The 57,671-nt window shown below is 60.9% G+C and carries 37 protein-coding genes and 1 pseudogene (2 of these 38 cut by a window edge); 17 read left to right on the top strand and 21 right to left on the bottom strand.

The window, feature by feature from the left end; genetic code table 11:
• The 4 genes from TSA1_RS30980 to TSA1_RS30965 all read left to right on the top strand — a co-directional run.
• Positions 1 to 154: the 3' portion of an SDR family NAD(P)-dependent oxidoreductase gene (locus tag TSA1_RS30980; protein WP_100179636.1), read on the top strand. Its footprint begins 521 nt before the window's first position; only the last 154 of its 675 coding nucleotides appear in the window; the start codon falls outside the window, past its left edge; its stop codon occupies positions 152 to 154.
• Between the two features lie 52 nt (positions 155 to 206).
• Positions 207 to 1,052, top strand: coding sequence for a DMT family transporter (locus TSA1_RS30975; protein ID WP_161497286.1), 846 nt, complete (start codon positions 207 to 209; stop codon positions 1,050 to 1,052).
• 129 nt (positions 1,053 to 1,181) lie between these two features.
• Positions 1,182 to 1,976: an adenylate/guanylate cyclase domain-containing protein gene (locus tag TSA1_RS30970; RefSeq protein ID WP_100181435.1), complete on the top strand. Its 795-nt coding sequence runs from the start codon at positions 1,182 to 1,184 to the stop codon at positions 1,974 to 1,976.
• 225 nt (positions 1,977 to 2,201) lie between these two features.
• Positions 2,202 to 4,880 carry an EAL domain-containing protein gene (locus TSA1_RS30965; RefSeq protein WP_100179634.1) on the top strand — a complete coding sequence of 893 codons (2,679 nt, stop codon included), beginning with the start codon at positions 2,202 to 2,204 and terminating at the stop codon, positions 4,878 to 4,880.
• Between the two features lie 123 nt (positions 4,881 to 5,003).
• Here TSA1_RS30965 and TSA1_RS30960 read toward each other — a convergent pair whose 3' ends face one another.
• Positions 5,004 to 5,276, bottom strand: a complete 273-nt coding sequence (locus tag TSA1_RS30960; protein ID WP_245448449.1) for a hypothetical protein — start codon at positions 5,274 to 5,276, stop codon at positions 5,004 to 5,006.
• Between the two features lie 263 nt (positions 5,277 to 5,539).
• Between TSA1_RS30960 and TSA1_RS30955 the strand changes: the two genes are divergently transcribed.
• The gene (locus tag TSA1_RS30955) at positions 5,540 to 5,749 is read left to right on the top strand and encodes a hypothetical protein (protein ID WP_100179632.1); all 210 of its coding nucleotides are present in this window, start codon (positions 5,540 to 5,542) and stop codon (positions 5,747 to 5,749) included.
• 44 nt (positions 5,750 to 5,793) lie between these two features.
• Here the strand turns inward: TSA1_RS30955 and TSA1_RS30950 are convergent, their stop codons facing one another.
• From TSA1_RS30950 to TSA1_RS30930, 5 genes are all read right to left on the bottom strand, one after another.
• A complete protein-coding gene (locus TSA1_RS30950; protein WP_100179631.1) occupies positions 5,794 to 7,290 on the bottom strand; it encodes a sugar ABC transporter ATP-binding protein in 1,497 nt (498 codons plus the stop codon).
• Positions 7,287 to 8,381, bottom strand: a complete 1,095-nt coding sequence (locus TSA1_RS30945) for a hypothetical protein (protein WP_100179630.1) — start codon at positions 8,379 to 8,381, stop codon at positions 7,287 to 7,289. The genes TSA1_RS30950 and TSA1_RS30945 overlap by 4 nt, the downstream gene beginning before the upstream one ends.
• Positions 8,378 to 10,495, bottom strand: a complete 2,118-nt coding sequence (locus TSA1_RS30940) for an ABC transporter permease (protein WP_100179629.1) — start codon at positions 10,493 to 10,495, stop codon at positions 8,378 to 8,380. Before TSA1_RS30940 ends, TSA1_RS30945 begins: the two co-directional genes overlap by 4 nt.
• Positions 10,496 to 10,571: 76 nt before the next feature.
• Positions 10,572 to 11,588, bottom strand: coding sequence for a sugar ABC transporter substrate-binding protein (locus TSA1_RS30935; RefSeq protein ID WP_100179628.1), 1,017 nt, complete (start codon positions 11,586 to 11,588; stop codon positions 10,572 to 10,574).
• A 24-nt stretch (positions 11,589 to 11,612) separates the two neighbouring features.
• A complete protein-coding gene (locus TSA1_RS30930) occupies positions 11,613 to 12,584 on the bottom strand; it encodes an ABC transporter permease (protein WP_100179627.1) in 972 nt (323 codons plus the stop codon).
• A 241-nt stretch (positions 12,585 to 12,825) separates the two neighbouring features.
• Between TSA1_RS30930 and TSA1_RS30925 the strand changes: the two genes are divergently transcribed.
• Entirely contained in the window at positions 12,826 to 13,788 is a 963-nt protein-coding gene (locus TSA1_RS30925) for a helix-turn-helix domain-containing protein (protein ID WP_100179626.1), read from the top strand.
• Positions 13,789 to 13,864: 76 nt separating this feature from the next.
• Here the strand turns inward: TSA1_RS30925 and TSA1_RS30920 are convergent, their stop codons facing one another.
• Both TSA1_RS30920 and TSA1_RS30915 read right to left on the bottom strand, forming a co-directional pair.
• The gene (locus TSA1_RS30920) at positions 13,865 to 14,233 is read right to left on the bottom strand and encodes a rhodanese-like domain-containing protein (protein ID WP_100179625.1); all 369 of its coding nucleotides are present in this window, start codon (positions 14,231 to 14,233) and stop codon (positions 13,865 to 13,867) included.
• A 108-nt stretch (positions 14,234 to 14,341) separates the two neighbouring features.
• On the bottom strand, positions 14,342 to 15,460 hold the full coding sequence (locus tag TSA1_RS30915) for a hypothetical protein (RefSeq protein ID WP_100179624.1): 1,119 nt from the start codon (positions 15,458 to 15,460) through the stop codon (positions 14,342 to 14,344).
• 307 nt (positions 15,461 to 15,767) lie between these two features.
• Between TSA1_RS30915 and TSA1_RS30910 the strand changes: the two genes are divergently transcribed.
• Positions 15,768 to 16,130, top strand: coding sequence for a hypothetical protein (locus TSA1_RS30910; protein ID WP_210421910.1), 363 nt, complete (start codon positions 15,768 to 15,770; stop codon positions 16,128 to 16,130).
• Between the two features lie 185 nt (positions 16,131 to 16,315).
• On the opposite strand, the gene TSA1_RS30905 is transcribed toward TSA1_RS30910, so the two are convergent.
• Positions 16,316 to 17,434, bottom strand: coding sequence for a hypothetical protein (locus TSA1_RS30905; RefSeq protein WP_100179623.1), 1,119 nt, complete (start codon positions 17,432 to 17,434; stop codon positions 16,316 to 16,318).
• A gap of 428 nt (positions 17,435 to 17,862) precedes the next feature.
• Here TSA1_RS30905 and TSA1_RS30900 point away from each other — a divergent pair, with 428 nt between their 5' ends.
• The gene (locus tag TSA1_RS30900; protein WP_161497285.1) at positions 17,863 to 19,275 is read left to right on the top strand and encodes an FAD-dependent oxidoreductase; all 1,413 of its coding nucleotides are present in this window, start codon (positions 17,863 to 17,865) and stop codon (positions 19,273 to 19,275) included.
• Positions 19,276 to 19,302: 27 nt separating this feature from the next.
• Here TSA1_RS30900 and TSA1_RS40980 read toward each other — a convergent pair whose 3' ends face one another.
• The 9 genes from TSA1_RS40980 to TSA1_RS30865 all read right to left on the bottom strand — a co-directional run bounded on the left by TSA1_RS40980 (position 19,303) and on the right by TSA1_RS30865 (position 37,824).
• Positions 19,303 to 19,431 (bottom strand): hypothetical protein, encoded by a 129-nt coding sequence (locus TSA1_RS40980; RefSeq protein ID WP_007600646.1) that lies wholly within the window; start codon positions 19,429 to 19,431, stop codon positions 19,303 to 19,305.
• A 132-nt stretch (positions 19,432 to 19,563) separates the two neighbouring features.
• Positions 19,564 to 21,102 carry a hypothetical protein gene (locus TSA1_RS30895; protein ID WP_100179621.1) on the bottom strand — a complete coding sequence of 513 codons (1,539 nt, stop codon included), beginning with the start codon at positions 21,100 to 21,102 and terminating at the stop codon, positions 19,564 to 19,566.
• 501 nt (positions 21,103 to 21,603) lie between these two features.
• Positions 21,604 to 24,168, bottom strand: coding sequence for a hypothetical protein (locus TSA1_RS39100; protein WP_145984404.1), 2,565 nt, complete (start codon positions 24,166 to 24,168; stop codon positions 21,604 to 21,606).
• 721 nt (positions 24,169 to 24,889) lie between these two features.
• A complete protein-coding gene (locus TSA1_RS30890) occupies positions 24,890 to 30,289 on the bottom strand; it encodes an SAV_2336 N-terminal domain-related protein (protein WP_145984403.1) in 5,400 nt (1,799 codons plus the stop codon).
• A gap of 5 nt (positions 30,290 to 30,294) precedes the next feature.
• On the bottom strand, positions 30,295 to 31,296 hold the full coding sequence (locus TSA1_RS30885) for an AAA family ATPase (RefSeq protein WP_100179619.1): 1,002 nt from the start codon (positions 31,294 to 31,296) through the stop codon (positions 30,295 to 30,297).
• A complete protein-coding gene (locus TSA1_RS30880; protein ID WP_100179618.1) occupies positions 31,289 to 33,121 on the bottom strand; it encodes a VMAP-C domain-containing protein in 1,833 nt (610 codons plus the stop codon). The genes TSA1_RS30885 and TSA1_RS30880 overlap by 8 nt, the downstream gene beginning before the upstream one ends.
• Positions 33,122 to 33,180: 59 nt before the next feature.
• Positions 33,181 to 34,506, bottom strand: coding sequence for an alpha/beta hydrolase (locus TSA1_RS30875; RefSeq protein ID WP_100179617.1), 1,326 nt, complete (start codon positions 34,504 to 34,506; stop codon positions 33,181 to 33,183).
• Positions 34,507 to 34,545: 39 nt separating this feature from the next.
• Complete coding sequence (locus tag TSA1_RS30870; protein WP_100179616.1) at positions 34,546 to 35,505, bottom strand: hypothetical protein; 960 nt, start codon at positions 35,503 to 35,505, stop codon at positions 34,546 to 34,548.
• Positions 35,506 to 36,594: 1,089 nt separating this feature from the next.
• Positions 36,595 to 37,824, bottom strand: a complete 1,230-nt coding sequence (locus TSA1_RS30865) for a site-specific integrase (RefSeq protein WP_174719145.1) — start codon at positions 37,822 to 37,824, stop codon at positions 36,595 to 36,597.
• A 1,589-nt stretch (positions 37,825 to 39,413) separates the two neighbouring features.
• Between TSA1_RS30865 and TSA1_RS30855 the strand changes: the two genes are divergently transcribed.
• The 5 genes from TSA1_RS30855 to TSA1_RS30835 all read left to right on the top strand — a co-directional run bounded on the left by TSA1_RS30855 (position 39,414) and on the right by TSA1_RS30835 (position 51,417).
• Positions 39,414 to 41,732 (top strand): tellurite resistance TerB family protein, encoded by a 2,319-nt coding sequence (locus tag TSA1_RS30855; RefSeq protein ID WP_245448448.1) that lies wholly within the window; start codon positions 39,414 to 39,416, stop codon positions 41,730 to 41,732.
• Positions 41,729 to 43,048: an ATP-binding protein gene (locus TSA1_RS30850; protein WP_100179613.1), complete on the top strand. Its 1,320-nt coding sequence runs from the start codon at positions 41,729 to 41,731 to the stop codon at positions 43,046 to 43,048. The genes TSA1_RS30855 and TSA1_RS30850 overlap by 4 nt, the downstream gene beginning before the upstream one ends.
• Positions 43,017 to 45,290, top strand: coding sequence for a DEAD/DEAH box helicase (locus TSA1_RS30845; protein WP_100181432.1), 2,274 nt, complete (start codon positions 43,017 to 43,019; stop codon positions 45,288 to 45,290). Before TSA1_RS30850 ends, TSA1_RS30845 begins: the two co-directional genes overlap by 32 nt.
• A 23-nt stretch (positions 45,291 to 45,313) precedes the next feature.
• Complete coding sequence (locus TSA1_RS30840) at positions 45,314 to 48,709, top strand: TM0106 family RecB-like putative nuclease (RefSeq protein WP_100179612.1); 3,396 nt, start codon at positions 45,314 to 45,316, stop codon at positions 48,707 to 48,709.
• 695 nt (positions 48,710 to 49,404) lie between these two features.
• Positions 49,405 to 51,417: a ParB/RepB/Spo0J family partition protein gene (locus tag TSA1_RS30835; RefSeq protein WP_174719144.1), complete on the top strand. Its 2,013-nt coding sequence runs from the start codon at positions 49,405 to 49,407 to the stop codon at positions 51,415 to 51,417.
• 241 nt (positions 51,418 to 51,658) lie between these two features.
• On the opposite strand, the gene TSA1_RS39090 is transcribed toward TSA1_RS30835, so the two are convergent.
• Positions 51,659 to 51,856 carry a hypothetical protein gene (locus TSA1_RS39090; RefSeq protein WP_145984402.1) on the bottom strand — a complete coding sequence of 66 codons (198 nt, stop codon included), beginning with the start codon at positions 51,854 to 51,856 and terminating at the stop codon, positions 51,659 to 51,661.
• Positions 51,857 to 52,120: 264 nt separating this feature from the next.
• On the opposite strand from TSA1_RS39090, the gene TSA1_RS30830 reads away from it, so the two are divergent.
• Both TSA1_RS30830 and TSA1_RS30825 read left to right on the top strand, forming a co-directional pair.
• Positions 52,121 to 52,432 (top strand): DUF736 domain-containing protein, encoded by a 312-nt coding sequence (locus TSA1_RS30830; protein WP_100179610.1) that lies wholly within the window; start codon positions 52,121 to 52,123, stop codon positions 52,430 to 52,432.
• Positions 52,433 to 53,082: 650 nt separating this feature from the next.
• The gene (locus TSA1_RS30825; RefSeq protein WP_100181431.1) at positions 53,083 to 53,406 is read left to right on the top strand and encodes a DUF736 domain-containing protein; all 324 of its coding nucleotides are present in this window, start codon (positions 53,083 to 53,085) and stop codon (positions 53,404 to 53,406) included.
• A gap of 955 nt (positions 53,407 to 54,361) precedes the next feature.
• Here the strand turns inward: TSA1_RS30825 and TSA1_RS30820 are convergent.
• Both TSA1_RS30820 and TSA1_RS40125 read right to left on the bottom strand, forming a co-directional pair.
• Positions 54,362 to 55,616 (bottom strand): annotated as a pseudogene (locus TSA1_RS30820) (3-phosphoshikimate 1-carboxyvinyltransferase).
• Positions 55,617 to 56,371: 755 nt separating this feature from the next.
• On the bottom strand, positions 56,372 to 56,986 hold the full coding sequence (locus TSA1_RS40125) for a hypothetical protein (protein ID WP_174718671.1): 615 nt from the start codon (positions 56,984 to 56,986) through the stop codon (positions 56,372 to 56,374).
• On the opposite strand from TSA1_RS40125, the gene TSA1_RS30810 reads away from it, so the two are divergent.
• Positions 56,937 to 57,188, top strand: a complete 252-nt coding sequence (locus tag TSA1_RS30810) for a helix-turn-helix domain-containing protein (RefSeq protein ID WP_100179608.1) — start codon at positions 56,937 to 56,939, stop codon at positions 57,186 to 57,188. The two genes, TSA1_RS40125 and TSA1_RS30810, sit on opposite strands and share 50 nt — an antisense overlap.
• A gap of 428 nt (positions 57,189 to 57,616) precedes the next feature.
• Positions 57,617 to 57,671, top strand: the start of a protein-coding gene (locus TSA1_RS30805; protein WP_100179607.1) for a helix-turn-helix domain-containing protein. 842 nt of this gene lie beyond the right edge of the window; the window shows 55 of its 897 coding nt (coding positions 1–55); the start codon lies at positions 57,617 to 57,619; its stop codon lies beyond the right edge, outside the window.

Raw genomic sequence — 57,671 nt, 5'->3', positions numbered from 1 at the left:
CATCCTCGACGGCATGATCGTGCAGGAGGACGATCCTGCGGAAAGCCTGCTTCAGCCGGCGGCGATTGCGGAGAGCTATTATCAGTTGCACCGGCAGGCCCGCAGCGCTTGGACCCATGAGCTCGACCTGCGGCCATCAAGTGAAAAATTCTAGCTCGCCCGCCGCATCCGCCCGAGTTGCCAACCCGCGGCCGCGCGACTGGCTATTGCTGCTGTCGCTGGTGCTGATCTGGGCCGTGAGCTGGCCGGTCATCAAGATTGGTGTCGGCCAGATTCCGCCAATCTGGTACGGTTGCTTCCGCTATGCGATCGCAGCGCTCATCCTGTTCGGAGTCCTGCTTGCGCGGGGTGAGCTTGCGCTGCCGCCGCCCGCCGATGTCCCGGTCGTCGTCATTTCGGGGGCGCTTCAGATGGCGGCGTATTCGGCGCTCACCGGTCTTGCGCTGACGATCTTGCCGCCGGGGCGTGCATCCGTACTGGCGTTTTCGACGCCCATCGTGGTCGCGCCGCTCGCGGCCTGGCGGCTGGGTGAAGATCTGGGACCGAAGACGGTGGCGGGCGTGTTGATCGGATGTGCCGGAACGGCGGTGATCGCCTCGCCGTCCTTTGCCGTCATCGGCAGGCAGACCCTGGCTTACGGCATGCTGATGGGCGCCGCCACGGCGTGGGCCGTCACCATCGTGACCGTACGGGGGCATCGCTTCACCTCTTCGGCATTGAGCCTCGCCCCCTGGCAGATGCTGATCGCGGCAATCCTGCTGCTTCCGATCGCGATCTCCGCCGAGGGAGCGCCAGCAATGTCGCCGCTGGGCGCGGCCACGCTCGTCTACGTGGCGCCGGTCGCCACCGCGTTCGCCTACTGGGCCGTGGTCGAGGCCGGGCGCCGCTTCGCTGCAAGCACCATGTCGATGGCACTGCTGGCGACACCCAGCGTCGGATTGCTGATTTCCGCGTGGATGCTGAATGAGCAGATCAATGCGTCTCTTCTCGCGGGAGTGGCTCTGACCGCGACCGGGATCCGTTTGACGATTGCGACGACGCGACAGGGATGATCCGAGAGGCCCTGTCGACTGCGCGTCGTCGCTCTGCGAGGGCACGGCAGTTCGTCTGTTGCCAACGCGGGCATGTGCAACTACGCTTTGCGCCGCCTCGTCCATGTTTCTTCGATCAGTCGCACCGACATGCCCAAATTCCTACGCATCGGAGTCCATCAGTCGAACGTATCGGGGTACACGTCGAAGGCCTGGTGCATCCGGCGGGTTGGTTCGGCGGTTTTCCTGAAGTGGGGCGCCGTGGAGGTCCAGGGCGCCGGCGATGGGCGAAAGGTCTATTGGACGCGTCTGCCGCAGGAGAAGACGGTTCGGTGCGGCACGGCGCAGCGTGCCCAGGACTATGCCAAAGCCGCGATCGCCCGGCGTCGCAGCCATCGCTATGAACCGCTCTCCGGACCGATCGCGCCGCGGCGCCGGGCGGCCGAGATCGGCGCCGAGTCCAAGCAAGTGCTGGCCACGATCCTGATCGTCGACATCGTCGGCTCCACCGCAAAGGCGGCGAAGCTCGGCGATGCGCGCTGGACCAAGATCATGGGTCATTATTATGCTGCCGTGCGCAAGGAGCTGAAGCACTCGCGCGGCAAGGAAGTCGTGACGACAGGCGACGGCGTCCTGGCGACCTTCAAGGCGCCGGCGGCCGGAATCACATGCGCGACCGCGATCCAGAAGGCGGTGCGCACATTGGGGCTCGACATCAGGGTCGGGCTGCATGCCGGCGAATACAAGGTGAGCGGAGGCGAGATGGTCGGCCTTGCCTTTCACATCGGCACGCGCGTCGCCGCCAAAGCACGGGCCGGCGAAGTCCTGGTCTCGAGCGCGGTCAGGGACCTGATGGCGAAGTCCGAGATTCGCTTCAGGGATCACGGCATGCACCAGCTCAAGGGCGTGCCGGCGCGATGGAGGCTGTACCGGGTGGAGAGCTGAGCGGGATCGCGAACAGGCGTTCTCCCGCGCAAGGATCTCGCTCCTCGGGACCACGGGCTTCCTCAACCGCCGGGAACCGCGAGTTACGCCAGTTGCGCCCGGAACTCATTGACGGGATTAGCTTCTTTGCAGTCGCAACGATCCCGTTAAGGTCGAAGACACCAAGTGCTTTTACGTGTCCTTCGCGTCTCTGTCCTAGCCTTCCATGCGGTTGGGACAATCTCGATGGGCTTCTTCGCGCGGATTCGTGACGCATTCGTGGTCGGCGATACGACCGATCCGCTCGGACGTTCGCTGCTCGTCGAGCAATTCCGGGTGCTGCGCGAGCAGGTGCCGGTGCTCTACGCCGTTCTTCTGGTCGACAGCATCAGCGTCGGCCTTTTCCTCCCGGTCACGGTGTCGGCCTGGCTGAGATTTGCCTTGCCGGCCGCGCTGCTTGCGATCTGTCTGTTTCGGCTGGCGCAGTGGCTCCGGCTCAAGAAGGCCGACTTCACCGCGGAGGAAGCCTATCGCGAGCTCGCAAGGGCCCGTCTCGCCACGGTGGTGATCTGCTCCAGCTTCGTGATCTGGATCCTTGCGCTGTTCATGGCCGTCGACCCCGGCCTGCGCGCGCCGGTTGCCCTTCTCATCTTCATGGGATGCGTCGGGACCGCCTACTGTCTCGGCAGCTTCCCGCCGGCGTCCCGGCTGACGATGCTGATTGCCGGTGCGCCCGTCGCCACGCTCCTGCTGCTCTCCGGCGACGGGATGATGATTTCGGTCGGCATCAATCTGCTGGCGTTGCTTGCTCTGCTCGCCCGGATGATCAACACCAATTTCCGCTCCTTCGTGAAGATGGTCGAGACCCACGAACGGCTGGCCCTGGAAGGTGAGCGCGCGCGGGCCGCGGAGCAGACGGCGACGGCGTTCGCGGAGCGCTTCGATCGGGCGCTCAACAACATGTCCCAGGGGCTGTGCTTCTTCGACGCCGATCAGCGCCTGATCGTCTGCAACCGGCAGTATCTCGAGGTCTACGATCTGGACCCGAAACTGGTCCGGCCAGGCATGAAGCTGAACGACATCGTCGATCTCCGCTATTCGGTCGGCAGTGCACCGAAGATGGAGAAGACGGATTATCTGCTCTGGCGCAACAGCGCGCCGGTGATCAGCGAAGATTCGGATACGACCGTGGAGCTGACCAACGGCCGGATCGTGCGGATCCGGCATCGTCCGATGGAGGACAATGGTTGGGTCGCCACCCACGAGGACATCACGGAGCGACATCGCACCGAGATGGCGCTTGCGGAAGCCGAAGCCTCTTTCCGCCTCCTGTTCGAAGAGAACCCGCTTCCGATGTGGGTGGTCGATGCAAAGACGCGTCAGCTCATCGCCGTGAACGGTGCGATGTGCCGGCACTATGGATATTCCCGCCAGGATCTTCTCGCCATGTCCGAGCATCAGCTCGCCTATGGCGAACCGCAAGCGGCGGCCGGACGCGACTGCGAATTGCACAGGACGGCCGACGGCGAGGTGATCGAGGTCGTGATCGAATCCCGGCCGCTCGCCTATGAGGGGCAGTCCGCCCATGTCTGCGTCGCCTTCGATGTGACGGAACGGAACCGGGCGCAGCAGAGGGTCAGCTACCTCGCGTGTCACGACGCGCTCACGGAGCTGCCGAACAGGGCCGCCCTGGACGAGCACCTCGGCGCCGCGATCGAGCGGGCGGAGATCACCGATGGCGCCTTTGCCGTGCTCTGCATCGATCTCGACCACTTCAAGGAGATCAACGATCGTTTCGGCCATGCCGTCGGCGATGCCGTGCTACGCGAGGCCTCGCGGCGCCTGCAGCGGGCGGCGCAAGGATCCTATGTCGCTCGCGTCGGCGGCGATGAATTCATCGGCATCACCGACCAGTCGCCGCTGCCGGCAACCGCGGAGCTGCTCGCCACGAGGATACGGGCTCAATTCGAGCAACCGATCGAGGTCGATGGCCATGTGCTGAAGATCGATCTCTGCGTCGGCGTCGCGCTTTATCCGCGAGACGCCGACAATTCCGTGTCGCTGCTGGCGAATGCGGACGCCGCGCTGTATCGCGCCAAGCACGAGGGCAGGGGAGCCGTCCGCCTGTTCACCGGCGCGATGGACCAGCAGCTGCGGGACCGCCGCGCGCTGGAGCACGATTTGCGGATGGCCGTCGAGCGGGGCGAGCTTTATCTGGAGTATCAGCCGCAGCAGCATCGCGACGGCACGCTGACGGCCTACGAGGCGCTGGTGCGCTGGCGGCATCCGGAGCGCGGGATCATCGCCCCGGGCGAGTTCATTCCGATCGCGGAGCAGAGCGGCTCCATCGCGCAGATCGACGATTGGGTGCTGATGGAGGCGTGCAGGGAAGCGGCATCATGGGGGCAGCCGCTGCGGGTGGCCGTCAACGTCTCGGCGGCGCAGTTCCGTCGGGAAAATCTCGACCGGCAGGTCCGCCGGGCGCTGCGCGACAGCGGGCTTGCGGCCGCACGTCTCGAGCTCGAGATCACCGAGGGCGTCCTGATCGAGGATATGCCGCGCGCCAAGCGGACGATGCAGTCGCTCAAGGCGCTTGGCATCCTGATCGCACTCGACGATTTCGGAACGGGATACTCGTCGCTGTCATATCTCGAAGCGTTTCCGCTGGACCGGATCAAGATCGATCGCTCCTTCGTCGTCTCGCTCGGCCAGAGCGAGCGATCGCTCGCCATCGTGCGGGCCGTGATCGGCCTCGCTCATGGTCTCGGAGTGCCTGTTCTGGCGGAAGGCATCGAGACCGACGCCCAGATGTCGCTCCTGGTGCAGGAGGGCTGCGACGAGATGCAGGGATATCTGATCGGGCGGCCGCGGAGCCTCGTGCCTCCGAGGCCGGGCAAGAATGCTTCCAGACGCGCGGCGTCCTGATCGGCGGGCGCGGCGAAAGGCGCCCAAAGCGCGATGAATTTGGATGAATCATCGACGCGCGTTAGGTTGTTGTTTGCGCATGATCTTTCTGGAAAACCGCTTCGCACTTTTCCGGATGATGCTTTAGCCAGCCGGATCGGTCCGATCGCAATGCGGGCATCGGCCGTCCGCGGCGATCGCGAGTTGGCGACCGATCTCGTCCCTGAGCGCGTCGGACTCGTGGGCGGTGCCATCGCTCTTCAGGATTCGCTTGGCGCGTTCGTAGGCATGGCTTTCGGCGGCGTCGTCGCCGACGCGGATGATCACCTCGTCGTGGAAAGGGCAGATCGTGGTTGCACGAGTCGTCTCGAGCGCGTAGCGGACGGCTGCGGTGAGATCGTCCAGATTGGCGGACATCATGGCTGCTCTCCTGATCGAGGCGGTCCAGATGGTGGCCTGTTGCCGGCGACGCGCGGTCGCCGAACCCCGTGTTTCGAAGCGGCACCCGGAGTGCCTAGGAGTCCGGGTTCCGCTTCGTCCGACACCGGACAGCGCGCCCGATCCCAAGCAGATCATAGGCGCGGCAAGGCGATGCGCTTTGACCCATCTCAAACCTGGGAAAGGTCCGTAAGTGATCGTCCGCAATTTCGCCGGCCGGAGTTTTGGAGCATGAAGGAAGCATGCACCGCCAGATCCTTTTCAGGTGCCCGCGCACCGGCATGAACGTCCAGCATCGGATCGATGACGTGCGGTTCGAGAGTTCCGAGCCGGCGGACAGCTATGTGCCGGTGAGATGTCCGGCCTGCATGTCGCTGCACTTCGTCAACATCACCTCCGGCAAGCTGCTGAGCGAGCGAAACGGGCCCGTCGAAAGGGCGCGCTCGGCCTGATCCGTCCACCTCGCCTGGGCCGCGCTGCCCCGAGCGGAGAAGCGTCAGTGGATCGCCGCGTACATGATGGCTTCCTCCGTGGCCTCCAGCGCGGAGAACTCCTCGACCACCTTGCCTTGCCTGCAGACCAGGATGCGGTCCGACAGCGCCATGATCTCGGGCAGGTAGGAGGAGATCACGACCACCGCCTTGCCCTTGTCGGCCAGCGAATTGATCAGCTCGTGAATCTCGACGATGGCGCCGACATCGACGCCCCGCGTCGGCTCGTCGAAGATGATCAGCTCCGGATCCTGGATCAGCGATTTGGCGATCACGACCTTCTGCTGGTTGCCGCCGGACAATTCGACGACCTTGGCCTCGTCGCCGATGGCGCGCACCTTGAGGCGCTCGATCCAGGACTTTCCGGTCGCCGTGCTTTCGCGCCGCGACAGCCAGGCACGTCCCCTCGGAAACTTGGCGAGCAGGCCGAGATAGATGTTGCGCGCTATGGACGCGGTCTCGAAGAACCCTTCGACCTTGCGATCCTCGGTCACGTAGGCGATGCCGGCCTGCACGGCCGGCGCGGGGACGCGGTAACGGACCGGCTTGTCGTCGAGGATCACCTCGCCGCCGTGGAAGAAGTCGCGCTTCATGACGCCTGCGACGATCTTGAACGTCTCGGTGCGGCCCGCGCCGACGAGACCGAAGACGCCCGTGATCTGGCCCGCAAATACCGACAGCGAATTGTTCTTCACCATCGGCGCCATCTTCAGGTTCTGCACCGTCAGCACTCGCTTGCCCGAGGGGCGGACCGTCGCCTTGCGCGCGCCGTAGAGCGTGTTGGAGAGATCCCGCCCCACCATCGCCTGGATGATGCGCGCCCGGTCGAACCGGGCGGCGTCGGCGGTCACGACATGCCTGCCGTCGCGCAGCACCGTGATGCGGTCGGCGAGCAGCAGCGCTTCTTCGAGGGCATGGGAGATGAGGATGATGGAGACACCGCGCTTCTTCAGGTCCTTGACCAGGTCGAAGAAGTATTTCTTCTCCTCCGGCGTCAGCGTCGCGGTCGGCTCGTCGAAGATGATCACCTTCGCCTTGTGCAGCACGGCACGTGCGATCTCGACCATCTGCTTCTTGGCCGCGCCGAGGCCGCCGACCGTCGCGGTCGGCGTCACGTCGAAATTGAGCGATTGCAGGAATTGCTGGGCCGCGATGTAGATGCCGCGCAGGCGGTTGTAGAATTTCTCCTGTCCGAGGAACAGGTTCTGCGCCACCGTCATGGTCGGCACCAGGCTGTTCTCCTGGAACACCATGGCGATGCCGAGGTTGCGCGCCTCCAGCGGGGTCTTCGGGGTAACCTCGACGCCGTCGACGCTCATGCCCCCCGAGGTCAGCGTCACGACGCCGGCCATGACCTTGGTCAGCGTGGACTTCCCCGCGCCGTTCTCGCCGACGAGGGCGTGGATTTCGCCGCGTCTGAGGTCGAAATCGACGCCGTCGATGGCGGGCACGCCGGCGTAGAGCTTGGTCGCCTTCGACAGCGACAGGACGAGGTCGTTCATGCGCTGGCCTCCTCGCCGAAGGAGGCCAGCGGCAGCTTGATGACGCGCCCGGGCCCCTTTGCGATCACGACGAGGTCGCCTCCGAATTCGACCGCGGCCACGATGCCGTGGTTGACGCCGTCGGCCCGGCTATGCAGCGAATAGCGCGGCAGGCCGTCGGCTCCAAGCCGGATGACGAGACCATACGACCGCGGCGGCGCCCAGGGCTTCATCACGCCCATGGTCTTGATGTGCGCGCCCTGCAACGGCTCCTTGAAGGAATGGCCGGACCGCAGGCGCGGCGCGACCCAGAACTCCGGGTCGATCTCCGCGATCATGCGGCGGCGATAGGCCGGCTCGCGCAGCACGAACTCGACGAGCTGGGTGCGCGCCGTGAAGGCGGTGAGCCAGAAGCCGCCGCCGCGCGCCGGCGACAGCCGGGACGGGTAGACCGGCAGGTGCCGCAGCACATCCTTGCAAGCTCCGTCCGGTGCGATCGAAACCAGGCGATGCCGCCAGCTTTCGCTGACGAGCACGCTGCCGTCGCCCGCGATCGCGCCGAACGCGTAGCCCAAGCCGCCGGCAAGCTGCGTGATGGCGCCTGATTTCGGATCGAGCCGCAGCACTCGGCCGGTCTTGCCGAGCTCCATCAGATCGCGCGCCCAGTCGCCGACATCGTGCAACGACGATCCATCGGTTGCGATCAACGTGCCGTCGCTCGCGGGAGCCAGCGCATTGACGGCGTGCAGCCCTTGCGAAAATGTGGCCGCCGGCGCTTCGGCCGTGGCGTTGTCATAGAGCCGGACTTCCGTGCCGCCAAGCGCGACAGCCAGCCCTCCACCAGGCAAGGAGGCCAGCGCTGAGATCGGCCGCTCGAACGCGCGAACCGTCGTTGCCGAATGTCCGCTCAGCCGTGTCAGCCGCACGCCGTCGGCAAGGAGCAGCGACGTGCCGTCCGTCGTGAGATCCTCCGGCGCCTCGCATTCGAGCAGGATGTCCGCCTGCTCGAGCGCCTGGTTGGGCTTCAACGCTCCGTCGAACGACGGGACGGTGATGGCCGCCTCGCCACGGCCGAGGAAGCGGTTGGCGAATTCGCTGATGGCGGCGATCATGACGACTTCCCCCAGCGCTTGTCGTACTGCACGAAGTCGGGATCGGCATTGTCGAGCTTGAAGCGGCCGATCCGGTTGTTGGCGATGCCGCCGAGATAGAGATAGCCGCGATGCTCGCGCATCGAGGTGATCATGGGATGATTGAGGCCCTTGAGGTCCCAGAACGACTCCAGGATCTTGCCCTGCTCGTTGAACTTGACGACGCAGCCGGTGTTGATGTTCGGGAACAGCCATTCGTCGACCGGCACGCGCTTGGCCATGCGCCGGCGGAAGCCGGGCATCTTCCAGGCGAGATCGAGCGAGGGGCTGCGCATGCCGACCAGCGCCAGCCAGTAATTGCCGTCCGAGGCGAGGTTGATGTTGTCGGGGTAGCCCGGCAGATTGTCCATGACGATCTCGACGTCGCCCTTTTTCGAGCCGGCGAACCAGTAGCGCTTGATCGAGCAGCCGAAGGTTTCCGCGAACAGGATCGATTGCCCGTCGCTCGCGACCGCGACCCCGTTCGGGAATTTGAGGCCGCGCAGCGCGGTGTGGGTCGCGCCCGTCTTTGTGTCGTAGCAGATGATGCGGCCGTTGCCGCGCGCTTCCAGTCCGTCGACCGGCCATTCGTCCATCTCGTAGCGAACGGTGGCCTCGGAGAAGAAGATCAGCCCGTCGTCGGTGATGTCGAGGTCGTCGGCGAGCCGCAGGCGGCTGTCGTCGTTCACGGAGTAGAGGCTGCGGTTGGTCTCGTCGGTGGCCTTCTCCACGGTGCCGTCGGGCTTGATACGATAGAGGCCCATGCCGCCGATGCAGACATAGAGATTGTCCTGCTTGTCGAACGCCATGCCGAGCGGCTGGCCGCCGATATGGGCGAACACCTCCATCCGCTCGTAGTCCGGCGGAAAAAAGCGGATGATGTCGCCGTGCCGCGATCCTGCATAGAGCACGTCGTTGCGATCGAGGATGACGTCCTCCGGCGCTTCGATCCGGCCGAGGCCGATCAGCGAGACCTCGCGCAGCCTGTCGTTCTGCTCGAACGGGCCGCCCTTGCCGATCTCGGTTGGCGGCGGCGGCGGCAGCGCATGGTAGGTCGGGGCGACATAGACCTTGCTGATGATGCGGGTGCGGTTCTTCTGCCAGCGGATGTCGACCATCGCGGCGACCAGCAGGATCGACGCCAGCGCCATGCGGTTGACGCCGCCGCGCGCGTTCATGGCGGTCAGGCCGTTGGTGACGAGCAGGACGATGAGCACGCCGACCATGGACTTGACGACCGAGCCCTTGCCGCCGCCGAGCGTGATGCCGCCGAGCACGGTTGCCGTCAGCACGATCACTTCCAGGCCGACGCCGATGTCGCCGCCGACCGTGCCGAGCCGTGCGGCGAAGAACAGCGCGCCGATGCTGGTCAGGACGCCGCTCGCGACATAGCAGAGCGCGATGGTGCGGCGGACGGGAATGCCGGAATTGTAGGCCGAGCGCCGCGATCCGCCGATCGCGGTGATGTGCCAGCCGGGCCGCAGCCGCGTCAGGAAGACGTGACCGAAGATCGCGATCACGATGTAGACCAGTGCGACGCTGGGGATACCGAGCACGGTTCCCCCGCCGATGAAGTCCCATGACGGGATATCGGGAAAGGCCGACGCGATGGCGTTGGAATAACGCTGGATCAACAGATCGTAGGCCGAGCGGTAGATGATCAGCGTGATCAGTGTGGTGATGAAGGCACGCAGCCTGAGATATCCGATCAGCACGCCATTCACGGCGCCGAGCAGCCCGCCGACGATCATGGTGACGACCACCACGGCGGGGACCGGCCAATTGAGCACGTCGAGCAGATAGAGCGCGCAGAAATCCGTCAGTGCGAAGATCGATCCGACCGACAGGTCGATGCCGCCGACGATGACGACCAGCGCCATGCCGAGGCCGATGAAGCCAATCTCGCCGGCCTGCCGCGCGGTGTCGGCGAGGCTCGCCGGGGAGAGGAAGTGCTCGAGCGAGCGGCTGAGCGCGAAGCCGACGATCAGGAGCAGGATCACCGGAATGGCGGTTTCGGTCCATCGTTTGGACAGGATCTCACCGAGGAGATGGTCCGGCCAGTAGCGATATCGGAGCCTCGTCAGTGTCTCGCGCATCTGCCTTCCGCTGATTTATGTGCAAGGTTGCGCGTTCCACACCCGAAGGCGCGGAACGCGCAGCTTTCTTGTGCGATCACTTCTTGAGATCGGAGAGATTCCAGCACGCTGTCTGGGTGTCGGCGTTTTCCTTGGTGATCGGGATCAGCGTCGTATATTCCGAGCCTTTGACCGAGCCCGGCTTGGCGCCCGACGACAGCAGCCACTTGATGGTGCCGGCCATTTGCGCGGCCTGCGTCGGCACGTCGTAGCTCATGTTGAGATCGAACGAACCGTTCTTCACGAGCTCGCATGCGCCCTTGCGCTCGCCGCCGCCCGATGTCGCCAGGAACACCTTGCCGGTCAGGCCGGCTTCCTTGATCGCGGCGGCGGTGCCGATGTCCATGCCGTCCCAGAAACCGACGATGCCGCAGAGATCCGGATTCTGCTTCAACACGGTCTGGGTGATCGCCTTGGCCTTGGCCGCATCCCAATCGGCGGCCTGGCTGGAGACCACCTTGATCTCCGGGTGCTTGGCGAGGATGTTCTCGACACCCTTGAGCGTGTAGGCGCTGGCGGCCGCGGAGAGCGCGCCCTGGATGATGGCGATCTTGTTGGACTTGCCCTGGCAGGCCTTCACCACGCCCTCGGTCTGGCGCTCGCCGATCTCGATCCAGTTGGCGCCGACGAAGGCCGAGCTGCGATAGGCCGAGCCCATGTTGATCTGGATGACGTAGATGCCTTCGTTCTCGGCGCGCTGCAGTAGCTTTGCGTAGGTCTGGACGTCGGGATTGTGGATCACCATCACTGCCGGCTTCTCCGAGATCAGCGAGGTGACGGCTTGCGCGCCCGCATTCGTATTCCAGTTGGGATCGCGAATGACGAACTTGACGCCGAAGGGCTCGAGCTCCTTCTTGAGCCCCGCATACCAGCCTTCGGTGAGGTCGAAATTCATCGCGACCGGCACGTAAGCGACGGTCTTGCCGGCAAGTGCTTCCCGGAAGGTCTTCTGAAACGGCTCGTCGAGCCCTTGCTGGGCGAGGGCCGGGACGGTGCCGGCCGAAAGCGCCAGTGCGGCGAGACTTCCAAGCGCGAGCTTGTGCATGCAGGTCATTGTCTTCCTCCTTGTTGGGGCAGATCAGATGTCGCCCTGTTGGGCCGTTTCTTCGTTGCGTGGATTGAGGAACGTGTCGGTGATGACGGCGATCAGGAGCACGAGGCCCTTGATGAGGTTCTGGCCGGCATAGGGGATGTTCAGGATCGTCATGCCGTTCAGCATCGTCCCGATCAGCAGCGTGCCGATGATGACGTTGACGACACCGCCGCGTCCGCCCGACAGGCCGATGCCGCCGAGCACGACGACGAGGATGACGTCGTAGATCAGCGTGGAATTGAAGATGCGGGTCGGCATGGAGTTGACGGACGCCGCCATGACGAGGCCGGCAAAGCAGCCGATCAGCGCGGCGACGACATATTGCAGCACGATGATGGGCCGTGAGGGGATGCCGGTCACGCGCGCCGCGAACGGGTTGTCGCCGATCGCGTAGATGTAGGCGCCCCAGCGCGTCTTGCGCAGCAGGACGAAGACCACGACGCAGGCGATCGCGAACATCACGATCGAGGTGGGGATGCCGAGAATGCTGCCCTGGCCGAGCCGCTCGAAGCCGGCCATGCCGTCGCTCCATTGCACGACGTCGAGCTGGAACAGGGCGGCCTGGCCGAGACCGGCGACGAACAGGCCGGTCGCCAGCGTCGCGAACAAGGGCGGCACTTCCGCATAGGCGATCAGCCAGCCGTTGACGAGGCCGATCGCGATCGCCAGCAGGCCGGCCGCCAGCAGTGAAGCGGGCAGCGAATGGCCGTTCTGCACCATCTGCAGCACGAGGCCGCCGGGGACCGCGAGGGCGGCGATCAGCGACAGGTCGATGCCGCGGCCGATCACGACGATCGCCATGGCGAGGCCCAGGATGCCGAGCACTGCCACGTTCTGCAGCAATGTCAGCATGTTGTCGGCGGAGAGAAATCCGTTCAGGAAGATCGAGAAGCTCAGGAAGAGTGCGGCGAAGACCGCAAACACGATCTCCTGTTGGCTGATCCGAACGCGCTTCATCGCTTGCCATCCCCGGATCGGCATCGCGCGTACGGGATCGCCGTCCCGGCGCGCGCTTGCCTCCCCCCGTCCCAAGTTTGTTTTGCGCTTGATAGGCGAGAGACCTCGATGTGGCTTGCGTCAACGCGCAAACCTTTTGCGCTGGCGCGCAAAGAGTCTTGCGCCAAGCTGACAGGAACCTAAGATCGGCCGGCAGGCTTTTGTGCGCCGCACAGACAAACCTCGCTGCAACGGGCCGCCGATGGATCTGGTGTTCACGACCGAGGAGCTGGACCCGGCCAAGCGCTTTGCCGCCTGGCAGGATGCGATCTGCGACCACTACGTTCATGTCGACGTCAACGCGGTGAAGCCGGCCGACTATCAGGGCTTTATCCGTGAGGCGCAATTTGGCCCTGTCACGATGAGCGACGTCTTCCTGTCGGAGCAGCGCATCTCGCGGCGCGAGCGGCACATCGCCAAGCTCGACAAGGATTGTTACTACGTCCAGTTTCTGCAACAGGGCAGCATGGACGTGCTCCAGGCCGGCCAGACCCTGGTGACCAGCCCGGGCATCGGCGCGATCTTTTCGGCTTCCGACGCTTACGATCTCGAATGCTCGAACCAATTCCGGTCGTTGTATCTGGAAATTCCGCGCAAGGAATTTTCGTCGCGTTTTGCCGAAGGCAAGATGCCGCTCGCAGCGACGATCGCGACCGGCCGGGGCCTCGGGCGGATCGCCGCCGAATTCTGCGCGCTGCTGGCCTCGGAGGCCTCGAGCCTGGAGGAGACGGCGCGAGGCCGGCTCGGTCACGAGCTGATGGACGTCCTGGCGCTTGCGCTCGACATGGGCGACAAGGACGAATTCTCGGAGGATGCCACCGCACGGAACGCGCGGCTGCGCTCCGTCAAGGCCTGGATCGAGGAGCACCTCACCGACCCGGATTTGTCGCTGGAGAAGATCGCCCGGAGCAACGGCGTCTCGCTCCGGCATCTGCATTATCTGTTCCGGTCGACCGAGATGTCGGTGTCGGAATGGATCCTGAACCGCCGCCTGCAGCGCTGCTACGACGCGCTGATGCGCCCGGAGCTGCGTGCGCTCTCGGTGACCGAGATCGCCTATCGGCTGGGCTTCAGCAGCTCATCGCATTTCAGCACGGTGTTCCGCAGGAAGTTCGGCCACAGCCCGTCCGAGCTGCGCCGGCGGCAGACGACGTCGATCGAGTAGGGCGCGGGGGTCGCGCGCCGAGCCGCCGGTGATGGCGCTCGGCTGCGACGAGCCCCTGCAGACCGGCCCGCGCGTCCTATTTCTCGACGGCGCCCGTCCAGTCCTTGAAGCCGCCGAGATTGTAGACCTTGTCGTAGCCCAGATCCTTCAGCAGCTTGCCGGCCAGCGCCGACCGTCCACCGGACGCGCAGTAGAGAATGACGCTCTTGCTCTTGTCGAACGCCTTGTCGTGGGACGGCAATTCCGGATCCGCGCGAAACTCCAGCATGCCCCGCGAGACGTTGAGAGCACCCGCGATCTTGCCGCTGGCCGCAACCTCCGGCGCATCGCGCACGTCGACGACCAGTGTGTTGCCGTTTTTGATCAGCTCGGCGGCCTGTTCCGACGTGATCTTCGGGACGGCCGCGTTGGCGGCTTCGAGCATTTGCTTGACGCTGGTGGGCATGGGGTGTCTCCGTGACTGCTTCCGGGCGGAAGGATAGCATATCGGAAGTGCCCGGGGTCATCCTATCGGAGGAAGCGTCGCATGCGAATGATTGGTCTTGCCGCGCCCTCAGGGCTTCAGCCGGGACATGCAGAGCTTCTTGTCCTGCTCCTTGCGCTGGAAGCCGTAATTGATGCAGGCCCGGTCCTCGTCCGGCGTATGCTTGGCGATCTCCAGATAGATGCGGGACGGCTTGCCCTCGCCGTAATAGAGGTCTCCCGAGACGTTGACCGCCCCGTCGCCGACGAACTGGTGCCGATAGAACTCGCCGTCCTCCTTCACTGACCCGAAGCAGCCGCGAACGAGATTGAGCAGCCGGTCCGTGCGCTGCTCGAGCTCGCGGCGGTTGGTCTTGTCGTATCGCCAGTCGCAGGCGTAGGTCGGCACGATCCGGAGCGTGATGTCCTTGTCGGTGCCGACCTTGATGGCGCACTCGGCTCGGGAGGCGAGAAAGTCCTGCGAGACCGTGATCGGGGTGGCGTATTCGTCGATCGCCGCGACGTCGCTGATCTTGACGCCCTTGCTGCCGAGCGTGCCCGGTTCGATGAACCACTTCTCCTTCTTTTCCTTCGTGATGGCGGCGAACAGGTTCGGCGCGTGGCCGGTCACGGCGCGAATCTGATCGCAGAACGGGGCGTTCTTCTGGCTGGCATCGACGGTCTTGACGGCCGGCGTAGACTTCTCCTCCTTGGCGAGCTTGTCGGTCTGGATCTCCTTCAGCTGCTTGACCATCTGGGCCAGATATTCGAGATCGGCCTTCGCACAGGCCTTGGCCTTGCGCTCCTGGCCCTCCTTCAGCCAGCCGGCATACATCTTGTCGACCGGGCCCTTCTGGCAGCCGGCCTCGATCAGCTTGGTCTGCTCGGTGTAGTAGGACTGCTGGTCCTTCAGATTGTTGTCCGCGTCGATGCAGTTGAGCGCGTCGTCGCGCTGCTTGGTGAGGCGGTTGTACTCGTCGCGATCGATCTCCTTCCTGTCGTACTTCTCCCTGATCGGCGCCATGGTGGCGTATTTCAGGTCCTCGATGGCGGCGCGCTCGCGGGCGTTGAGATTGAGGGCGGCCTTCTGCTCGGCGTCCAGCCGGTTTTCGACGCTGAAGTCCGGCGGGCAACGCTTGGCGTCGCGTGCCGCGGCCGGGGCGAGGTTGGCGGCGACGGCGAGAAAGATGCAGACGGCCCGGATGCGCATGCAAATGTCCTTCGGTGGGGCAATGCGGTCAGAATAGCGGGGCGGTTTGGGGAGGCAAGGTGGGGTGATGCGCAAAGTGGACTGCCGCGATGGTTCGTTCGCTCTCGAGCCACCCCGGGGGTGATCAATCTCGTTTCACAGCCGACGAGACGCTTGCGGGGCCTGCGAGGCGGCGCGCAATATATCACGCCGAAGCGAGCGTTGAATGACCCCTATGGGTCATGTCGGTACGGCCGCCGTCAATGATACGACGCAACCCGCCCTGTCGAGCGCTCAATTTGCCCGCCATCCGCGGCAGGAGATGACGATGACTTGCTCCATATCGACCGGTCGGCCCTGCAAGCACTGTCGTCCGCCCGCAGAGATCGAGCCGCTCGGTTTCCAGGCCGACTTTACCGCGGCCGAGCATGAACTGATCCTGCGCGGCTTCCAGCCGGAGGAGATGGAGCAGAAGTGGTCCGTCTGCTGCGACGGCGACTGGGTGTATTTCTGCCGGAGCTGGACCAGGTTCATGATATTTGCGCTTCGTCTGGAACGAACGGCATCCGGTGCGCGCGTTGCCGATTCCCTGGTCAGCAGGGATGCCAACCAGTATCGCTCGACGGACCTCGATCACGATCGCCGGCTCGTCCGCGAGCTCATCGACGGATGGTTGCTTTGTCCCGATTGATGCCGCTTGCAGGCCTGAATTCTGATCGGGCTGAACCCCACACAAATTTTCACTTAAGGCATACGGATCGAGAAATCGCAGATGACGGAGCGATGCTTGTGCTCGCGCGGGATTGCGGTGACAGTGCTGGACTGCCACTGTCATTCCACCGCGCTTCGCCCGATGCGTTCAATGGTTCGCCGCCTTCAGGGCTTGAGCCGGGACATGCAGAGCTTCTTGTCCTGCTCCTTCCGCTGGAAGCCGTAATTGATGCAAGCTCGGTCTTCGGCCGGCGTGTGCTTGGTGATCTTCAGATAGATGCGGGACGGCTTGCCTTCGCCATAATGGAGATCGCCCGAGACGGCGACCGCATCGTCGCCGACGAACTGGTGCCGGTAGAACTCGCCGTCCTCCTTGATTGAACCGAAGCAGCCGCGAACGAGATTGAGCAGCCGGTCGGTGCGCTCCTCGAGCTCGCGGCGGTTGGTCTTGTCGTATCGCCAGTCGCAGGCGTAGGTCGGAACGATGCGGATCGTGATGTTCTTCTCGGTGCCGACTTCGATGGAGCATTCCGGTCGAACCGCGAGAAAATCCTGCGAGACGACGATCGGGGTGGCGTATTCGTCGATTTCCGCGATGTCGCTGATCTTGACGCCCTTGCTGCCGAGCGTGCCAGGTTCGATGAACCACTTCTCCTTCTTCTCTTTGGTGATGGCAGCGAACAAATTGGGCGCGTGGCCGGTCACGGTGCGAATCTGATCGCAGAACGGGGCGTTCTTCTGGCTGGCATCGACGGTCTTGACGGCCGGGGTGGACTTCTCCTCCCTGGCGAGCTTGTCGGCCTGGATCTCCTTCAGCTGCTTGACGGCCTGGGCCAGATATTCGAGATCCGCCTTCGCGCAGGCCTTGGCCTTGCGCTCCTCGCCCTCCTTCAGCCAGGTGGCGTACAATTTGTCGGCCGAGCCCGTGTCGCAGCCGGCCTCGATCAGCTTGATCTTCTCGTTGTAGTAGGCCTGCTGCTCCTTCAGATTGTTGTCGGCATCGATGCAGCCGAGCGCGTCGCTGCGCTGCTTGGTGAGGCGGTTGTACTCGTCGCGATCGAGCTCGTGCCGGTCGGATTTCTCCCTGATCGGCGCCATGGTGACGGACCTCAAATCCGCGATGGCCGCCCGCTCTCGCGCGTTGAGATTGAGGGCGGCCTCCCTTTCGGCCTCCAGGCGATGTTCGACGCTGAAATCCGCCGGGCATCGCTTGGCGTCGCGCGCCGCGGCCGGGGCGAGGTGTGCGGCAAGGGCGAGAAAGAGGCAGAGGGCGTGGACGCGCATGCAAATGTCCTTCGGTGAGGCAATGCTGCCAGAATAGCGGTGCGGTTCGGACGGGCAAGACGGCGGGCGACCGCCATCCTTCAGGACCGCGCCTCGGGCGGGCTCCTCACGATGAGGACGGAGTGCGCGGTAGCGGTTTCAACGGGCACCGACGCCGACCAGCCTCATCCTGAGGAAGCGCGCGAGCGCCGTCTCGAAGCACGAGGCGCGCGCGGGCGGTCCTCGGCAGCCGTATCCGACAGCCTTGCCTGCCGGAGACACGGTTTGCGGAAATTCCGCTGATTGCACAACCGGTACTTGCGCATTTGCCGTAAAACCATCAGTATGCCTGTCGGCCCATGGTCGATCTGGAGTTGAACGATGTCGCGCATCACGGCGTCATCGTCGCAAGATCGGCCCGACACATCCGCGCTCACCCTGGAAACCTCATGACCCGCATCGACGCAGTCGACTGCAACGCGAGCATTGCCGTCATCGGCGCAGGCCCGGCGGGCCTGTCGACCGCATGGTTCCTGTCCAGGCACGGCTTTCACAACGTCACGGTGCTCGAGAAGCTCGGCCAGATCGGCGGGCTCTGCAAGAGCCTCACCGTCGACGGCATGAGCTATGACCTCGGCGCCAACTACGTCACGTGGGCCTACCAGGAGACGCTGAAGATCGCAGGAGAGGTCGGCGCGACCACCTATGCCGAGAAGCCCTATACCTCGATCGACATCGCGCCGGACTGGAGCAGCTTCAAGTATCGATCGCTCATGGAGGCCGTGCTCTACGACCCTTACACCAAGTCCACCATCTCGTGGTGGACGTTCCTCTGGGCGGCGATTCGATACCTCTATGTCCGCTGGCAGCTGCGCGGCATCATCGACGCGCCTGATTACCTCGACAATATCCACGAGCACGGAGAGCTCTGCGTCGACTTCAAGGCCTGGCTCGCGAAACAGGATCTGATGCCGCTCGCAACCCTGTTCCAGTTTCCGATCACGATCATGGGCTACGGCCAGCTCGACGACATCGCGGCGCCCTATGCGCTGCGCTACATGTCCATTCGCACGTTCTTTCCGATGGTGTTCGGTCACGGCCCGGTCAACTGGATCATCGGGACCTGGCCGCGACGCTTCACCGACGGGTTTCAGAGGCTGTGGGAGCGGGTGTCCTGGCGGGTCAACGTCCGCCTCAACGTCAACATCACCAGCATCGAGCGCTCGGCGGCCGGTGTCCGGATCGAGATGGAGTATCCCGAGCAGGACCTGAACGACATCAAGATCGTCAAGGACACCAAGCTCTATGATTATCTGGTGCTCGCCTGTCCGTTGACGACGGACGTGTTCGCGCGGCTCGGCCTTGCTCCCAATGTCGCCGAGCAGAAGCTGAACCGCGAGATCCAGATCAACCCGTACTGCATGACGACGTTCTGGATCGACATGAAGATGGAGGCGCCCGTCGCGCCGGTCCTGCCGCTCACCGAACAGGGCACGCCGTGGGCGGTGGCGCGGCAGTTTCAGGACAGCGGCAACATGTTCACGCAGTTCTACACGCGGCCCACCGACAATCAGACCAACGACCAGGTCATCGCGGAGGTCAAGCGCCTGACAAAACTCCTCGGCGGCACGATCGACACCAGCCAGCCGCGCTGGCACACGTTCGACGAGTTCACCTATTTCCAGCACTTCACGCCGGAGCAGATCAAGACCGGCATCTATGCCGACCTCGCCCGCATGCAGGGCGGCGACCGGACGTTCTACGTCGGCGGCGCGACCGATTTCGAGCTGGTGGAGCCGATCGTCGTCCATTCGAAATATATCGTCGAGAAACATTTCGCCGGCGGGGTCCGCGCGACGTAGCGCGGCGGCAAGGTCATCCCCTCATCATCACCGCACGCCCGTGCCTTTGCAGCGCTGGCACTTCACCACCTTGTCGCCCTTCTTGAGCAGGCCCTTGCCTTCGCAGTTCTTGCACTTCTGCTTTTTCTTGATGTTGGGCCCTTTTTCACTGGTCATGGATGGCTCCTGGCGCGAGGGCGGCTAATTGGTGCTTGGTGTGTATGTTACGGTGACAGTGCTGGACTGCACCGCAATTAAAGAATGGTCCAGCAGACAGTTCGTGCTGCAAAGCAGCGTATTTTTGTCCCATCAGTGGCTCGTCCGCGGGGCCAAGATTCCCATCTCGAAGTCGCCCTGCCAGACGATGGCGGCACCTGCATCCCTGATCGCCAGCTGGAATTTGTAGGTGGCCGATTTGTTGGAAAAGATGCGGACCAAAAATTGATCTGCGTCGCCGGGCCTGATTTGTTGAGACGTCGCTTTCCTCACCGTCGTGCCGACCCGTCCGGCGATGAGAAAGACATCATACGTCTGGGATGGCGGAAGTGCTCCGTGGCTCTCTTGCGGATCCAGATAGACATAGGTCGCAAATCGCGAGATGCGACTCTTGCCGAGTTTGTCTTTGTAAGACAGCTCTGCGTTAATGCATATGGGCGTTTTCGAGCAAGCCCGCTCGTAGTGAATCTTTGGTGGTCTGCCTTTCAGGCGATCTTTGAGGTCTGGGTTCTCCAGAAAGCGATCTACATACCTGGAAGCGACTTTGTTTACCGTAAGGCACCTTTGATCTTGTTTCGTATCGAGGCACTGGATTGTGGGGTCGTTCAGATCGCTACAAAAGTCTTCGGCGCAAATGTAGCTAATCGTTTTCTCGCATTGTTTTGTCTTGTCGATGAGTTCCTGTGGCACCGATTCTTTGATCGATATCGATGTGCTGGCATCAAACGGGTCCAGTTTCGGGGTTATCGGAGACGTCAGAGCGAACCGGTCCTTGCATTCGCCAATCGGCCTGATGGAGTACTTCAACGAAGGGTCTAACACGGGGCCCCATCCCTGATTTAGAAACACCAGCTGTCCTCGATAGGAACCCGCCAAAGGCGTGATGATAGGTCTTTCATCAATCTCGCTCGCTGCCACGGTCAGTTCCATCTCGGTTAGTAGAAGTGTTTCGCGCGAGTTGTTTACCACGCGTACGCTGAGAAGCGGCTGCGTACCTTGCAAGTCGCTTTTCCAAAAGTCCCGCCCTGAGAACACCCGTGTGCGATTCTCATCGGTGAGATATGGGAGAAGCGGCTTGATACGAATGATGCCGTCGGCCTTCTCGTACAGATATGTTGTTTGCCAGGCATCGTCGTTACTGAGAAGGCCGCCGCTTCCGATCTTCTCTTGAGATGACGTAACCCCGCTGAAATCCGAGCCGTCAGCTCGAGCTCCCGGAATTGCAACCGGACTGTAATTCGCATTGTCACGCTGGCGAGTAGAGGCTGGGTCGTACAGATCGACGGCTACGTCAATCTTGCCGGCCGCGACCAATAACGAGATCAGGAGTATTCCCAATACAAGCAAACACGCCACGACAAATGCCAGAAAGTAGTAGCGATGAATGCGAGATCGAAGCCATTGCTCAGGACTAATGCCACGAGCGAGCCTCACGCCACCCATTTCAATTTCGAGGGCACTCAGTCTGTCGCGCGCTGGGAGCTTTTCAATTGATTTGAGGAGATTCTTGTTCCGCGTGACACGCCAGACAAAGAAAACGTACGCTCCAATTGCCAAGGCGTACGCGATTAGCGAGTACTTGCTTCCTGCGACTGACGGGATCGCGGAAAGTGCAGCGTTAAGAAACGCCATCTTGGCCCCCTTCGCGCTTAGGGCTGCCAGAATAGCAAAGCAGCTACTGGTTGCATATGATGAGCAAGCAGTGTTTCGATGGTGTCCGTCGAGAGGGGGTATCGGCTATTTGGTGCACGGGCGGGGTCAATCTAACCCTCAAGGACATGGGAACTCGGGTGGGAAACTGGCGTGGTGAGAGTCGGGCGGAGGCCCCTGAGCTTCGGCATGCCTTGACGTCGCGACGGTACAACTCGGTTGACGCTGGCTAGCCTAGCCGTAGCTCGCGAAGCGAGCGAAGGCTGGTGGGCCCGGCAGGACTCGAACCTGCAACCAGACCGTTATGAGCGACAGAGATTTTCTAAAGATCCTTGATATTACTCGCGTTTTTGTTTCTGATTTTGTCTGGCTTTCCTTGTTCGTTCACGTTCATTCTGTGCACCATCTGTGCACCATCTGTGCACCAAAAGGACGTGCGATCCATTGGAGTTTCACTCGCTCAAAAATCAGTGTTTCGGAGCGTTATAGCAATCGAACTGAGAACGAATTCCCTGCGGGTAAATGGGGATCATCTCTAATGTCATCACCTCGTAAGGTGATCGTTTCGACCGTGATGCCATCGTCAGCAAGCAGTCTTTGCAGTTCTTGATCTTTTCGAGCAATCGCCGGCGAGCTTGCTTCCATTATCGCCAGAGTGGCGACATCTGGCCTGAGATGTCGAGCGGTACGCGCGAATTTCTCAAGGTCAATGTCGTTATTAGACGTTTTCGCTTCGCAGAGATGAACGAGTCCGTCCACAACTGCAATTAGATCGAATTCGGCATCAGATTTGTGTCGGTTGGCGCTTTCGGCTGAGAGAAATAATTCGTGCGGTTCGAGAAAATAGAAAGAAGTGTTTGCCTTCTCTGACAATTTGTCTAGGCACCAAAGATTGGCGAGAAGTCCGTGATCGCGTAAGCCTTCCAACACGAAAGAATTCAGTTTGAAACACCATGCGTCGGCCACCGGCGCGGGCGCTTCACTGGCGCATACTTCGCAAGTCATCGTACGATGAAGTGCGTCGATGCCGAGCCAATTGCTGTACTTACAGTGCCGACAAAGCCACTCATATCCTTGGTGAAGGATGTCACGTGAACAAAGGTAGCGAACCGAAGCGGCAAGTGAGTCCTTTTCGTCCCGATCCCATTCCTCGCGGGGTGTGGTCGGTTCATTAGCACTCCAAAAGTTATTTCTGAATGCTTCGAAACGGTCCGCCAACTCGTCGAATTGAAGGTGTCTTGGAGCTAGGCGTATCTGTCGCGCCTCGTGGGCAACTACTCGACCGATTCGTTCCCAATGGGCTTCCGTCGATATCTTTCCCTCTTTGAGGCGCTTCTTCAGTGTCTGGATGATTGTCGGTATCTTGTCTTCGCCGTTTCGGGGGGATGCACCGAGGCTCTCAAACTCGCTTCGCCAAAACTGATGGAGGAAGATTTCACGCGAAGAATGGATGCCGCCACCCAATCGGAGCAAAGCTTTCAGATAGTGCCCCTTGTCGGAGGGCCGCATCTCATAGACGAGGCGGTCCGTAGAAGGTCCGCGCCCGTAGTCGAATGGAAGCCAATTTCGTTGCGCGCATAGTGCATATCCGAAAGCGCGCTCGTCCGAAGGTAGAGTAAGTTCTGGCGCTTCGCCTTCCTTAGTAGCAAAAAGGCTTAGTAGCCCCCCGCGCGTGACGCGAGGGATGCATGATGGCCCAGTAGGGCCGCCGAGCCCATACCCTTGGACGAACGCGCTTGCCAACCGAAGCCGTCTTGGAAGGCGCCAGCGATGTTGAACGTTCTGAAAACGGCTGTAGTCGGTGGATCGATCGATGTCGATATCGAAGGCCCACGCACCTGACACAGAAGGAGGCACGTGCGGGACGTCTCTTATGTGGCGGGGTGGAATCTTTGGTGGCCGAAACTCGGATACTCCAAGGCTGACTTCATGCCAATCGCTGGATTGAAATGAGGCGCCAGGTTCCGTGTAAGAAGCCTCTTTTACAATTGCTGGTTCACTCGGCACGCAGGAAGCGACAGACTCTATCGGTTCGGCTATGTAAGTATTCCACTTATCTGCCGATCTGAATTTTTCTAGGATCGTTTCGAGCTGGTCGGCAGCTATGGAAGCCGAACGTATTGCGATTGCACTGTTCGATGAGCCGCTTCTCGAAACGACACGATTTCTGATGATCGCCTGAATGGCCTGGAAGCGATGAGGGTCGTCGACGTCGGATTGCTCTATCTTTAGCGTGACCAAACTGCTGTCGAGGTGTGGATCCAGCAATGAGCGCGCGTTCCAATAGACGATGCGATCGACAAAGCTGTCCCCCACAACCAAATTCACTTGGTTCGCCCGTCTCGTCCTAATTTGAAGCCGCGGTGTCAAAGCGGCAGACAGTTGAGCCATTCCTACTAGATTTCGTTGTTTTTGAATGCGGTCCAGCATCTCCATTTCGGAAGACACGGTCGCGTCGACAATCTTGGGCAACATCCGCGCATCAGACTGGACTTCCGGCGGCACGATCGTATTCGGAGTGACGTAAGGGGTTAGATCATGCGGTATCGGCCACATGCCGACACACCTGTTATAAAGGCCAAATGTCTCTTGCAAAAAAAGCGAAGGTTTGAAGCTCGCGTAGCAATCGATCAACGGAATTGGTTGAGATGGTGCCAATGGGCCGCCTCGAGAGATCAGAGGCGTCACGGATAGAGAGTGGAGGCACGACACAGGCATCCGTGGCTCGAAGTCGTGTGTTTCTCGTTCCTTGCGCAAAAATCGATGTTTCACAAGAAACGAGGGATAGAATGTTTCGTGCAGTCGAGCTAGGTACGCATCATCAAGGTCAACGAACGAGTAAATTATGTCGGGGTCGTAAGCCGAAAGCCATCTCGTATAGTCGGGATGAATGACTCCATCGGAGCAGGGCACGATCAAGTTGAAGCGACCACCCCATCGGCCAAATGCGTCGTTAAAAACCTCCTGCAGCATGGCGCGCCAGTGTTCCGTTTCCTCAACGAGGTAAGCAATACGGATTGGCCGAGGTCGCAAGTATGCCTTCGTCATATGAAAGCCTTGGGATGAGTGGCTCAGAGTTATCTTTGCATTGCTTGAATGCAAATAGCTCTGCTGAACGAGTGTAGATGATCTCTACAGAACTATCCGTTATCCCCGACCTGTTCGAACGTGCGACCAAGCCGTACCGAACGGTGTGGGGCAGCAAATATCACTAATCTCGGCGTGCCCCGTCATTCGAACGGAGCGAATAGCCAGAAAAAGCACGCCAAGCGAGGTGATTGTTGCTCCGAAAGAGTAGGGAAAAGACAAAAGTTGCCGCTTCCCTCTCTGTTGAAGACCAATCTGTGCACATCCTGTGCACCTCCAATTTCATCAAATAGCTAAGTCATTGAATTCTCTGGTGGGCCCGGCAGGACTCGAACCTGCAACCAGACCGTTATGAGCGGTGGGAAAGCGAGCACGCCCGTTGATTTCTTTGCATTTTTTGTGGGATTTTCCGTCGTCCGTCTCTCTGGTTGACGTCGTTTCTGGTGCGAAACTGGTGCGGTAAACACCGCTTATAATATACCGCTTCAGGCGTGGCTCGTGTTTCGCTTGAGTTTGGCTCAGCCCGGACTAAATACGGTGGTTGCTCAGACCAGCGCTGTTCTTTGTGAGCGACACGGTACTCGATCTAAAAGGACTTTGCCTCGGCGAAGTATCACGGCTTATATTTCGGCCCGCGTCAGGCAGCAATTGCTCAGCTAGTGGCTTAGAATTGTCGTTAGCTCTAGAACATGGCGAGCCAGGAATCGCCACCGGACTCAATGATCGAATCGGGGGCCTGATGCAACGAGACGGCGAACTGCTCTAGCTTTTTCGGGACAGCTTGCCGGAGAAAGCGGGACAGCGATCGGCTGCTGATGATCTGGCGGCCATCATGCTGTGTTAGCACCGAAGGTTCGCTTCCTGATAATGCCGATAGCAGAACGCTCGTAAAAACGGACTCGCCATCGATTTCGTATGCGTTTTGCGCTACCCCAGCGGCGAAGAAGCGATCGATTTCGCTGCGGACGCTTGTGCTTGGATGCGCAGGAAGGTTTGGGAAAATGGGAGAGCCCATCGCGCTTAGTAAAGCTTTCATATCTAATGGCGCGCGCGAAGTATCCGAAATGAAGACGACGTGCGGGATGCCCGAAGAGCGTGCCAGTTGAACGTTCTGGTCGACGCCGATGGCCTCATTGAGATCTTGTGATGCGTCGGAAAGCAGCCAGAGGTCTTGCTGCGCGATGCTCGTACCGTGACCGGAGAAGTACACTATAATTTGGTCAAGATCACCACGCAGGACGCAAGTCTTGATAGCCTCGCGGATTTCGCTGATGCCGACGGGTCTATTCCCGTCGGTGAACAGCCAGACTTGGTGTATGCCTTGACTCTCGCTCGACCATTGGGCGAATTGTCGCGCGGCCGATGTCGCTGCCCTAAGGGATGGCAGTCTTGCGACTTTATCGACGCCAATAGCGATAACGGCTCGCCGGTCGCTGCGCGGGATAGCCGGACGCTGTAGCGTCGCCGTCGTGCTTGAGGATCCGGGCTCTCCTGCGACATCATGGCTCTGAACAACGACGTCGTCGACCTTTGAGGCGGGAGGTCCCTGACGTAATCGAGACTCCAACTGATCAAGCTGCACGTCGAGGCCAGTCGCTACAACGCGCACTCGCCCGTCCCTCAGGGTTTCGACCGTACCCTCCAGCGCCAGCGCAGAAAATTGCTGCTGGACGAAAGCACGAAAACCGACGCCCTGTACGCGGCCGCTGATTGAATATTCTCGGCGCTTCGGCTCATCGGGGATCCGTTGCCTGCGTTCGAGTGCAATCTCCATTCGTTGGACGATGCGCCGAAACGTTTCAACATCGATCGCGATGAAGGCATCGCGCAGTCGGTCTTCCACGCTTAGAATCCAAATAATTCGGCCGAACTGACGAATTGGGATGCATAGAGCGGATTGGATGTCAGGATTTACTCGCACATAGCTTCTGGCTTCGTCGCTTCCATCGTCAAAGTTGTTGACAACGACCGGTTCGCCGCGCTGGTAAGCTAGGCCTAGTAGCCCGGCATCGAACCGCTGCGTATAGCCAGGTCTGTCCCTCCTCGCACTGCCGAAAGTGGCTTCGGCAAGAAGTACAAACAAGCCTCGTGGCTGGTTCACTGAAAAGATTGAGACGGTCTCGAAGGAATAGAAATTTCGGATGTCGGTGACGGCAGCTTGAGCGGCATCCGACAGATTGTTTGCTTCCATCTTTTTCAACAGATTGGCGACGAACAGATTTTCCGCGCGGTCTGCCGCATAGAAAATCGCTGCGAACGCCTCATCGAGCCCTAGTTGCCTGAACGTTCGCAGAGTCTCGCCGCCGTAGGCCTCAGGTGTTTTCGACAGCAGGCTGATCCATCCTCTGATTGTTCCCCTCTGGTGCACCGGTTGGGAAATCAGCGAACGATATCCGACGAGCGCCCCGGCCCTCACATCTGTTGCGTCAAACATGTCTGACGCGGTGCTGGGCACATCTCTGAGGTCAGATACCCAAGTGTCCGGGTGCTGGGTCCAACTGATGAGGTCCGCGTTCATTCGCAACCACCGTGCAGTAGGGCGCGCTAGTGTGCCGAATACACATATCGTGCGTGAATGCTCGCCGTCTGACGCGATTATCCTTGCATCGGCCTCATCAAAATCAATGAAGCGCTTTGTCACCGCCATCAACCGTTCGAAAAGCGTATCGAGATCAAGTTCCTCCGCCACCAAGCGAGCAATCTCGCCGCGACCTTCATTGAGGTCGTTGTCGTTTGATGGTTGCTGGTCTGACTTCGTCGGCCGCTTTGGCCCCAGTGCGCTGCCAGACGCTTGTTGTTGTGAGAAATAGTCGATCAAGGTGGCCGCAAATGTCATAAGCCATTGTGATTGATGGCCGGAAAATGCCGAAAGGCGTGTCGATTCGATGTTGAAGACGCCGATCGCCTTACCATGTCTCCCGATGATCGGGATTGCGAGCTCAGATCGGGTTGATGCTTCTGCTGGAATGTACTCGTGGTCAGCGGTGACGTCAGGAAGGTGAACGATGGTGCCCGTGCGGACTGCCCGCCCGATCACACCTTCCCAGGAAGCCTCGCTGTATCCCACCTTGCCTGACTCGATACGACTTGCGGCCAGGATGATCCGATCATTCGTGACACTGAAGAGCTGACAATAGTCGGTGTTGGTCACAGCATTGACGATTGCCACCGCAAGCGTCGCGATAAGATCGGACGATTCCATAGTCTGCCAGACCGAACTCCACTGATATGCCGCGCTCAGCACTTGGCTCTGATCAGGCCAAGTTGAAGTATCATAACGCTTAAGGAGTTCGCGAAGCCGCGCCGACTGCACTTCGGATAGCATTGTGTGCCACGCGCTGCCATCTAGGGCACCACGCAGCGCTTCCGCGATCTGCTCGAAACGGTTAGTCGAAATCGTCGCTCCGAGCCGCGTCGCTTCGTCGGCAAGCTGCACGCCGCGCGCGCCTGCATAGATCGCGAAAGGAATTGTTGATCTCTCGCGCACACGCCGCAACAAGTCGAAGCCGGCGCGATTTCCTTCCGGACGCCCGAGGTCCGAGATAATCGCGTCGAAACGGTGCTCTGTGAGAGCTTGCAATGCGTCTTCGGTCGAGAGTGCCAAAGTCACAAAAGCGCCGTTAAGCGTTAAAAATGCACGTTCTCTAATGTTGTTGTCTGGACGATCATCAACCCAAAGGATTGCTACGTCGCGCCACGCGGGCGATTGTTCGGACGGCGCTGATTGCGGCGATGCGCTAGTTTCAATTGCCTGTGCGTCATCGTCGGGCGTAGGGCGGAGTCCGGGTGTAGAGGCGTTGGCTTGGTCCCCAGCTTCCTCGCGAAGAAACATCGCACTTCGCGCTGCCTGTTCGATCAACTCCAGAAGTACGTCGACTCGATTGGTGCCGCCGAATGCGCCGGCGGCGACAGCGCGCGCGCGACGTTTGGCAGTGTTCATGGAACTAGCGGCGAAGATAATGACCGGAGTTTTGAGTCCGATCACGCGCAGCTGGCTCAAGAGCTCGTAGCCCGCCGAGTGATTATCATCGCGTGTCATATCACTCAGGATCACGTCGAACTGACGAAGGGCCGGATGTTGTAGCGCTTGTTCCGTGGTCAAGGCGTATTGGATCGGCTCGGCACCTCCCTGTGTTAGCGTTGCGGCCGGGCTGGTGTTATTTGCGGGATAGTCATCTACCCAGAGGACACGCAATCCGAGGAAGGCGCGGTCTTTCAATTGATCGGCAAGATAGGCGGCGACTTCCGGTCGAAATTTTAGCCCGCCGGGCGTCGCTGCAACAAAACGAGGATCCTTGATGAAAGGCCATAGGTCCGCCTGGACGTTGTTGGCCGAAAAAGAAACGTTGTTAGCGGCGAGACGTGCAATCTGGCCCAGCACGGGCCTGCTCAGCTCTTCAAGCGCCTTTCGCGCGTCCTGGAAGTTCCAATCAGGAAGCGGCTCGCGACCGCCTCGCAGGGCGGTGGTCAGGTGCGCAAATGCGCGCGCCCAGGCCGGCAGCTTAGTGCTGCCTCGCTCGTCAGCAAGAAGGGCAGAGAATTGAACGCTGCGGCCCGCGATCGAGCTAAGGTACGCCGAGAGGCGCCGATCGAGCGCGACGGCGAGCGCGGTAGCATCGGATTTGCGGAGTGAGCGAAGAAGATGCGGGCGCACGGCAGCGCTAATTTCGAAGTATGTGGTTTCGCTGGTTCTCTCATCGGCTTCTTCGCTGCCGCGGGTAACGACCACACCGCTAAGCATCAGCTCCGCTAAGACCGAGAAGTCGGTTCGCCCTTCCTGGGTTACCTCCTGAACGAGCCTCGCAACCGGCAATGTGAAAGGAGCGCTTGCAAGCATAACGGCAAGGTCGAAGGCCGCGACTGATCGTTCGCGTAAATTGGTAAGCGCGCGGGCTGGCTCTATCCTTTCTGGCAAAAGTCCGGCAAGCTCAGCATCCGTCAAGGTTTCAGCCGGATCGATCAGGAATGCTTCGGTGCCCTGACCCAATCCCATCTGCATTCGCGACCAGATACCAAGAGCTTGTGGTAAGATCGGTACCACAGGCAGACGAAGCACTCGGGGTTGCGAGGGATCTGGACTGACCCGCCACCAGAGCGTCTCGATATCCAGCGCTTCGGCCGCACTGCCCGGACGGCTTGCGCGTGCGAGCGCTTGTGGCTCGCCGAGTAGCGTGTAAGTCCAACGATGCCGGGGCAGCAGATGAAGCAACACGAGGCTTGCCGCCGACCAGGACTTCAGGAGACTGGGGTAGATTCCGTCGACCCAGTGCAGGGAGTCGCCGTGGCTCGCGAAAAATACAAGGCGACGCTCGTCGCCAGCGAGAACCCGTGGCGAAATCAGAGCACCGGCGGGAGTTTCGAGCCGCGCCTTTTGTGGATCGCGAGGGTTGGCATGGTCCAATCGAAGGCGCCAAACGCGCACGAGCCGGAAAGCCCCGGTTTGACGCAGTAGATCGACGAACTCGCGCAGGGGCGCACCCCAGACTTCAACTGCTGGCTCGTCCTCCAATACAACGTGAGCTTCGTACCAACGCTCTTGTTGGGGACGCAGCACCGCAAAGAGTCCTTCGTCGAGCACTAACCGCAGTTCAGCGGTGAGTTCCGCTGTGCGCGCTTCGTCCAGCTCGACGCCAATGTCTGACGGCCGACGTCGACGAAAGGGCTTCAGCGCACGTGTCACGGCAAGCCGGTCCGGCAGTGTTCGCGCTGCGGGCAGCAGAATTGATGATGCCGTTACGGTCCGGTCTCCGGGCGCAATATCTCCACGGGCGTAAAGGCCGGTGTGTGCGTCGGCTTCTCCGCCACCCGTTTTCTTGCTATTCGGGCCTGGCTCTTCCTGCTCATCATTCTCACGAGCCTTGCGATCATTCTCGTTCTTCCTGTCAAAGTAGTGTTCGTTCTGTGGATCGGTGCCATCACTTGTAGGGTTAACCGCAGGCCTGGAGGTTGAAGGGGCACCGCCGAGGTCGAGTTTGCGGCCGAGGCTCGCAAGCCAGAGCGCATCGAGCACGTTGTCCCAACTCACATCAAAATCGGCTTCTCGTAGGATCGTGATGAACTTGTTGAGCTTCTGGTCGGTCATGTGGCTCACGCCGATGCGCCGCTCAAAGGTCGTGCAAGAGCCGATCTGACAGCCGTGAGCTCTTCATTGGTGAAAGTTCGGGTATCTCTGTCCCGTATCGCGACCGTCAGGAAAATCGAGTTGAGCAGCTGATCCGTCGAGACGTCGCTTTGCTGACGATCCTTCAAGAATTGGTCGATCAACGTTTCCATCTCTTCGCGCTTATCGTTCGAAACGAATTGTTTCAAATGTGCATCGACGATGGCCGTGAGCTCGTCTTTGGTCGGCGGGTCGATCGTCAGCCGCACGCATCGCCGTAGAAACGGGGCGGGAAATTCGCGTTCGCCATTCGAAGTCATGACGACGAAGGGGAACTGTTGACTTATCAAGCGGCCTTTGTCGATCTGAACGTTCCGACCGGACACGTCTTTGACGGTAACTAACGGCCGCGCTCCGAGACGCTGAAGCTCCGGAATGTCATACTCGCCATCCTCGATCACGTTCAGGAGGTCATTTGCAAAATCGAGGTCCGACTTGTCGATCTCGTCAATCAAAAGCGCACGGGGGCGGCTTCGAGCCGCAAGCGCAGTGCCGAGCGGACCTAGTGTCAAGTATTCCTCCACCGGCGGGTCGATTCCTTTGCCCGCCTGCAGACGTCCAACCGCATCATATTCGTAGACGCCACCTCGCACTGTGGAGCGCGAGCTGATCGACCACTTCAGGACCGGACCAAGCTTGAGCTCGTAGGCAACCTTGCTGATCAACGTCGATTTGCCTGTCCCGGGCCTGCCGGTGAGGAGCAAGGGCCTCCGCAGGTAGAGGGCGGTGTTAACCGCAATGATCATGGCGTCACTCGGCCGAAACGTCGTCGCCTTGGAGGCTGCTGCCTTCAAGTCGAGGTCGGCGGCCGGTGGACTGATCGCTCCCATCGCGCGCGCAAATCGCCAGGGCGGTGGAGCGGGAAGCTCACCGAGCCCGTCATGCGGCTCCCCGCTCCCCCGAAAAATCTTCCAATCTGGGTCACTCATCCACTTTCTCCGAATGCTTGGCGAATGGTTGGAACGTCGGCTGATCCCACAGCAGTGATCCCGACTGCACGACCCCGGCATCGGCAATACGTTTCTGCGAAAGAGCTTGAGGTACCTCGGCAAGTGTCGCCAAGCCGCGAACGAGTTCCGTAAGAGGTTGTTCGGCATCCGGCTCGTTGTCGTCGTGTGGCCAGTAGAGGTATGGCGCTCCGAGTTGGATCAGGCTGTTCAGTGCCTTTTTACCTGGGGACCCGGCCGGACCCGACTTGATCGCCGCGGTCGCGAGGCACAGTATGGGTTGTCGAGGTAGAGATTGTCCTGGTCGGCACGGTGTCCAGCACAGCTCCGAGACAGACAATTTGCTTATGGCGTTGAATCGCTCGACCCACGCGCGTCTTGCAGCAGTTGGCGTGGGCTTTACCCGTGGTCCGTAGTGCAGCACCACCGCGTGCTCCTCACCAAGCTGATAATCCTGTTTGAGCCCTGGGAGGCGATGGAAAGGCCAATCGAAGGCGATCGGTTCGAGCACGAAATGGATTTCCAGATCGTCGGCAAGTTGATGGGCACTAAGTTTTTTTAAGACCGAAAGGACGGCACGGCCAGTGTCGTCCCAAGACTGAACCGGGATTGAGTCGAAGACATGCCCCTGTACCTCGGTTAGGTCGAAATTTCTCAGGAATGGTTGCAAACTCTTGAGGTCGCCGTTCGGGTCGGCCTGAACGTCGAAGATCAGAAACTTGCGACTCCTCTCAACCTCAAGCTCATGCTTCGCATCACTGATCACGGCCTCCGTGGCATGAAGCGACAACCAATCCTTAAGCGCCGATTTGTGTTTTGCGTTCGACGGATCGCCGCAGAGTCGAAGCACGAACTGGACAATGGCATATGTGGCGCGCGGAACCCTTTCGCCCACGCCGTTGAGTTCGCGGATCATGCCAGAGATGCCCTGCGCAAGGAGAAGGCGATCGTTCTTCATAGCTCTGGCCGTTGCGAGGAAATGGCGTTCTAGAGTACTGCGAGAGACGCCGAGTGCCATGACTAATTCGGTCAGGTCGTCGGCAATCTGGTCATCGCTTCGGCGAGCGATGCCAACAAACCTCTCGTACTCGTCCTTTTCCGTGCCGATTGAAAGAAGGAATCTATCGAGCTGGGAATTGTCCAACTCAGTATCGAGGCGCCTCTTGAAAGTCTCCAAATCCGGAAAATCGAAAAACGTGTTCATCACCTTTAGCGCGCAGTACGTGAATGCGCCCTGCCCGGTAGCGGCAATCGCGAAGCCACCCTCAGGCGTCGCAAAGAAGATGCGATGGTGGCGCGGAAACACTTGATCGACGTCGTAGGACGCGGGTTCCACTGGCAATTTGCTGTTGGTGCCGCACACATCAAGGAGCGCGAGCATGCGCCGTAGACCAGGGTATCGATCAGTCCGCAACTTTCGAAAGAAGAGCGAGGCGTTGAAGACCCGGTCGCGCAGGATTTCTGTGTAGTCCGAGCAAAAGAGCAGACGCTGTCCCTTGTTGTCAGTCATTCCGTGGCCAGACCAGTAAAAAAGCAGTGCGGACCCGTCTTCCGCGCCGGGCAGTTCCTCGCGCAAGACGGTATCGATGTCGCGTAAGGTCGTCCCCCTCACTTGCACACCAGCTTTCTCAATCTCCGCCGTCGCGCCCGCGTCGAGCGCTGTTGCGAAGAAATAGATGTTGTTTGGGAGAACGCCGATCGCGAGCGCCCACTTCGCCACTGCAACGGCGTTTGCTGCTGGGGCTGATACTCTCATGTCGTCGATCTTGTATTGTTCGATGCCGACGATCACCGCGCGTTTCGTCATGCAATACCTTCTTCAGCGCATCCTGCTGGCCTTCATGAGGACAACCTTCCAAAATTCGGTCATGTTGAGTTCGCCGAAACTAGCAGCTCCTCTTTATCCGCAATTTGGTCATCGCTCGCCAGGAGCTCGAAAACGTAGCGCCCGCGCTTGAGCGGCGGCCCTTGGATCGACAGCCGTTCGAGCCGGTCCGCGCGGGCTTCAAGCGGAATGTCCGTAACGGCTTCCAATTTAGCGTTCCCGATGTCTCTTTGCACGCGGATGCACGCTCGTAGCTCGGACTGGGGCAACATGGTGATGACGATCTCGTAGTGTGAGTCCTCTGCGATCGTGCGCTCGCTGAGCGAAAGATTCAGAGCGGCCTCCTCGACGCCGAACGTCGCGATAACCGGTTCGACTGGTATCGCGCCGAGCAGCATCCCGATGATCTTATGGGTAAGCGACTTTTGCGCCACTCCGAGATGATTAGCCTCCACATAGGCCGTCTGCACCCGAAGGGCAGTTGCGCTCTGGATTGGCACTGTGCCATCGCCCGAACTCTTGACGACAACAGCGGCCGCGGCGTTGTGATCTTGGTCGAGCCGCGTGACGGTTTCGTGAGCAGCGCTGGCCACCGCAAAATAGCGGCATCCAGGTTGGCGCCGCGTCGGATCCAATCGCGCTTGGAAGGTCGTCGCAGCAACCAAATGGTCTGGGTTGAGCCGGTAATTAGCGACGACCGCCGGATCGAAGACGCTGACCGCTTTAAACGGTGATGGATCGTCTAGCTTCCAGATCGGCAGGAGAGCCGCGGAGGGGAAGAGCTGAAAGCAGGCCGGGAAGCCGGTTGCGGCTGCAATTCGGCTGAGTTGCTCCGCGGAAAGGCCCATGGTCGCTCCCCCAACACCAACAGCTCTCGCGAAGGCGAGTGGAGCGCCTTCGTGCGGTGTCGCGAGAAAAACGGCCATCTTAACCGTGGCTGCCCAAGGCTCGGCCGCCACGCCAGGCTTTTCGAGACAGCCGCGCACCACGAGGCCTCCCATCGAATGACATATCAGCTTTATCTCGACATTAGCTCCATGTTGTTTCACAAGATCAGCCAGCATCTGACCGAACTGGTCAGAGAGGAGATTTAAGTCGCGGCGCCAATCGTAGTCGAACTTCGCTAAGCGCCGACGCTCGTGGGTCTCGGAATACCCAAACCCTTCGATCGCCTTGATGATCGAGCCATAGACGTCGATGCAGACGCTCTCCACGACACCGGCCGCTCGAAGGTTCGTCTGCAGGAGCTTCTCTATACGCCGATAGCCGCTCATCGCCTCAATAGGGGTCGGTGGCCAAACCTCCTCGCCGTCAGGTGTCTTCAATTTGGAGCCGAAGATTCCTGGCACGAATATAACAATTTCCATGATCGTCCCTCTCGAGTTTCACAGCAACGGTCAGGCTGTCTAATCAGGCATTCGACGTAGCGAGACTGTAGGATCGCCCAGGATCACTAGATTCTGTCGATCCATTGCGGCCAGCCGGCGATAGATCTGCAATGTGTTACGATCATCGGCGTCAGGGGGAGGCTGAAATAGGCCGAAGAAATTGCCCGCTTCCTTGAAGATGTCCGCTAACGCCCAGCCGATTGTAGGCGCTGGCCGAACGTCTGCGTAAAGGCTGTCGTATAGGCAGCGCACGATTGTATGCGTTAGCTCCTGCTTGGTTAGCGGGTCTCGCAAGGTCCAATCGAAGGTCGGCTCGACGTGGCCAATGAATGCCCGTAGGGGGTGGGGTCTGCCGAGCATCCTGCGAGGCAACGGCGCGACACGAGCGCCTGCGACCGTTGCCACACCGCGCGTCAGTACAGCATTCCTCTCGCTTGGCGTGAACAGCTCTTGGTAGCGCGTGACGGCATCCGAGCCAGCCGAACAGCAAGCGTGTGAATACCAGACTGCTCCCCCAGGCGACCATGTATCGAGTGCATCTACTGTCAAACACCGTTTGAGCGCGTCCACTGGCGATCCGAGATTGGCAATGATCGCGGCACTGTCATTCAACGGACCCGTCATGCCATGGCTCGTCGTGCAGATGAATCCTGGTTTTCGCTCATGAAGAGCATCAACGAGTGTCCCGCAGGTGGCGCTCGCGTCGGTGATCCAAGTGCAGCGTCGGGTTTCCTCGTTTTGCGTAAACTGGCCTTCGAGCTTAGCTCCGATGACGCGTGCCATTAGGAAGGTGATGTCTGGCACTCCCCAATTAGTACTCCAGACGACCGGCAGGGCGAGGTCGGCGGTACCGGCGGTCTTCCAATCGTCGATCAGGGCATCGACATAGTTGCCCAGTCCTTCGTCGACAGAGAGGTCGAGCCGGCCGACGAATGCTGAAAGATTTAGCCCGTATTGTACGGCCCATGGGAGTTCCACGGGGGTACCATAAAGCAGAAGGTACTGAGGAAGTTGTCCAGCGCGGACCCCGCGATCGGGGGCCGCTGTCGATAGTGGCTCACACTCTCCGTCCTTATAGTAACGATACAAAAGACCGGGCGGCTTATTCGGACGGTACCGCAGAACTGGCGCAGTTTCCGCGGGCGCATGTGCTCGTGCGGCAAGCAAACGGCGCAAAGGCTCTGGCGCATCTGCACCAACGGCCTTGTCCTTAGCAGGAATAGTATCGTCATCACGGAGGACTAAGCCCCAACCGACGTCAGGCGAGCGCCAATCGCGCATCTCGGCGACGCGAGGTGGCGCCAGCGTGGCAAGCCTCAATACTTCTTTCGGGGTCTGGTCAGGAAACTCGATCGTGGGGCTTTGAGAACCATCCCACGCATTAATGCGAAGCTCTGTCGGTCGATCTATCTCCATATCGTGCTGCCTCACTGCACTGCTGACATAGGCTCTCCGCCAGGAGCATGCACGAGCCCAAATAAGTGCACATCTAGCTATTCAAAACCCGCTCGCGGCAAACGTACGCCGCAGTACCAATGCAGCTCAGAACTGTTTTGGCGAACACTAAGCGAGCCACTCCCTCGCTCGTTGTCTGCAGTCTGAGGTTGTAATATTAATGGGCAACTTGCAACGTGAATGCGAACTACTTCACACGACGTAGAAACTTGAGCCGAGAGACGGATTTGGTCAAAAATGGCTGTTTCGCGCCAGAAGGTAATCGGGTGCGGCGTCTCGCCACGTCTTGATCGTCGCAAATTGGACGTGCCAATGTCCGGTTGTCGAAGCGCGTGCCGAAGAGCTTACTTTGGCCGAAAGTCCGCCATTTGCCAGTGACAGCGGCTTCCTCGATAGGCGCTCCCGACCAATGGTCAGCTTCGGCCACCACCGGCACAGCTTTCCAAAACGGATGGAGCAAGTCTACCTGGTCCTCAACGGGGGCGGTCCAGGACGGTCGAATATGCATTTTTACTTCAGCGAGGATTGACTGACACTCTCTCCGCCGCGAACAAGGCGCGCGGCGCGGACCTTGATGGTCACAGTGTGGCTCGCGCTGGCAATATATCTCTTCTATTTACGCAGCTGCAGTACCGGATCGAAGCTGCCGCGATTTCCTTCGACCTTCCTTTCTCGCTTGGCGATCTTCTCCACGGCGTCCGAGAGATAATCAGGGTGATGATGGCCGTAGGTGTTGAGTAGAACCTCCAACGACATGCCCAAATAGCCGGCCGCCTGCCACGGGTCGGCGCCGCGCTGCATCAGCCAGGTTGCCGCCGTGTGGCGGAGTGTGTGCGGCGAGACTCCTGTCCCAAGACCGGCTAGTCGCACGGCACTTTTGAAGGCTGTCTTTACAGAAGTGACCGGCATGCCGTTGAACTGGACAAAGTTCTTGGCATGTGAGTCAAGCCGGTGCCAACGCCGGAGGTGCACGAGCAGGCGCGGCGGGATTGGTACGGGCGGTTGCCGCTTATTTGTCCGGGCGTCGCCTTGGCGGCGGCGGTAAAAAATGCCGCGATCGAGGTCGACAAATGAACGACCGACAGCCGGGATCGGTGAGGCCGCAGCGATGGCGCCAGCCCGGGAGCCGCTGTAGATGCCGATCAGGATGAACCGTGCCAAGTGCCGCAGAGGCCGCTTGTCGGTCGCGACTTTTTGGCCCTTCATCGGTCCTCGTGACATCTTCTGGATCTCTCGATAGCGCCAGCAGGTCCAGATCAGCTTCGCTGCGTCGGATCTTGTCAGCCATTTGTCGCGAGGCTCGCCCTTTGCAGGCAAGGTGATCTTGACCAACCCCCGGTGATAGCCCTCTGCAGAATGATGATTGATGGCTGCGCGCAGATCCTCGAGATCACGCCTGGAGCCGCCCTTGTTGCCGCGTTCCTTCGCATATTGACGACACTGCTCGCCATCGACCTCAGCAAGCATTTTTGCGCCCCACCAGTCGTTCAGCCGGCCGATCCGCTTCTTGAATTTGCGAATGCCCGGAATGGAATCTTCGTTTTCCTCCGTGACTTTGAATCGGTCGCGAAGCTTGGCAAGTTCTGCGTCGAGATAGATCGAAAGCACGTCCCCGATCGGGATGGATTCAATATCCTGGGCCTTGCGTTTGGGAATGTATTTGGACGCAATGTAGTCCTTCAGCTTTTGCTCCGCGGCCGTAATTTCATCTGAAGTGCAGCCTGTGCTGATGTCCCTACCGTTGTCCCGGATGATCCAGGTTGCTCGGTGGGTAATACGGCCGGCCTTGTTTCGTCGAGCAGCCTTGAGCTGGAGCCGGGCTCCTTTGCTTTGACGCGGCATAGATCTCTCATTCTCTCTATATAGAAGAGTGTTGTGTAGTCCTTGCCCGCAATGCGCTCGATGATGAGTCTTCCGCGGGCGTTCTCTCGGCGCAGCCCGGAAGCGGTCATCGATCCATCGGGAAAAGCCACGGCCGCTGCGACAGCAAGACGGAGAGGAGTGTGGAGACCAACGTCCTTCGGGCGCTTTAGTACGTCGGTCATGTTAGCGACGTCGCAATCTGCGAAGTGCTAACAGCAATCGGGTTTCATGCTGGCGCCATCGGCGCGATGCTATCCGTCTTAGGAATGCGCTGGCCGCAACGCGTCGAGCGGGCGTAGAGGTGCGAAGTGCCTGAGAGCGCTGGGCAAGCACAGTGGCCTGCTCACAGCGTTCGCCTATGAGAATCCTTCCGGTAGCGCTATTCGCCACGAGGTTGTCAGTGCCCATTGGCACATACAATCAACCTACAGGCGATAGCTCAATGACGACGAGCGGCTGTTTGGGCCGATATGGGCTGGCGCGGAGAATGCCCGAGGCGGCCGCGCCAAAATCATCCTAGGTGCGGGGGTGGATCACTTTTGCGATAGGTCTCATTTGCTTTCCGGTCCAACTTGAGAGTGGTTGTTGAATGCTCGCTTCTTGACGCACGGATTCCGATGAAGCGAGGCTACGGGTTTGCTGACGATCGCGACGTTGCACTGCAAGGCATGTCTAACGTTATTCGCCGGCCGCTCCACATCGGCCGCGGATTCTAATGAATCGAATGTTCGGCCGGTACTGTCAGATTTGACAGGTCATGGGTTCTTGGCCAGCTTGGAGGCTGGGATGGGCTGCTCACAACTTGTTAGATGCAGGTTGGGCAGGAGCGGGCATCAGTTGCTGCGTTTCGGGGTGCGTGCGGCATCGGCCGCACCGGGCTCTTGTAAACCGAGCCGCGTTGCGTCTCGGCCTTCGGCTTCGATCCCTCGCACAAGATATTTAATGTGTCGCTCGCCGGAGGCACTCGCACGAAGGGCTACCGCTTCGCGGCACCGCTATCACTGCCCGTCGCGCGGGTGCCTTATTAATCGGTCTCGCGACTGCACTCGGTCCCGGGTCCCGCCGCTGCGCGTCGGCGCTATGCTGTCCCTTTTGCGGGTGCCTCTTTTGATTTTCTCACTCTTGCTCTTGTTTCCGATGTCTGGCTTTGGACTGCGTTGACTTGCTCAAAGTCTATGGGGGGCCGCCCCTCGCGCGTGCCATGTTAAAGCGCGGGCTTTCGCCCGCGCCGCCCCGAGCGGTCTCCCCGGTCTTCCGCGCTTTTTTCAACCTACCGCCTTAGGACTGCATGGCTCACGCTTGTGCAGATCCGCTCCTATCGAGCGGCCCTCATCGGGCGGGCGATCCCCATCGCCGTCAGGCCGGCGAGCGCTTGAGATGCGCCCGCCCGGTGAGACCGGGTCTCGGTCGGGTGCCGGAATCCCTCCGAAATATCGAGGCCGGGCCCATTCCCTACGGTTGTGCGTCGTGCGAATGTCGCCCCGATTAGACGGGCCGAGACCGGCGGTATTATTTCACGGGTTTTCATGGCTAGGCGACGGGGCAATTCGTCGGGCGGAACGATCTTATTGATTTTGTTCGGCGCTTTGGCCGCCGTGGTGTCGGCCGTCTATCGCTTTGCGGTGGAGAATGCGGAGGCGATAGGGGTCGTAGCCCTGATTTGCGCACTGATCGCTACCCCGTTCCTCATCGCCCGCGTCACGTCGACGAAACGAGCCGATCCGACCGGTGTCAGGCCACCTCTTCCGGATACCGTGTTGCGGACTCGCGCTTCAGGGGCTCCTTCCACACGGGTCGAACGCCCGTCTCCAGCACGCTGGATCCGGAGCGGTGAAACCGTGAAGTTCGGTAGGGCGGAGCTTTCTGGCGGAATGTTCTACTACGGGGACTGGCTCCCGCTCGCGGAAAGCGCCACGCGCCAATACGCCATCAACCCGAAACTTCCGGCTTCGGGATTGGCGGACGTCGAGGGCAGCTCGATGCCGTACTGGCCGTCCTATGCGGACATCTCGCCCGGGGCACGCCGTGCTTTCCTCGATTGGATGGCCGGGGGCAGGCGGGATCCGTCTTACGGCATCGGGCTGGTCTTCATCTTCCTGTATGGCCTCGAACATCGGCTGTTTCTGGAGGGAGGAGATGATGCACACCTGATCGTCCGAGAGGTCGAAAGACTTCTGGCAATCTATGGCGCCAACAACTCGTTCCACGGCTACGCGAGCAATTTCCTCGACTTCGCCCGACTGGCCCAGGGCGAACGCGTCGAAGTAAGCGCGCTGTCTCCAGAGCGGCGCGGCGGATCCGAGATGGACTTGCAGACCCGCCTCTACCTCGGCGACCGCCTAGCTGAAGCGCCTGCGTTGTCGGCCGAAGACGCACTGCGCTGGGTTCTTGGGATGCCGGACACGTACTTGAGGACCCCGGCGGTCCGTTGCTTCGACGAATTCGTTGCGTTGTGGCGGTTGCGGTTCGACCGGATCTATCCCGCAGGCCTTCCGGTGAACGGCAAGGATCGGATCTCGCTGCGCTACCGGGCGGCGAGCGGCTCGTTCGACGTGGCGATCCGGGGCCCACACGAGCAGCACATCGATGTGACCCGTGTGACGAGACCGTTGCCCGGACTGCAGAAGCTGGTGACCGACTGCACCGACGAGTTGGACTCCTTCAGCCGCTTCGTCGGCCGAAAACCTTCGGCCAGGAACTCGATGGCAGCGGCGAAATTGCTGCCCACCGATCTGCAACAAAGCACGACCGCGGGGGCGATCGCCGATTTCCGGCAGCGGGTCGAAGCCGTCATGGGCGACTACGGACGCGGAAGCAGCACGGCGCAGATACTGTTGGAAATGGCGGGAATCGAAGTTCCCGCGGACGGCAAGATTTCGACCGCGTCTGCCGACGAACTCGGCCGCGCGCTGGATTCCATCGGGGTCGCCATCGAGCCCGATCGCCGATACGGAAGCAGCGTCCCACGCGCCGACGAGCAGGTGTTCGTGTTCAGGGCCGCGAACGGCGGCCCCGTCGACCCCGCTCGGGCCTCGTTCAGGGCCGTCAGGGCGCAAGTCGAGGTCGCGGTGCTGGCGGCAGCGGCGGACGGAGATGCATCTTACGAGGAGCTCCAGCGCACGATTGCGCGAATACGCTCCGCCACCGACCTGTCCGGAGTCGAGCAGGCGCGCCTGATCGCTTTTGCGGTCACGACGTTCAACAATCCGCCGAAGCAGGCGAGGGTGATGCGGAAGCTCGCCGAAACAACCGAAGGCGAACGCCAAGCCATCGCGGATGCGGCCATAGCGGTGATCGGCGGAAGCGGAAACGTGGACGCCGGCGAGGTGAAGTTCCTGGAAAGGCTTCACAAGTCGCTTGGGCTGCCGAAGGAGCGCGTGTACACCGGCCTCCATAGCGCCGCCGCAAGACAGGCCGACGATCCTGTGCCCGTTAGCGGCGAGGATCGCGCCATTGGGGTACCGTTACCGAAGGAAACGCCGTCGCCCATTCCTCCTGCCATCGCCGCCAGGGGAATTTCCATCGATGCCGCGCGACTGGCACGAACGCGCAGGGATACGGAGGCGGTGTCGGCTCTCCTTTCGGATATCTTCGCCGAGGACGTCGTCCAGCCGCAACAAGCTCCTCCCGAACAGGCTGCTCTGGACGGACTAGATGGCCCGCACACCGAACTGGTGGAGCTCTTGGAGCTTCGCGGGTCGATGACGCGGACCGAATTCGACCGACACGCGAAGGAGATGCGCCTGTTGCCGGATGGCGCCATCGAACGGATCAACGACTGGTCGTTCGATCGCTTCGATGAAGCGCTGATCGAGGACGGCGATGAAGTCGTCGTCACGCCGCATCTTCGAGGGAAAATCGCCGAGATGAAGGACGAGGCCGCATGAGCAAATCCGCCAAGACGATCCGGCCCAAGGAGCGCGATACGATCATCCAGGCGCTGTCAGCCGGTGTAGTTCCTCGCCTGGGCCTGGCGCACATCCAGGTGGGACGCGCCGGAGAGATTGCGGCCCTGCTGCGCGACATCGACCGGATAGCGGACTCTGGAACCGCGGTGAGATTCATCATCGGCGAATACGGAGCGGGAAAGACCTTCTTCGCGAGCATCGTGCGTCTCATCGCGCTCGAGCGGAAATGCGTGACGATGCACGCCGATCTGTCGCCCAACAGGCGCATCCATGCGAGCGGCGGCCAGGCGCGTGCGCTCTATTCCGAAGCCGTGAATAACATGGCCACGCGGAACAAGCCCGAAGGTGGCGCGCTCCAGAGCGTGATCGAAAGGCTGGTGACCGACGCCGCGAAGGAAGGCGGCGAGAAGGGCGTGCCGGTCGAGAAGGTCATCGACGAAAAGCTTGCGCCGATCACCGGCTTCGCCGGCGGGTACGATTTCGCCACCGTCCTGAAGGCGTACTGGCGGGGTAGCGAGGAATCGAACGATGCCCTGAAGCAATGCGCGATCCGATGGCTGCGCGGCGAATATTCGACGAAGACGGATGCGAAGAAGGATCTCGGAGTTCGAACGATCATCGACGACGAGAACGTTTACGACTCGCTGAAATCGCTGGCGTGCCTAGTGAGGGTCGCGGGCTACGCCGGTCTGGTCGTGATGTTCGACGAGATGGCCAACATCTACAAGCTGCAGAATTCCCAGGCCCGGAAGCAGAACTACGAGCAGATCCTGGACATCGTGAACGACTCGCTGCAGGGCACCACATCCGGAATCGGATTCGTCATGTGCGGGACACCCGAATTTCTGCTCGATACCCGCCGCGGCTTGTTCAGCTACGAAGCGCTTCAATCGCGGTTGGCGGAGAATACCTTCGCGCACGGCGGTCTCGTCGACCTTTCGGGACCGGTCATCCGGCTCCAGAGCCTGACGCCCGAGGATCTGCTGGTGCTGCTAGGCAACATCAGGATGGTGTTCGCAAGCGGCGACCCGTCCAAATATCTGATACCCGACGAGGCCCTGACCGGATTCATGGAACACTGCGATCGAAAGATCGGAGAGGCGTATTTCAGGACCCCGCGGTCGACAGTCAAGGCGTTCGTCCACATGCTCTCGGTACTCGAACAGAATCCAGGTACGCGATGGGAAGATCTTCTGGATCGCATACCAATCGCACCGGACGCACCGGAAGTTTCGGCGGATGCCGATGCAAGCGGAGACGGCGATGAGCTCACCAGCCTCCGACTCAACCCTTGAAGGAGCCTACGACAAGCTTCATCCGACGATCCGTCGCTGGATCAGAGATCAAGGTTGGGACGAACTGAGGGAAATCCAGGCTCGCACCGTGAACGCGGTGCTGGATGGCGATCGTGACATCCTGATCGCGGCGACGACCGCGGCCGGAAAGACGGAAGCGGCTTTCCTGCCTATCCTCACCCAGGTGGCCGAGCGCAAGGAGCCGGGTTTTTCCGTGCTCTACGTCAGTCCCTTGAAGGCGCTGATCAACGACCAGTTCAAGCGCCTGGACGAACTGTGCGACAACATGGGCATTCCCGTCGTGAAATGGCACGGGGATGCGCCGCAGGCAGGCAAGAAGCGGGCCTTGGCCAGGCCGCAGGGCATCGCCCTGATCACGCCCGAGTCGATTGAAGCCATGTTCACCCGCCGACCGGCCGACGCCGCTCGGTTGCTGTCGATGGCCGCGTTCATCGTGATCGACGAGCTTCATTCCTTCCTCCAGGGGCCGAGGGGACTTCATGTGGCGAGCCTGCTGCGCCGCATCGACGCGATGTCGAAAAAGCCTGCGCGGCGTGTCGGGCTGTCCGCGACGATCGGAGATCTTCCGCAGGCCGCCGCCTGGCTGCGTCCTGCCGTACCGCACTCAGTCGAGATTCTCGAGGCCAAATCCGATTCGCCGGAACTCAGGCTTCAGATACGCGGATTCGTCGAGCCGCCCGAGCTCGACGATCCCGATCATGCCGAAGGCGCCGCCGGTGCGGAAGAAACGCCGAGAAGGATTGCGCTGGACGACATCGCGGATCATCTGTTCGCCACTCTCCGCGGGACGAACAATCTTGTCTTCGGCGGGTCGCGCCGCACGGTCGAGTCGGCCGCGGACAGATTGAGGAGGCGTTGCGAAGCATCGAAAGTCCCGAACGAATTCTTCCCCCATCACGGCAGCCTCTCGAAGACCTTGCGCGAGGATCTCGAAGACCGCTTGAAGGACGCGAGGCTTCCGACGACCGCGATCTGCACGTCGACCTTGGAACTCGGCGTCGACATTGGATCCGTGAAGTCTGTCGCCCAGATCGGATCGCCCAGATCACTATCGTCGCTGAAGCAGAGGCTCGGACGCACGGGGCGCCGGCGCGGCACGCCTTCTATCCTGCGGGTCTACGTGCGCGAACCCAACATCGATCAGGACTCCGGCATGTTGGATAGGCTTCGGTCCAACACGATACGGTCGGTCGCCGTCGTGCGGCTGCTCCTGGAGAGGTTCGTCGAGCCGGCCGGCGAGGTGCCCGAAACGGCGTCGACGCTCATCCACCAGATCCTGTCGGTCATCGCGGAACGCGGCGGCATAAGGGCTCGACCGATGTACGATCTATTGTGCGGCCCGGGTCCCTTCGCCTCGATCTCGGTGTCCGAGTTCGCCGATCTGCTCCGGCATCTGTCTTCGGAGGCGGTCAAGTTCGTCGAGCAAGCGAGCGACGGCACCATCATGCTCGGGAAGGAGGGCGAACGGATCGTCCAATCGCGCAATTTCTTCGCCGTGTTCGAGTCACCCGACGAATGGCGCCTCACGGTCGGAGGGCGGACACTCGGGACTCTCCCGATTTCATTTCCCGTCCATAAGGACAGCCTGGTCGTCTTTGCCGGCCAACGCTGGATCGTGCAGGATCTCGACGAGAAGACGAACACTCTGTTCGTGGCGCCGCACCCAGGAGGTGTGGTGCCCCGGTTCGAACGGGCCCACGGAGAGCGCCTCCATGATCGATTGGCGGCGGAGATGCGGCAGGTCTACCTGACTTCGGACGTGCCACCCTATCTTGACGACAAAGGGCGTTCGCTGCTTGCCGAAGGAAGAGAGATGTTCCGGTCTCTTGGTCTCGAGACGACGACCTGTGTACAGGAGGAAAAGAACCTCCACGTCTTTCTGTGGCGGGGGTCCCAGGCGACCGCCGTCTTCGGAGCCGCCGCCGCGATGGTCGGCATTCCGGGAGAGGTCCATGATCTCGGTCTTACGCTTTCCGAGACGAACGTGTTCGATGCTTCGGCGAAATTGAAACTCCTGGCAGATGCGGAGGACGTAGACCCCATCGAGCTAGCGGCGTTCGTCGAGAACGTAGCGGCCGGCAAGTTCCGGGAGCAGGTCCCGCAACCTTTGGCAAAGGCCTTGTGGGCAAAACAAAACGCAGCGGCCATAGCCGGCATCAACGGCATGGCGCGGACCGTGTGCCAGGCGTACGGAGCTGAAAGCGACGGCGGATTCCACTGACGCGCTCCAACGAGGGGGGGAAAATGTACAAAGTCGCGGGAACGCTCAACCTCAGTGCCGGCGATCTGGTGGGGCATCTGAACTGCCGCTATCTGACATCGCTCGACCTCAAAGTCGTCGACGGTGAGTTGGACAAGCCCAAGATCTGGGATCCGGTGCTCGAAGTACTGGCCGAGCGGGGGACGCTGCACGAACGCGAATTTGTTGAGCACCTCAAGGCCGATGGTCGAACCGCAACGGTTGTGGAAGGCGTTGGCGTCGACGCTAATTCGCTCGCAGCCACCAGCGCCGCCATGGCCCGCGGAGACTCGATCATCGTCCAGGGCGCGTTGCAGGCAGGGCGCTGGAATGGCCGCGCGGACATCCTCACAAGAGTCGAAACCCCGAGCCGCTTCGGCGGCTGGTCGTACGAAGTCATCGACACCAAACTTGCGCGACAGACGAAGGGCAGCACGATCCTTCAGATCTCGCTCTATTCGGATCTGTTGTCCGAGATTCAGCAGGCCGAGCCGACATCCGCACTGGTCATTACGCCTGGCACCAACTTCACGCCGGAGACGTACCGAGTCGCCGATTACGCAGCCTACTACCGGCATGTGCGCCGCAGCCTGGAGGAGGCCGTGTCGGGACCGCTCTCGCGCTCCGTCTATCCCGAGCCCATCGACCACTGCGAGATATGCCGGTGGCGGCGGCACTGCGACAAGCGAAGGAGGGCGGACGATCACATGTCGCTCGTCGCCGGCATCAGCAAATCGCAGATGGGCGAACTGGAGAGGAATGCGGTGGAGACGATGGCCGCGCTCGCCGCCCTGCCGTTGCCGCTGCAGTGGAGACCCGAAAGGGGAAACGTCAAAAGCTTCGAGAAAATCCGCGAACAGGCCCGCCTACAAGTCGAAGGGCGCGAGAGCGGTGCGGTCCTCTACGAGACCTTGCCGCCCATCGCGGGATTCGGCCTGTCGCGGCTGCCCGAGCCTTCCCAAGGCGACATATTCTTCGACTTCGAGGGCGATCCGTTTGTAGGCGACGGCGGATTGGAATTCCTCTTCGGATACACATACTCCGACGCAGGCGGCCAGCCGCAATACGTCGGCGATTGGGCTTCCAACCGTCAGGAAGAAAGGATCGCATTCGAGCGTTTCGTCGATTTCGTGACGGATCGACTCAAAACCTATCCGGACCTGCACATCTACCACTTCGCGCCTTACGAACCGGCGGCGATGAAACGGCTCATGGGCCGATATGCGACGCGCGAGAACGAGGTTGACAGTCTGCTGCGAGCCGAAACCTTCGTCGACCTCTATTCCGTCGTCCGACACGCCATCAGAGCGAGCGTGGAAAGCTACTCCATCAAAAAGCTCGAGCCTCTTTATTCCTTTGTCAGAACCGTTCCGCTCGTCGACGTCGGGGCGGTGATGGCGCGGACGCAGGCACGGCTGGAGTTGTCGGACGCGGCCGGCATACCCGAAAGCGACAAGGAAGCGATCAGGGGCTACAACCGGGACGACTGCTCCTCGACGGATGCTTTGCGACGTTGGCTTGAGTCGGTTCGGGCCGAGGTCATCGCCGGCGGGGCGATCGTCGACCGGCCGGCGCCGGGGACGTCGGAGGTCAGCGCCGAACTCGACGAATGGCACAAGAAGGTCGCCGCGCTCGTCGAACGTCTAATCGCAGGCGTGCCGGACGATGTCGCGGAACGAAGTCCCGAGCAGCAGGCGCGCTGGCTTTTGGCGTTCATGCTCGATTGGCACGGGCGGGAGAACAAGGCCGTCTGGTGGGAATACTTCCGGCTTCGAGACCTGTCCGCCGAAGATCTGCTTCACGAGCGCGACGGGATTGCGGAGCTGGCGTTTCTGCAGCAAGTCGGCGGGACAGCCAAGGTCCCGGTCCATCGGTATCGCTTCGCGCTGCAGGACACCGACATCCGCGTCGAAGACAAGTTGCACAGCATCGGCGGCGACGATTTCGGACGGGTCGTCGCGATGTCGCTCGACGACCGTACGATCGACATCAAGAAGCGCGGAGACACGGCCTCGTTGCATCCCGACGCGGTCTTCACGCACAGCTTCGTCGGCACTCAGGTTCTCGCCGATTCGCTGATGCGGATTGGCGAGTACGTGGCTGACCATGGAATGGTCGGGGAAGGGGATCATCGCGCTGCCCGCGATCTGTTGATGGCGGCGGCTCCGCGACTGATGGGGCAGCAATTCCAGGTGGACGGCGAGACGACCATGGAGGCCGCGATTCGGACAGCGCTCAACCTCGACAGCAGCGTCTTTCCGGTGCAAGGCCCCCCGGGGGCGGGAAAGACATATACCGGCGCTCGTATGATCTGTGCTCTCGCCAAGGAGGGGAAGAAGGTCGGGATCACGGCGAACAGCCACAAGGTTGTCCGCAACCTTCTGGACGAGGTCGTCTCCACCGCTCGCCAGCAGCGTCTTCCGATCGAATGCATCCAGAAGCCATCGGAAAAGGAGGATGATCTCCCGGGACTGCGCTTCACGACGGACAACGCTGCGTTTCTCGATGCGCTTGATTCCGACTGCATGGTCGGAGGTGCGACCGCCTGGTTCTGGGCCCGACCCGACGCGGCGGGGATCGTCGACGTTCTGTTCATCGACGAAGCCGCCCAGATGTCGCTCGCGAACGTTCTCGCCGTCTCGCAGACCGCGCGAAGCATCGTTCTGTTGGGCGATCCGCGGCAACTCGAACAGCCGATCAAGGGGAGCCATCCCGACGGCGTCGACGTCTCCTCTCTGGACCACATCCTCGGTCCCCACGCCACCGTACCTCCCGACCGTGGCCTCTTCCTACCCGAGACCTGGCGCCTGCATCCGCAGATTTGCTCTTTCAACTCCGAGATGTTCTACGACGGCCGCCTGCATCCCCACCCTGGCCAGGAGAATCAGAAGATCACGTCGACTGGTAAGCTTAACGGCGCCGGTCTCCGCTATCTACCTGTCGCGCACGACGGCAATCAGAGCTCGTCGAGGGAGGAAGCCGACGCGATCCGCGACCTCGTTTTTGAAATTTTAAGTGCAGGAACGACCTGGACCAATCGCGACGACGCCGAGGCGCCGGTCGGTTTGGACGAAATCTTGATCATCGCTCCCTACAACGCCCAGGTGTTCGAGCTTCAGGAGCGCATCCCCGGTGCCCGCATCGGGACCGTGGACAAGTTCCAAGGACGCGAAGCCCCCATCGTGATTTATTCGATGACGACATCCAGCTACCTGGACGCTCCCCGCGGCATGGAGTTTCTCTACAGCGCTAATCGATTGAACGTGGCCACATCACGGGCGAAATGCATCTGCGTCATCGTGGCATCTCCTCGATTGTTCGAGGTGGAATGCAGAACGCCCCGACAGATGCAACTCGCGAATGCTTTTTGTCGATATCTGGAGTTGGCGACGCATCTCTAGTCGGCAGAACTCGCATTGGAAGTCGGCTAAATACAAGGGTGCATATTTCCCTGCGCAACTGACAGGTTGGGCACCATTTCGTTGGGATTGGGCGCGTGCGGTTATCGCCGCACCGGGCTCTCGTGAACCGAGCCGTGTTGCGTCTCGGCCTTCGGCTTCGATCCCTCGCGCAAGCACATATAATGTGTCGCTCGCCGGAGGCACTCGCACGAAGGGCTGCCGCTTCGCGGCACCGCTATCACTGCCCGTCGCGCGGGTGCCTTTTTAACCGGTCTCGCGACTGCACTCGGTCCCGGGTCCCGCCGCTATGCGTCGGCGCTATGCTGACCCTCTTGCGGGTGCCTCTTTTGATTTTCTCACTCTTGCCTTGTTCTCTCCTGCGCTGACTTGCTCAATATTCCAACGCTCGAGATCTCAGGGGCTCCGCCCCTCGCGCGCGCCAGGGTAAAGCGCCGGCTGGCGCCGGCGCCGCCCCGAGCGGTCTCCCCGGTCTTCCGCGCTTCGCTCATCCTGTCGACTTTGACCGCATGGCGCACACGCTTGTGCAGACCCGCTTCTTGCGAGCGGCCCTTGCGGGCGGGTGATACCCCTCCGCTCGGGTCGCCCTGGCACTTGCTACCCCCGGTCTCGCCGACGGGCAGGGGTGCAGGCGCGTGGTGCGCCTTGCACCCATGGAAGCAAAAGGAAGAATGATCATGTCGGCCAAATCAGTTGAAATCATTCCCGCGAGCGGAACGGAGGTTCTCATTTCGCTCAACAGGCTGAAGAAATCTTCGAACAATGCGCGCAAAACGCCGCATAGCGAGGCGGCGATTGAGGGGTATGCGGCGAGTATCGCCGCCAAGGGCATCTTGCAGAATCTGGTGGTTGAGCCCGAGCTTGACGGAGAGGGGGGAGCGACGGGGTTCTATTTGGTGACCATCGGCGAGGGCAGACGGCTTGCCCAGCTGCTGCGGGTGAAGCGGAAGGAGATAAAGAAGACTGAGCCGATCCGCTGCATCGTCGACACCACGAATGACCCCCACGAGATCAGCCTGGACGAGAACGTCACCCGAGAAAACATGCATCCCGCCGACCAGTTCGAGGCGTTCAGGAGGCTCGCGGAGGAGCGTGGCTTTGGTGCGGAGGAGATCGCCGCGCGCTTCGGGATTACGCCGCATGTGGTGCGTCAGCGCCTGCGGTTGGGGGCGGTTTCCCCAAAATTGATCCAGCTCTATCGCGACGGCGATCTAACCCTAGAACAGTTGATGGCCTTTGCCATCACCGACGATCAGGCGCGGCAGGAGAGCGTTTATGAACGCCTGTCCTACGACCGGGATGCCAGCACCATCCGCCGTCTGCTCACCGAAACACACGTCGCCGCAACGGATCGCCGCGCGCGGTTTGTCGGGATCGAGGCCTATATCGCGGCCGGCGGCACGATCCTGCGCGACCTCTTCACCGAGGATCGCGGCGGCTATCTCGAAGACGTGGCGCTGCTCGATCTATTGGTGACGGCACGGCTTGGCCGGGAGGCGGATGCGCTACGGGCGGCCGAGGGATGGAAGTGGACGGAGCCCCACCTCGACTTCCCGCACGCTCACGGCATGCGTCGTGCCTACCCGCATCCGGTCGAACTTTCGGCGGAAGATCAGAGCGCCCTTCAGATTGCTCAGACCGAGTTCGACGAGCTGACCGAGCAACATCAAACGGCCGAGGAACTGCCCGATGAAGTCGATGCGCGGTTCGGTGAATTGGAGAGGCAAATCGATCAGTTGGAGGCGAAACGGCAGGCCTACGATCCCGGTGATGTCGCGCGTGGCGGCGCGTTTGTAATCCTCAATCATGACGGCGCCGTCAGGATCGAACGGGGTTTTATCCGCCCTGAGGACGACAAAGCCCACCCCGAAGCGGGGGAGGACGGCGACGGACAAGCACCGGATGATGCGGGTGCAGGGCACGATCAAGCCACGCGCGATGGTGAAGGAGAGGAGGAAGAAAATGAGGAGGAAGACGGGGAACAGAGGCTGTCTGACACCCTCGTTCGTGACCTCACCGCCCATCGCACCTTGGGGCTGCGCCTTAATTTGAGTGAGCAGCCCGATGTCGCCATCGTGGCCGTCACCCACGCACTCGCTGCACAAATCTTCTATGTCGGGGCCAATGCCCACGTGGTTGGCATTCAACCCGTGAAGACGGATTTGGCCGCGCATGCGGTCGGAATCGAAGACACTCCGGCCGGCAAAGCGTGGTCGGATCGTCATGCCAATTGGGCGAGGCAAATGCCCCGGGACGTCGCCAAGCTGTGGGACTTTGTGGTCGAACTCGACCACGACAGCCGCATGGCGCTGTTCGCCCATTGTACGGCATTGACGGTCAATGCGGTCAAATTACCGTTTGACCTCAGGCCGCGCGCGTTGGCAGCGGCTAGCCGTTTGGCCGGAGCCGTCGCCCTCGACATGACCGGATTTTGGCGGCCGACCGTGCGGAATTATCTCGGCCGGGTTACCAAGGCGGGCATCCTTGACGCCGTCCGCGAAGGCGTTAGCGAGGAGGCCGCCGAACGCATCTCCGCAATGAAAAAGGTCGAGATGGCGGCCGCCGCCGAGCAGTTGCTGAAGGCAACCGACTGGTTGCCGCCGTTGCTGCGCACGGCCAAAACGGAGGATCGGGCCGGTGCGCCGGACAAGGCGGAAGGCCATGATGTCTGCTCGCAAGCAGTGGAGTAAGAGATGAGCCGGGGTCGAGGCGGCCCCGGCAAGCGTCAAATTTGGGCCGCGCACCTGACGGTGCGCGACCTCGCTAATCGAGGCGACGCGTGCGATGATGCTCGCCAGCCCGTCTCCAAAAGCGGGCCACGATCCGTCCGATCTGCGCGCCTGGCAGCGACCTATGAGGCTGTGCCGCGCCTCCTTTTGCAGCGGCGAAGCGATCGGATTGGAGACCGGATGATGTCCAGATCAAGCGTATTCAAAGCGCAATCGCGCGAGTAATTCTGGTCGGCGCCGTCGTTTCCCAGTCCGAAAATGCGGTCGGGTTCGCTTGGTTTGTTCGGTATGCCGTGCTCGCGATTGATACGCGGACGTCGCTTCTTTTTGATCGATCCCGCCGTTTTCCGATGCTGCACTGGGCGTTGGCAGCCAAGATCACCGCCGTCTGTTCGGTCATGGCTCGCGTCCAACGCATCCACGAATGGCTCATCGGGCCCGGGGGACGGCAAGAGCCTCGATCGCCTTCCCGCAACAGCTCACGCCTGCTTTTTTCCCCTGCCGCCAAGCGGCGGCATTCCTCGCGCAAGACAAAAAAGCAGGCTTTCGCAGTCCTCCGCTGCGCTGCGGGCCCAAGGGCTGCGGGCCGATCGCTCCCCGGGCCAAGGATCGCCATCGAGGCTGCGATAGGCGCGGCCTCAACAACAGACAGACGGAGATGACCATGGCGACCATCGGCACTTTCACCGCTTCGGACAACGGCTACACCGGCTCAATCAAGACGCTGACGCTGAACATCAAGGCCAAGTTCGCGGCCTCCGAGAAGGACAACGACAAGGCTCCCGACTACCGGATATTCGCTGGGAACACCGAATTCGGCGCCGCCTGGAAGAAGACCGTTCGCGACAGCGACCGCGAATATCTCTCGGTCAAGCTCGACGATCCGAGCTTCCCGGCTCCGATCTACGCCTCGCTGGTTAAGGTCGACGGAGAGGAGGGTTTCAGCCTGATCTGGTCGCGCCGCTACGGCGACTGATGCCGGGGACCATCGGCCCCGCCTCCTCGAGGCGGGGCTTTTTTGCGTTTCCTGCCCGCTTTGAAGGAAGGCAAAGGGCATTTTCTTCCCTCAAAAGGAAAGCGCGTGGCCACGGATTCGTGGCGCAACTTAAAGCCGGTTCGAGGCGCCGAGTTCGGAATGAATTGAGCTCTCGGGTGGGTTTTTCGTCGGGCGGTTCGCGAACCCAATCGCCGTCTCCGCGGACGATTGATAGCGCTAAATTCGACTTGAGGACCGCACCTTGGATGCGAAACTGAGCCGCTTTGCCGTCGAGATAGTCGGCTCTGCGTCGCGGAAAACTCGAGTTCGCGCATACATCGAATCGTGGTCGAAACGCCGTTTTGTGCGGCGACTGGTGCTCCCGGCAAGGCCTGGCTCCTTCGTCCGAAGGGGACGATTCCCTGCTTGTGGCGCTACGACCTATGGCAGCCGTCCCCCATCCGAAACCCTCGCACGCTTCCTTTTTTCCCCGCCGGCAGGCCGGCTCCTCGCGGCCGCTTCGCTGCAAAAAAGAGCGGGCTCGGGTGCGCCGCTGCGCTTCGCCCCAAGGGTTCGGATGCGGGACGGCCGCCATGACGGTCTCGCCATCGCAGGGCATCGGCGCCTTGCGGCAACGAAGGAGACAGACCATGACCGCGATCGGATTCGTCACCCGCACAACTTACGGCGGCTTCAGGGGCCAGCTCAAATTGCTGCCCGTCTGCGCCGACATCGACATCGTACCAATCCGTGACAAGTCCGGCGATAACCCAGCAGATTTCCGCATCTTCACGCAGGGACTCGAGGTCGGATCCGGCCGGATTTTGACCGGCGAGACCTACGGAACGGACTACGTCAGCCTGTCACTCGCAGCACCTGGCCTTGGGGTCCGTAAGCTCTGCGCCAACCTTGGTCGAACGGTTGGGCTTAACGGTGACGGCAGCTTCTTCCTGATCTGGAATCCTGTCGATTGACTTGAAGTGTTGGGCTCTCGCGCATCGCGCGGGAGCCCATTTTTCTCTCTCGGATTCAAGATTCTGGATATCGCCGGCTGGTGCTAGAGCGCCCGCAACTGGGTGCGCGCAGAAGGGCGAGGGTGCCTGGGCAGTCTGCGAGACATCTTATTTCAATCGATGAAACGCTCTCGCACGCCGTGGAATCTGCCTGGCGCGAAGGTCGTTTCCTTGGCTTTTTCTCTTCGTTCCGATACCGAAAATCGCTCCATCGCCACTGGTATTTGCGCCATTCTATGGGCAGCTCAGAGGCTGGAATTGTTGGCTTGGAAGCGTGCCGAGCGCTCGCTTTTTTCTACAAAATTGGCGTGCTGATGGCATATGGGCGATGCCTTCGGCCCGCGCTCTACTCGTCGCTTCGCTCCTCACCGAGCCACCCTACGGGTGTCTCGGCCCTGCGGGTAACGATCGCTATCGCAAAAGAGAGGAAAGCAAAAGGACAGCGGGAGAGAGGGCAAGATAAAAGCACTGTCGCCGAAAGACGGCTAAGTGGTTGTCTGCACATCCAAGACTTGTTGCTAGTCGCGCGTACGGTGTCGCTACAATGCGGTAAGTCATTTGACTTGCTGATGATGCAAGTCTGTATCAGATCTCAACTGCTTCTAATTGCCGTGAGCGCAGCGGAGTGAGCAACGAGATCTTGTCGAAGCATCTCCGGCCGTTCGCGGCTCGAGTACGAAACCACCCTGTGGTTTCGTGAAGCGCAACGCACCTCGGTCATCCTGTTAGGCGGTTCTGAACAAGTCTCAAGCGAGCCGCGCGCGGCCTCGCGTCGACGTTCCGCGGTGGCGCATGGGGTGGGCTTCGAAGGTGCGCGTCGCACGTGCGTGTTACCGCGCCCCAAGCGGCCAAGCACGCCGGCCACAACCGGGTGCTCTCCGAAACCAAATCTCAAGGGCGAGACGATCGTCGCGGCTTAGGCAGCCCGCGTTTCCACGCCCAGCGAGCGCAGCGCAGCCCAATAGCCGGGATAAGTCTTGCCCACGCACTCGGGGTCCAGAATGACGATCCCGCCGATCCTGAGCCCCGCGAGCGCAAAGCTCATGGCAATGCGGTGGTCTTCGTAGGTCTCGATGCGAGTTGGCAACGTCTGGCCGGCGAGCTTGGGATCGGAGGCGACGATCAGGTCGTCGCCCTCTTCGTGGCCGAGGCCGGGGCGGATGCGCGATAGCTCGGTCGCGAGCGCGCTGATGCGGTCGCACTCCTTTACCCGCAGATTGGCAATCCCGGTGAAGCGCACTGGGGTATCGTTGAAGGCGGCCAGGACTGCTAGCGTTGGAACGGCGTCCTGCATCTGCGAGCCGTCGATCACAGCGGGAAGGCGCGGGAACATTCTGATGAATTTCGCGGCCTGCGCATCAGGTTGTGTGAACGCCTCCATCGGCACGCCGAGGTCGATGCGGCTATTGGTCAGCGCTTCCGCCGCCCAGAGATAGGTCGATGCAGAGGCATCGGGCTCGATGACGAAGTCGGTAGCAGTGTAGCCGGTGGGCTCAATGCGCCATGTGGTGCGATCGACCGGCCGGACCTTCGCCCCAAACGCCGACATCGCGGCGACCGTGAGGTCGACATAGCCGCGCGCATCGAGGTCCTTGCCGGTAAGGGCGACATCGATCGGACCTTCGCCATACGGCGATGCCATCAACAGCGCCGAGACGTACTGGCTCGACAGCGATCCGTCGATCTCGACGCGGCCCGAGCCGAAATGCCGGCGCCCTTCGACCGTCACCGGCGGGCAGCCAGTGGGGGCGCTGGCGGCGATGCCGAGGGAATGCATCGCCGTCACTAGCGGCCCGATGGGGCGCTTGCGCATCGCCTCGTCGCCGTCGACGGTTACCATCCCGTCGCAGAGAGCCACCGCCGCCGTGAGAAAGCGCGTGGCCGTTCCGGCGTTGCCCAGGAACAACGGCTCGTCCGGGCCCCTCAGGAACCCCGTGGTGGTGACGACGAAACTGGTCTCGTCCGGCTCGTCGACCAACACCCCCATCTGCCGGAGCGCCGCCGCCATCAGCGTCGTGTCCTTACTTAAGCGCGCCGGTGAGACGGCATGTGCCGCGGGCGAGGGCTGCCAGCAGCAATGCCCGATTGGTGATCGACTTACTGCCGGGTGGCTTGACCCGCCCGATGAGCGGGTGCGTGGGCGGAATGATGGCGAGCGGAGGCGAGGACATGAGGACGCCAGTGGCATACGATTGTCGCCAGCGCAAGCGGTTGTCTCCCTCCTCCTTGCGGGAAGGGATCAACGGTGGGCACCGGTGACTTTGGCGGCGACGGGCTACAACGACATCGTTTGACGCAACGCCGCTGGCACCCCCCAGGGGATCGACAACTTCAATGCCGATGGCAGATTAGACGTCGTCTAGCATAACGTCGACGGCATGACGGTCGGGAGATGAACGGTGGCACTGAGCTCGCTGACGCCAACCAAAATTCCTTCCTGACGGAGTGGTCATTGCGGCTTCATCACTTCGACATCGTGCAATTTTGAGGAGGCTCGCCATAAGCAGCCGGATAGCGTCGCAACGTTAGCGCACAAAAAACAGCCGCCTCAAGATCGTTCCCGCGTTCGATAGCCCGTCTGCCGGCTGACATTGACGCGCCGACAGAGGTCCTGAATGTTGGTGTTCGAAGCGAGCGCCAATTGTACGAATTCGCTACGGGCTCCACGCCAGGGATGAATCGGCTCGTGACCGTCTCGGCCTTGCGCTGCTGCCGGACCCGCCGCCGCTGCTCCCCAACGAGGAGTATGCAGCGCGACCCGCTCCAGTGCTCGCTGAGCGATCGCCCTCTACTTGTGGTGTGCATCTAGCCATGTGGCCAATGATACTGCGGACTATCGCCGCTCTCAGGCGCAAGCACAAAGCGGCTTCATCCCCCGGCTGCGGCTCCGCTTCCACGCACCATTCTCAGGGATTCGGTTGATGACCTAATCCGACCTATGCTTAATGACCTCGTGCAGAAGAGCTACGGAACGCTCAAGCCGTTCTAACAGCGAACTCAAATCCGTCGCGCTAATCCCCTCCAGCCTCAGATTTTCGACTGAGAATGACCGGGCAATGAGTTGGTCTATTGGCTCGGCTTTAGACGTCAGGTCCGCGACCCCGCTGAGGATAGATCGAATGTATCCGTCCGGCGTAATCGTTGTCGCAAGCGCCAGATTGGCCGCCATCGCCGTCTCAGCGATCGCCGCAGGAAATTCCACATTGCAAAGAATGCTCCCCGTTGCGCGGCTGCGGTAGCCCGCTCGGTAGGTCGAGGGGCCCAAGGGGCCTACCTCGCCGGATTCCCAAAACGCTTCCACCTTATCAGTGGTTGGACACTCGGGCGCTGAACTGTCATGGCGGAACGCAGTGTCGCAGGTGGCCAAGTTTCTATCCTTCGGAACGTACATTTCGACGACGCTATCGATGTAGACGATAGTCAACATTTGCGGCGGAAAATGGGACTCAGAGTCCGTGGATCGATAGTCTTCTGCGACGTTCTTTGGGCCGATGACGGCCGGGAAGAGCGATTTAGGAATAATTGGGGTGGTGGCCGACAACGTCAGGGCGCTTAGGAAGGCGGCTGAGCTCTCGCAGGAAGAGTTGGCCCATGAGGCGGGGGTGGATCGAACCTACATTAGTCAGGTCGAACGTCGCCAAAGAAACGTGACAATCGTGGTCCTGGCGAAAATCGCAACAGCACTGAACGTGACACCGGACAAACTGCTGATCGTACCCTCATCTCGGCGAAGAGGTCCCTAATCCAGCAAAATTTGGAATTGTCCGGGACGCATGACCGCTCCCGGACAGCTCGTCAGGCTCATAACCTGAAGGTCATAGGTTCAAATCCTATCCCCGCAGCCAAGCTTTCTTAAATGATATCAATGAATTAGCCCGCCTTTGGTGGGCTTTTTCATGCCTTACAATAGCTTGCCGCCCGTTACCTGCTATTTCGACAGAAAACCATATATTATCAGCTACTTACAGTAGGCCATTTCCTTCGGTAGCTTTCCGTTACGATTTTCTACATGGCACATGATTGGCACATGATCGGGGTCGATCCTCCGGCACGCTCCAGCAACGAGTTGGAAATTCGCGTAGAAACTACTTTTAATTGAGCTGAGAATTCGCTTCCGCTTTTTTCGCAGTCGCTTCGCTTTATTTGAGTAGTAACAACGAACGAGAGTTCCATGGCCATTCCTGCGGGCGATCCGCCGTCCTCAACCGACCTAGAAGGTTGGCGCG

It is taken from the genome of Bradyrhizobium nitroreducens (assembly GCF_002776695.1).
GTDB classification, from domain to species: Bacteria; Pseudomonadota; Alphaproteobacteria; order Rhizobiales; family Xanthobacteraceae; genus Bradyrhizobium; species Bradyrhizobium nitroreducens.
Note: the sequence above shows the minus strand (reverse complement) of the source record. Positions and strands in the feature narration are given on the sequence as shown.

Excerpts from the sequence above, each read along its gene's own strand:
- TSA1_RS30970 (WP_100181435.1), top strand. The coding sequence starts at position 1,182 with ATGCCCAAATTCCTACGCATCGGAGTCCATCAGTCGAACGTATCGGGG.
- TSA1_RS30965 (WP_100179634.1), top strand. The coding sequence starts at position 2,202 with ATGGGCTTCTTCGCGCGGATTCGTGACGCATTCGTGGTCGGCGATACG.
- TSA1_RS30960 (WP_245448449.1), bottom strand. The coding sequence starts at position 5,276 with ATGTCCGCCAATCTGGACGATCTCACCGCAGCCGTCCGCTACGCGCTC.
- TSA1_RS30955 (WP_100179632.1), top strand. The coding sequence starts at position 5,540 with ATGCACCGCCAGATCCTTTTCAGGTGCCCGCGCACCGGCATGAACGTC.
- TSA1_RS30950 (WP_100179631.1), bottom strand. The coding sequence starts at position 7,290 with ATGAACGACCTCGTCCTGTCGCTGTCGAAGGCGACCAAGCTCTACGCC.
- TSA1_RS30945 (WP_100179630.1), bottom strand. The coding sequence starts at position 8,381 with ATGATCGCCGCCATCAGCGAATTCGCCAACCGCTTCCTCGGCCGTGGC.
- TSA1_RS30940 (WP_100179629.1), bottom strand. The coding sequence starts at position 10,495 with ATGCGCGAGACACTGACGAGGCTCCGATATCGCTACTGGCCGGACCAT.
- TSA1_RS30935 (WP_100179628.1), bottom strand. The coding sequence starts at position 11,588 with ATGACCTGCATGCACAAGCTCGCGCTTGGAAGTCTCGCCGCACTGGCG.
- TSA1_RS30930 (WP_100179627.1), bottom strand. The coding sequence starts at position 12,584 with ATGAAGCGCGTTCGGATCAGCCAACAGGAGATCGTGTTTGCGGTCTTC.
- TSA1_RS30925 (WP_100179626.1), top strand. The coding sequence starts at position 12,826 with ATGGATCTGGTGTTCACGACCGAGGAGCTGGACCCGGCCAAGCGCTTT.
- TSA1_RS30920 (WP_100179625.1), bottom strand. The coding sequence starts at position 14,233 with ATGCCCACCAGCGTCAAGCAAATGCTCGAAGCCGCCAACGCGGCCGTC.
- TSA1_RS30915 (WP_100179624.1), bottom strand. The coding sequence starts at position 15,460 with ATGCGCATCCGGGCCGTCTGCATCTTTCTCGCCGTCGCCGCCAACCTC.
- TSA1_RS30910 (WP_210421910.1), top strand. The coding sequence starts at position 15,768 with ATGACTTGCTCCATATCGACCGGTCGGCCCTGCAAGCACTGTCGTCCG.
- TSA1_RS30905 (WP_100179623.1), bottom strand. The coding sequence starts at position 17,434 with ATGCGCGTCCACGCCCTCTGCCTCTTTCTCGCCCTTGCCGCACACCTC.
- TSA1_RS30900 (WP_161497285.1), top strand. The coding sequence starts at position 17,863 with ATGACCCGCATCGACGCAGTCGACTGCAACGCGAGCATTGCCGTCATC.
- TSA1_RS40980 (WP_007600646.1), bottom strand. The coding sequence starts at position 19,431 with ATGACCAGTGAAAAAGGGCCCAACATCAAGAAAAAGCAGAAGTGCAAG.
- TSA1_RS30895 (WP_100179621.1), bottom strand. The coding sequence starts at position 21,102 with ATGGCGTTTCTTAACGCTGCACTTTCCGCGATCCCGTCAGTCGCAGGA.
- TSA1_RS39100 (WP_145984404.1), bottom strand. The coding sequence starts at position 24,168 with ATGACGAAGGCATACTTGCGACCTCGGCCAATCCGTATTGCTTACCTC.
- TSA1_RS30890 (WP_145984403.1), bottom strand. The coding sequence starts at position 30,289 with ATGACCGACCAGAAGCTCAACAAGTTCATCACGATCCTACGAGAAGCC.
- TSA1_RS30885 (WP_100179619.1), bottom strand. The coding sequence starts at position 31,296 with ATGAGTGACCCAGATTGGAAGATTTTTCGGGGGAGCGGGGAGCCGCAT.
- TSA1_RS30880 (WP_100179618.1), bottom strand. The coding sequence starts at position 33,121 with ATGACGAAACGCGCGGTGATCGTCGGCATCGAACAATACAAGATCGAC.
- TSA1_RS30875 (WP_100179617.1), bottom strand. The coding sequence starts at position 34,506 with ATGGAAATTGTTATATTCGTGCCAGGAATCTTCGGCTCCAAATTGAAG.
- TSA1_RS30865 (WP_174719145.1), bottom strand. The coding sequence starts at position 37,824 with ATGCCGCGTCAAAGCAAAGGAGCCCGGCTCCAGCTCAAGGCTGCTCGA.
- TSA1_RS30850 (WP_100179613.1), top strand. The coding sequence starts at position 41,729 with ATGAGCAAATCCGCCAAGACGATCCGGCCCAAGGAGCGCGATACGATC.
- TSA1_RS30845 (WP_100181432.1), top strand. The coding sequence starts at position 43,017 with ATGAGCTCACCAGCCTCCGACTCAACCCTTGAAGGAGCCTACGACAAG.
- TSA1_RS30840 (WP_100179612.1), top strand. The coding sequence starts at position 45,314 with ATGTACAAAGTCGCGGGAACGCTCAACCTCAGTGCCGGCGATCTGGTG.
- TSA1_RS30835 (WP_174719144.1), top strand. The coding sequence starts at position 49,405 with ATGTCGGCCAAATCAGTTGAAATCATTCCCGCGAGCGGAACGGAGGTT.
- TSA1_RS39090 (WP_145984402.1), bottom strand. The coding sequence starts at position 51,856 with ATGACCGAACAGACGGCGGTGATCTTGGCTGCCAACGCCCAGTGCAGC.
- TSA1_RS30830 (WP_100179610.1), top strand. The coding sequence starts at position 52,121 with ATGGCGACCATCGGCACTTTCACCGCTTCGGACAACGGCTACACCGGC.
- TSA1_RS30825 (WP_100181431.1), top strand. The coding sequence starts at position 53,083 with ATGACCGCGATCGGATTCGTCACCCGCACAACTTACGGCGGCTTCAGG.
- TSA1_RS30810 (WP_100179608.1), top strand. The coding sequence starts at position 56,937 with ATGACGGCCGGGAAGAGCGATTTAGGAATAATTGGGGTGGTGGCCGAC.